Here is a 55541-nt window from a genome sequence, read left to right as displayed (position 1 = left end):
TCAGCGTGCAGGTCGCCTGCCTGGACGGCCGCTGGCTGGTGCTGCTGCCCGGTGCGCGGCCGCCGGGGGCGGTCGAGCTGCGCCTGCTCGCCAACCTCTTCCGCGCGGCCGGCATTTCCCTCGGTCAGGCGCCGGACTTCCAGGCCTTCGACTGGCCCCTGGAGAAGGGGCTGCCGGTGGCGTCGCCGGAGGAGGAGGCCAAGGCGGGGCTGCAGGCCTTCATCGAGGGCGCCGGACGGCGCGGCTGGGCGCCGGAGCGGGTACTGCTTTTCGGGCGCGACGACACCCTGGAGCGGCTGCTCGGCGTCACCGATGAGCGCTGCACGCTGCTGGATCTGCCCGGCTGGCGAGGGCCGGCGCTCGATGAACTGGCCGGCAGCGCCGAGGCGAAGCGAGCCCTGTGGCCGCGCCTCGCCGGCTGGCGGGCCGCCTGGTATGGCGAGGGCAGCGATGCGAGCGTCCCTGGCTGAGCGCCTCCCGAGGCGCCTGGACGCTCTGGAGCTGGCGGCGCTCGAGGCCCTGGAGGCGACGCAGCCCTCGCCCTGGAGCGCGCGCCAGCTGAAGGCGGCGCTCAGCGATCCGCTGACGGTCGTTCTGGGTATCGACGGCGAGGACGCCCTGGCGGGCCATGCCGTGGTGGCGCGATTGCCCTTCGAGGCGGAGCTGCAGGCGCTGCTGGTGGCCTCGGTCTGGCGTCGACAGGGGCTGGCCGGGCGGCTGCTGGCGGGTGTAATCGATCAAGCGCGCGCCTGGGGTAGCGAGCGGCTGCTGCTGGAAGTGCGGGCCGGCAATGCCCCGGCGCGGGCGCTCTATGCGCGGGCGGGATTCGTCGAGGATGGCCGGCGCCGCGGCTACTATCCCTCGTGGGACGGGGCCGGGCCGCGGGAGGACGCCGTGCTGATGTCGCTCCCGCTGGGCTGAGCGATCCGGCTCAGCGCTCGGTGGCGGTTTCCGTCTCGACTTCGTCGAACTTGCCCAGCAGGGCGGTGAGGCGGCGCTCCCACTCCTCGCGCTCCTGCTTCAGGCGCTGGTTCTCTTCACGCAGCTCCTCGGCTTCCATGCGGAGCAGCTCCAGCGCTTCCACGGCGTTGGCGACTTTCTGTTCGAGCCGGTTGAAGAGTTCGCTGCTCATCCTGTTCTCCTGACGTTGCCTGGCGACCGAGCCGGCCGTGGTGGGGCGGGAATTCGAGCTCGCAGCGTAACGCCGTGGCGGGAGCTCAGCAAGCGTCGCCGTTTGCCGACTCGACGCAGCGGCGATAGAGGCGAGCGGTGGTGTCGCCGGCGCGCAGTTCGCGATGCAGTGCCCAGCTGGCCGGCACGGTAGGCACGGCTTTCGACTCCATCTCGACATAGACGAAGGCTTCGTCGGTGAGCCAGCCGTGCTGCTCCAGCCGCGCACAGCAGGGCTCGACCAGGCCTTGGCGGAAGGGCGGGTCGAGAAACACCAGCGAGCAGGGATGCGGTTCGCCGGCCAGGAAGGCGAGGACGTCGGCGGTGATCACCCGGCTGCGGGCCGTGACGTCCAGGGTGGCCAGATTGCTCGTGAGCTGGCGCGCCACGCGGGTATCGCGCTCCACGAAGCAGGCCTCGGCGGCGCCGCGGGAGAGCGCCTCCAGACCCAGCGCCCCGGTGCCGGCGAACAGGTCCAGCGCACGGGCGCCGGGCGTGGCGGTGGCCAGCCAGTTGAACAGCGTCTCGCGCACCCGGTCGGGTGTGGGGCGCAGGCCGGGGCTGTCGAGCACCGGCAGCCGCCGGCGCTTGAAGTCGCCGCCGATCAGGCGCAGTTGGCCGCCACGGCGTGGGGCCTGGGAAGGCATGGGGCGCTGGCGGGAAGGGCGGCGGCGATTCATGGCGTCGCATTGTACCTGCGGCTTTATCCACAGTCATGGTAGGCAGTGGTAGGATGTGGTCATCATTCACCCGTGAGGTTGAATTCCCCCATGTTCGGTTTTTTCAAGCGCAAGACGCAGCAGGACGATCAGCAGGACAAACGGCAGTCGACCCAGCAGGACGAGAGCCAGGCACCGCGGCCGGCCGAGCCGGAAACCACCTCCGCGGCGACCTCGCCGGCCGACCGCGAACCGGCCCCTTCCGAGCCGGACATCGTCGCGGAGCAGCCGCCCGAAGATGTCGCCATGGCCGGCCCGGCGGCGGACGAGGCGCTCGACCGTACAGAGGCAGTGGAGGTGGTGCGCGCCGAGGAGGAGAACGCCGCGCTGCGCGACGAGGCCGTGGACGACGCCGCGCCCGCCGAGGAGGAGGCGCCGCCCCCCGCGGCGCCCGAGCCCGAGCCGACACCTGAACCGGAGCCGGCGCCCGAGCGCCCGGCGCTGCAGGAAAAACCGGCCGCCGAGAAGAAGGGCTGGTTCGCACGGATTCGCGCCGGGCTCGGCAAGACCCGCGCCAATCTCACCGACGGCCTGGCCGGGCTCTTTCTCGGCAAGAAGCAGATCGACGACGAACTGCTCGAGGACCTCGAGACCCAGCTGCTGCTGGCCGACGTGGGCATCGAGGCGACCACCGCCATCATCGACCGCCTCACCGAGCGGGTGTCGCGCAAGGAGCTGGCCGACCCGCAGGCGCTCTACCGCGCCCTGCAGGAGGAGCTCACCACCATGCTCGACCCGGTGGCCACGCCGCTGGCACTGCCGCCCAAGGGCGAGGGACCCTTCGTCATCCTGGTGGTGGGGGTCAACGGCGTGGGCAAGACCACCACCATCGGCAAGCTCACCCAGCGCTTCCAGCGCGAGGGGCGCAGCGTGATGCTCGCCGCTGGGGACACTTTCCGCGCCGCGGCAGTGGAGCAGCTCAAGGTGTGGGGCGAGCGCAACGACGTGCCGGTGATCGCCCAGCACACCGGCGCCGACAGTGCCTCGGTGGTCTACGATGCCCTGGCCGCGGCGCGGGCGCGCAAGGTGGATGTGCTGATCGCCGACACCGCGGGTCGGCTGCACAACAAGGCGCACCTCATGGAGGAGCTCAAGAAGGTGCACCGCGTGATGGGCAAGCTCGATGACACCGCCCCCCACGAGGTGATGCTGGTGCTCGACGCCGGCACCGGGCAGAACGCGCTTTCCCAGGCCAACACCTTCAACGAGGCGGTGCCGGTCACCGGCATCACCCTGACCAAGCTCGACGGCACGGCCAAGGGCGGCATCATCTTCGCCCTGGCCAAGCAGCTGGGCACGCCGATCCGTTTCATCGGGGTCGGGGAGTCGCTGGACGACCTGCGCCCCTTCGCCGCCAGGGAGTTCGTCGACGCCCTCTTCGACCAGGGCGATGCGCGCGACGCCGCCTCGGCATGATCGTCTTCGAGCATGTGGGCAAGCGCTACGGCGGGCGCTTCGAGGCGCTCGCCAACCTCGACTTCCGCGTGCGTCGTGGGGAGATGGTCTTCCTCACAGGCCACTCCGGGGCTGGCAAGAGTTCACTGCTGCGCCTGATCATGCGCCTCGAACGGCCCAGTCGCGGGCGCATCCTGGTCGCCGGCCACGATATCGCCCGGCTGCATGCCAGCCAGGTGCCCTTCTACCGACGCCAGATCGGCGTGGTCTTCCAGGACCACCAGTTGCTCTTCGATCGCTCCATCTACCACAACGTGGCCCTGCCCCTGGAGATCCGTGGCATTGAGCCCCGCGAGGCGGCGCGCCGCGTGCGCGCCGCACTCGACAAGGTGGGGCTGCTGCACCGCGAGCGCGCCTTGCCCATCGAGCTCTCCGGCGGCGAGCAGCAGCGCGTGGGCATCGCCCGGGCGGTGGTCAACAAGCCGGCGCTGCTGCTCGCCGACGAGCCCACCGGCAACCTCGACCCGCAGCTTTCCGCTGACATCATGGCGCTCTTCGAGGACTTCAATCGCATCGGCACCACGGTGATGATCGCCAGCCATGACCTGGCGCTGATCGCCCGGCTGCGCCACCGCACCCTGCGCCTGCGCGAGGGGCGCCTGGTCGCCGACGAGGAGGCCGCATGAGCCGCCCGTCGCCGGCACCGCGTGGCGCCCGCAGCCAGCGCACACGCTCGGCAAGCCGACTGCGCGCCTGGCTGCGCCACCACCGCGCCATGAGCGTCGACAGCACGCGGCGGCTGCTGCGTCAGCCCCTGGGGAGCCTGCTCACCATGCTGGCCATCGCCATTGCCCTGGTGTTGCCGGCGGCGCTGTGGCTCACCCTGGACAGCGCCCGGCTGCTCGATGCCGAACTCGACGCCAGCGCGACGCTGACCGCCTACCTAGCGTCCGGGGTGGACGACGGCGAGGCGGGGCGCATCGAGGAGGCGATCGCCGCCCAGCCGCAGGTGGCGCACACACGCCTGGTCACCGCCGCCGAGGGCATGGCCGAGTTCCAGCAGGCGCTGGGACTTGCTGACGCCCTGGCGCGCCTGGACGACAACCCGCTGCCGGCGAGCGTCGTGGTCACCCCCGTCGACCCGTCGCCCGAAGCGGTGCGCCGCCTCTCGGCGGACCTGGGGCAGCTGGCGGGTGTCGCGGAGGTGCGTCTGGATCTCGCCTGGCTGGAGCGGTTGCGCCAGCTGGCCGAGTTGGGGCGGCGCGTGGCCCTGGCGCTGGCCGTGCTCTTCGGGTTGGGCGTGCTGCTGGTGGTGGGCAATACCATTCGACTGGCGGTGGAGAGTCGTCGCCAGGAGATCGAGGTGGTGATGTTGATCGGTGCCACCCACGCCTTCGTGCGCCGGCCCTTTCTCTACAGCGGCGCCTGGTATGGCTTGGGCGGCGGTCTGCTCGCCTGGGGCTTGCTGGCGCTGGGCAACCAGTGGCTGGCCGCTCCGGTCAGGGCTCTGGCGGCGAGCTACGGGGCGAATTTCGCGATGCCGCAGCTGGGCGGCATGGGCTCGGCAACGCTGCTGATCTGCAGTACACTACTGGGCTGGCTCGGTGCCTGGATCGCCGTGAGCCGTCACCTCGCCGGAATCCGCCCGCGCTAGCTGGGCTCTCCGGTGGCGGTGAACAGCGGAAACGCGACGATATTGCGCGTTCAACCGGCACGATCCGCCAGCCGGGCCATCAACGACGGAACATTCTCCGGTCCTGGCCGTCAAACAAAGCGCAGTGACGGCCATCATTGCGACCGAATACGCTATGGTGGTGAACAGGTTTCTGTGAACAGCACCTTGGGCTTCGAGGGAGACAACCTGCATATGAGCACCAGTCTTCTGCCGGTGGGTCAACTATCGCCGGGACACGACCTGAACGGGTACATCCAGGCGGTCAACGGCATTCCCATGCTGAGTGCCGATGAAGAGCGGGAGCTGGCCTTCCAGCTCCATGACGAGGGTGATCTCGAGGCGGCGCGCCGCCTGGTGCTGTCGCACCTGCGTTTCGTGGTGCACATCGCCCGCAGCTACTCCGGCTACGGCTTGCCCCAGGCCGACCTGATCCAGGAGGGCAACGTGGGCCTGATGAAGGCGGTGAAGCGCTTCGACCCCAACCAGGGCGTGCGGCTCGTGTCCTTCGCCGTGCACTGGATCAAGGCCGAGATTCACGAGTTCGTGCTGCGTAACTGGCGCATCGTCAAGATCGCCACCACCAAGGCACAGCGCAAGCTGTTCTTCAACCTGCGCAGTGCCAAGAAGCGTCTCGCCTGGCTCAACGGCGACGAGGTGGAGGCCATCGCCAAGGACCTCGACGTCAAGCCCGAGGTGGTGCGCGAGATGGAGGGGCGGCTGGCCGCCCACGACGCCGGCTTCGATGCTGCCCCGAACGACGACGAGGAGAGCGCCTACCAGGCGCCGGTGCACTACCTGGACGACGCCTCTTCCGACCCGGCCCTCAAGCTCGAGGACAGTGACTGGGAAGACGACGCCAGCCGCCGCCTGCGCACGGCCCTGGAGGCGCTCGACGAGCGCTCCCGCGAGATTCTGCAGCGCCGTTGGCTGGCCGAGGAGAAGGCCACCCTCCACGAGCTGGCCGACGTCTATGGCGTCTCCGCCGAGCGCATCCGCCAGCTCGAGAAGAACGCCATGAAGAAGATTCGCCAGCAGCTCGGCGAGGCGCTCGCCGCCTGAGCCCGCCGACCCCGGCAGATGACGACGACGCCCCGGCCTTGGCCGGGGCGTCGTTCGTTGAGGCTCGGCCTCAGGCCGTCTGGGCGGTGGGGCGCAGCAGCTGGGACGCAAGCAGCGCCCACTGGTCGTCCCAGTGCGTCGTGGGCAGGCGCTGGAAGTCGCTGCGCACGTACTGGGCGATGCGCCCCTCGGCCTGGGCCATCAGCAGGTTGGCGGTCGCCGAGACGGTCAGGCTCGGGCGGCGCCCCTCCCGCAACTCGGCCTCGCGCAGGATCTGCTTGAGCTGGGTCTCGAGGCGCTCGAAGAGCTGATGGATGCGGCTGCGCAGCCGCGCCGTCTCGCCGGTGAGGACATCGCCGTCGAGCAGCCGCGACAGCCCCGGGTTCTTCTCAGCGAAGGCGAGCAGCAGGGTGAGGATCTGGCCGCAGCGAGACACGGCGTCGGGCACCTCCTCGAGGATACGGGTGATGCGCTCGAACAGCGTCTCCTCGATGAAGGCGATGAGGCCCTCGAACATCCGGGCCTTGCTGGGAAAGTGGCGATAGAGGGCGGCTTCCGATACGCCCACCTGGCGGGCCAGGGCCGCGATGGTGATGCGCTTGCCGCTGTCTTCCTCCAGCATCAGCGCGAGCGCCTGGAGGATCTGCTCGCGGCGGCTGGGTGGGGGAGTTGCCTGCGTCATGTCGGTCTTTTCTGTTATGTGAATCGTTGCATCCTAATGGGCCCCCCGCGTTGGCGCAAAAAATCGCCGCCGCGGGGCCTGGGATCAACCTACGGTCTCGTGGGCCGCGTCGGTGATCAGGGTGCCCACCCCGGCATTGGTGAAGATCTCCAGCAGGGTGGCGTGGGGCACACGGCCGTCGATGATGTGGGCGCTGGCCACCCCGCCTTTCACGGCATCCAGGGCGCAGCGGATCTTCGGCAGCATACCGCCGTGGATGGTGCCGTCGGCGATCAGGGCGTCCACCTGGGCGGTGGTGAGCCCGGTGAGCACCTCGCCGGCGGCGTTCATCAGCCCCGCCACGTTGGTCAGCAGCATCAGCTTCTCGGCACCGAGCGCCTCGGCCACCTTGCCGGCCACCAGGTCGGCGTTGATGTTGTAGCTGCGCCCGGCGGCGTCGACGCCGATGGGGGCGATCACCGGGATGAAGTCGCGTTCGGCGAGCATCTCGATGAGGTCGGTGGAGATGTGCTCCACCTCGCCCACGTGGCCGATGTCGATGATTTCCGGGGCGGTCATCTCCGGCGCCTGGTGCTCCACCTTGAGCTGGCGGGCGCGGATCTGGGCACCATCCTTGCCGGTCAGGCCGATGGCCTTGCCGCCGCACTGATTGATCAGGTTGACGATGCCCTTGTTGACCAGCCCACCGAGCACCATCTCGACGACGTCCATGGTCTCGGCGTCGGTGACGCGCATGCCGCCCACGAACCGCGACTCGATCTTGAGCTTCTCCAGCAGCTCGCCGATCTGCGGGCCACCGCCATGTACCACCACCGGATTGATGCCCACTTCCTTCATCAGCACCATGTTGCGGGCGAAGGAGTCGACCAGGGTGTCCTCGGTCATGGCATTGCCGCCGTACTTGACGACGACGGTCTTGCCGGAGAAGCGCTGGATGTAGGGCAGCGCCTCGGAGAGCACCTCCACCACCAGGCGGGGGTCGCGGGTCGGTTCGGTCATGGTCGGGTTCCTTGCTGACTGACGGCCGCGGTTCAGCGCGGCAGCTCGAGGGTCGGGTCCACCTGGGCCAGCGCCTCGGCGAAGCGGGTGCGAATGCGCTCGAGCGCCGCCTCGTCCTTGCCCTCGAAGCGCAGCACCAGCACCGGGGTGGTGTTGGAGGCGCGGCACAGCCCCCAGCCGTCGGGGTAGTCGACGCGGATGCCGTCGAGGGTGGTCTTCACGCCGGTCTCGCCGAAGTCGCCTTCGCGGGCGAGCTTGTCCACCAGGTCGAACTTGGTGTCGTCGCTGACGTGCACGTTGATCTCGGGAGTGCCGATGTCCTGCGGGTAGCGGGCGAAGAAGGCGTCGGCGTCCTGTGTCTGCCGGGCGAGAATCTCCAGCAGCCGGGCGGCGCCGTAGAGGCCGTCGTCGAAGCCGTACCAGCGCTCCTGGAAGAAGATGTGGCCGCTCATCTCGCCGGCGAGTTGCGCGCCGGTCTCCTTCATGCGCCCCTTGATCAGCGAGTGGCCGGTGCGCCACATCTCCGGCGTGCCGCCGGCCGCTTCGATCACCTGGGCCAGGTTGCCGGTGCACTTGACGTCGAAGATCACTCGCGCACCCGGGTTGCGGCCGAGCATGTCCTCGGCGAAGGCCATCAGCAGGTGGTCGGGGTAGATCAGTGCGCCCTGCGGCGTGATCACGCCGAGGCGGTCGCCGTCGCCGTCGAAAGCCAGGCCGATGTCGGCGCCGGTTTCCTGCACGGTACGGATCAGGTCCTGAAGGTTCTCGGGCTTGCCCGGGTCGGGGTGGTGGTTGGGAAAGGTGCCGTCGATCTCGGCGAACAGCGACACCGTCTCGGCGCCGAGGCGCTCGATCAGGGCCGGTCCCAGCTCACCGGCCACGCCGTTGCCGCAATCGACCACCGCCTTGATCGGTCGCTCCAGCTTGACGTCGCCGAGGATGCGCTCGAGGTAGGCGTCGCGGACGTCCTCCTGGCGCACCTCGCCCGCGCCCTCGGTCAGCTCGCCCGACTCGAGGCGCCGGTAGAGGGCGGTGATCGCCTTGCCGGAGAGCGTCTCGCCGCCGAGCACGATCTTGAAGCCGTTGTAGTCCGGCGGGTTGTGGCTGCCGGTGACCATCACCCCGGAGGTGGTGCCCTCGAGCCAGTGGGTGGCGAAGTAGAGCACCGGGGTGGGCACCATGCCGATGTCGATGACGTCGAGCCCGGCGGCGGTCAGGCCGCAGGTCAGGGCGGCCAGCAGGCGCGGCCCCGAGAGGCGGCCGTCGCGGGCCACGATGACGGTGGATTCGCCGCGCGCGGCGGCCTCGCTGCCGACGGCGCGGCCGATCTGCTCGACGCCCGCCTCGGTCAGGGTGTCGTCGACGATGCCGCGGATATCGTAGGCGCGGAAGATGGAAGCGGGTACCTGGCTCATGGCGTTTCCTTGGCAATCAGGGGTGAATGGGCATGGCCTGGGCTGCGATGCCCCCTCGCCCCGTCCGTTGGGGCGAGGGCAGGACGGTGGCCCGGGGCGGCACTTAACGGCGTCCCGAGCTGCCGAAGCCACCGCCGCCGCGGTGGCTGGCGGCGAAATTCTCGACGACCTGGAGCTCCGCCTGGACCACCGGCACCAGTACATACTGGGCCAGGCGTTCCAGCGGTTCCAGCACGAAGGGGCGGCTGCCGCGGTTCCAGGTGGAGATCATCAGCTCGCCCTGGTAGTCGGAGTCGATCAGTCCCACCAGGTTGCCGAGCACGATGCCGTGCTTGTGACCGAGCCCCGAGCGCGGCAGGATCAGGCCGGCGAGGCCGGGGTCGGCGATGTGCACGGCAATGCCGGTGCGCACCAGCTCGCACTGGCCCGGCTCGAGGGTCAGGGGGGCGTCGAGCAGGGCGTGCAGGTCCATCCCCGCGGAACCTGCGGTGGCGTAGCGGGGCAGGGTGTCGCGCAGCCGCTCGTCGAGCACCTTGACGGCAAGCCGGGGCGCGGAGGATGGCAGGAGGGAGTCGGGCATGGTCGGTTCCAGGGCGGCAGTTGTCTAAGGATTAGTCGGTGGCGGCGGCGCGGCGGCGCTCCAGGGCGCGTTCGATGACGGCGCGGGCCAGGGCCGCCTTGGGCTGGGGCGGCAGGGCCTCGCCGCTTTCACCCTCGCCGTCCCGCCACAGCAGCAGGGCGGCGTTGTCGTCGGCGCCGAAGCCGAGCCCGGCCTGGGAGACGTCGTTGGCGACGATCATGTCGAGCCCCTTGCGGGCCAGCTTGTCCCGGGCGTAGGCCTCGAGGTCGCGGGTTTCGGCGGCGAAGCCCACCACGAAGGGGCGGTCGGCGCGCGCCGCGACCTCGGCGATGATGTCGGGGTTCTTGACCAGCCGGAGGGTCAGGCTCTCCTCGCCCTCGCGCTTCTTGATCTTGTGGTCGGCCGGAGATTCGGCGCGGTAGTCGGCCACCGCGGCGCAGCCGATGAAGAGGTCGCACTCGCTGGCCAGGCGCTGGGCGGCGGCATGCATCTCGCTTGCCGTCTCCACGTCGAGCCGCTCGACACCCTCGGGCGTGGCCAGCGCCACCGGGCCGCTGATCAGGGTGACCCGGGCACCGAGCGCCGCGGCGGCTGCGGCCAGGGCGTAGCCCATCTTGCCGGAGCTGTGGTTGGAGAGGTAGCGCACCGGGTCCAGCGGCTCGCGGGTGGGGCCGGCGGTGATCACCAGGTGCAGGCCTGCCGCGTCGCCGTCGCCGTCGCCGTCGCCGTCGGTGGGCGGTATGGCCACGCCGGGCGCCGGCGCCAGCAACGCCTCGAGGATCGCCTCGGGTTCGAGCATGCGGCCGGGGCCCACGTCGCCACACGCCTGGTCGCCGCTGGCCGGGCCCAGCAGACGCCAGCCGTCGTCGGCGAGCTGCGCGGCATTGCGCCGGGTGGCGGGGTGGCGCCACATGGCCTGGTTCATGGCCGGGGCCATCACCTTGTCGGCGTCGCTGGCCAGGCACAGGGTGGTAAGCAGGTCGTCGGCCAGGCCCATGGCCAGGCGCGCCATCAGATCGGCGGTGGCTGGCGCGATCAGGATGGTGTCGGCCCAGCGGGCCAGCTCGATGTGGCCCATGCCGGCCTCGGCCTCGGGGTCGAGCAGCGAGGTGCGCACCGCCTCGCCGGTCAGCGCCTGCAGGGTCAGCGGTGCGATGAAGGCCTGGGCCCCCTCGGTCATGACCACGCGCACCTCGGCCCCCGCCTGCGTGAGCAGTCGGGCGAGCTGGGCGCTCTTGTAGGCGGCGATGCCGGCACTGATGCCGAGCAGGATGCGTCGGCCAGCGATCTGGCGGCCGTCGAGCCGAGTGTCGGAAAGGGACGACATGACAGGTTCCTGCAATGAAATCCAGGCGCCTACCTTACCACTGCGACGAAAATTGCGCAGCCGCGGCGCCCGCCAAGCGGCTACACTGAGGCGCGTGTGGGTGGCGGCCGGGGAACGGTGTCGCCAGGGTGAGGAAGTCAGCGGAAAGGAGACAGGGATGTCGATTCGTGACTGGCCGGAGGGCGAGCGCCCCCGGGAGAAGCTGCTGTCGCTGGGGGCCGAGGCGCTCTCCGACGCCGAACTGCTGGCCATCTTCCTGCGCGTGGGCGTGGCCGGCCGCTCGGCGGTGGACCTGGCCCGCGACCTGCTCTCGGCCTTCGGCGGGCTTCGCCCACTGCTCGAGGCCGATCAGGCGCGCTTCTGCGCCGAGCATGGCCTGGGCACCGCCAAGTTCGTGCAGCTGCAGGCGGTACTGGAGCTCTCCCGCCGCCATCTCGCCAGTCAGCTGGCGCGCGGCAATGCGCTCACCTCGCCGACCCTGGTGCGCGCCTACCTGGCCTCGCAGCTGCGCCACCTGGGGCACGAGGAGTTTGCCGCCCTCTTCCTCGACAGCCAGCACCGGGTGATCCGCTTCGAGTCGCTGTTCCGCGGCACCCTGGACAGCGCCTCGGTCTACCCGCGCGAGGTAGCGCGCCGTTCCCTGGAGCTGGGGGCGGGAGCGATCATCTTCGCCCACAACCACCCCTCGGGGGTGGCCGAGCCGAGCGACGCCGACCGGCGCATTACCGAGCGGCTGCGCGAGGTGCTCGGGCTGTTCGAGATTCGCGTGCTGGATCACTTCGTGGTGGGCGACGGCGAGGTCGTTTCGTTCGCGGAAAGAGGATGGCTTTAGAGAGCAGGAAAGGTAGAATACCCGGCTGCTATTGCCTGCCGGGGCGCACTCTGCTATAAAGTGCAGCCTTTGAATTCCCTTGGGTTAAATGACAACGGGGTCGTTCCCGGTTTGCCCGACAGGTTTTGAACACTCAGGACGCGAACGCCCGTGTTCGCGAACACCTGGCCAAGCGGTTGGAGGCTCCCATGTCCAAAGTATGTCAGGTTACCGGCAAGCGCCCGGTGACTGGTAACAACGTTTCACACTCCCAGCGCAAGACCCGTCGTCGTTTCTTGCCGAACCTGCACACTCATCGTTTCTGGGTGGAGGCCGAAGGCCGCTTCGTCAAGCTGCGCGTCTCCTCCAAGGGCATGCGCATCATCGACAAGAAGGGCATCGAGGCGGTGCTCAGCGACATCCGCAAGCGCGGCGAAGCCGTCTAAGCGTTCACCTGAGGGAGAGCAGTCATGCGCGACAAGATCAAGCTGGTGTCCAGTGCCGGTACCGGTCACTTCTACACCACCGACAAGAACAAGCGGAACACCCCGGACAAGCTCGAATTCAAGAAGTACGATCCGGTCGTCCGCAAGCACGTGATGTACAAGGAAGCCAAGATCAAGTAAGTCTTGGTCGCTTCCACCGCAGGCACACGCCTGTCCGCCTGAACCCGGCCCCATGGTCGGGTTCTTGCGTCTGTTGAGCACGGAACTCCCCATGCCCGAGCTGCCCGAAGTCGAGACCACCCGCCGCGGCATCGCCCCTCACGTGGAGGGGCGCGAGGTCGTGGAGGTGGTCGTGCGCGAACCGCGACTGCGCGTGCCGGTGCCGGTTGACCTGGCCGACCGCCTGGTCGGGGCGCGCCTCGGCACGCTCGCCCGGCGCGCCAAGTACCTGCTGATCCCGATCACGACGCCTGCCGCGGCGCCGGCAAGCCTGCTCTGGCACCTGGGCATGTCCGGCAGCCTGCGCATCGCTCGCCTCGGTGAGCTGCCGAAGAAGCACGATCATCTCGACCTGGTGCTCGACGACGGGGCCTTGCTGCGCTACCACGACCCGCGGCGCTTCGGCTTCGTCGACTGGCTGGCCGGCAGTCCCGAGCGCGACCCGCGGCTGGCGCGTCTGGGGCCGGAGCCCCTCTCCGAGGCTTTCGACGGCGAGCGGCTCTACCGGCTCTCCCGGGGCCGGCGCCTGGCGGTCAAGCCCTTTTTGATGGACAGTGCCGTGGTGGTGGGCGTGGGCAATATCTACGCCGCCGAGGCGTTGTTCCTGGCCGGCATCGACCCGCGCCGCAGTGCCGGGCGCATCGCCCGCGAGCGCTACGCTCGCCTGGCCGCCGCAGTGAAGGAGGTGCTGGCCGCGGCCATCACCCAGGGCGGCACCACCTTGCGCGACTTCGTCGGCGGCGCCGGCGAGCCGGGCTACTTCAAGCAGCGGCTCAACGTCTATGGCCGCGCCGGTGAGCCCTGCCGGCGCTGCGGCGCCGAGCTGCGGCAGGTGACCCTCGGTCAGCGGACGAGCGTTTTCTGTCCTCATTGCCAGACCTGAATTCCTTTCGAGCGAGACACGCCATGACCCAAGCGCTGCGCCTCAAGAAGAACGCCGACCGCCGCCTCAAGGCCGGTCACCTGTGGCTCTACTCCAACGAGATCGACACCGACGCCACGCCGCTCAAGGGCTTCGAGCCGGGCGCCCAGGCGCTGATCGAGGCGGCGGGCGGCAAGCCGCTGGGCGTGGCCTACGTCAATCCGCACTCGCTGATCTGCGCGCGGGTCGTCTCCCGCGACCCCGGCGTGCGGCTCGACCGCTCGCTGCTGGTGCACCGCTTCAACCAGGCCCTGGCGCTGCGCGAGCGGCTCTACGCCAGGCCCTTCTACCGTCTGGTGCACGGCGAGGGCGACCTACTGCCGGGGCTGGTCGTCGACCGCTTCGACGACGTGGTGGTCGTGCAGCTCAACACCCTGGGCATGGAGCGCCTCGCCGAGGAGGTCATCGCCGCCCTCGACAAGGTGCTCGCGCCGCGCGTGATCGTCTTCAAGAACGACTCGTCGGGCCGGCGCCAGGAGCAGCTCGAGGCCCGGGTCGAGGTGGTCAAGGGCACCCTCGACGGCCCGGTGCTGCTGGAGGAGAACGGCGTGCGGTTCGCGGTGCCGGTGCTCGACGGCCAGAAGACCGGCTGGTTCTATGACCACCGCGCCAATCGCGCCTGGCTCAACGCCTTGGTGGCCGGCAAGCGCGTACTCGACGTGTTCAGCTACGTGGGTGGCTGGGGCGTGCAGGCGGCGGCCCACGGCGCCAGCGAGGTGCTCTGCATCGACGCCAGCGCCCGGGCGCTCGAGCAGGTGGCCGAGAACGCCGCGCTGAACGGCCTGCACGAGGAGGTGGCGGTGGGCGAGGGCGACGCCTTCGAGGCGCTGGCCGCCCTCCGCGCCGAGGGGGAGCGCTTCGACGTGGTGATCCTCGACCCGCCGGCGTTCATCAAGAAGCGCAAGGATATCGCCAGCGGCGAGCGCGCCTATGCCCGGCTCAACCGCGAGGCGATGCGCCTGCTGGGGCGCGACGGCCTGCTGCTCTCCGCCTCCTGCTCCATGCACCTGGCACCGGAGCGATTGGTCGAAGTGGTACGCGGCGCCGTGCGCCATCAGGACCGCCACGGCCAGGTGATCTTCCAGGGCCACCAGGCGCCGGATCATCCGGTGCATCCGGCGATCCCCGAAACGGCCTACCTGAAGGCCCTGGGCGTCCGGGTATTCCGTGATTGATCGGGAGGCGACATGACGGCACCCGATTTCGTTCGCATCTTTGCGCACTCCAATGCGCTGCTGGTCAGTCACGTGGGCAACCTGCTGGAGGCGGCCGGCATCCCCGTGGAGCGGCGCAACCTGAGCCTTGGCGGGGGTGCCGGCGAACTGCCGCTCACCGAGTGCGAGCCGGAGGTGTGGGTCGCCCCGCACAACCGGGCGCGGGCCGAGGTGCTGATCGACCAGGCCATGACGGGGCAGAGCGACGCCTCCGACTGGACCTGCCCGGGCTGCGGGGAGCGCCTGGAGGGCATGTTCGATGCCTGCTGGCAGTGCGGCCATGTCCGGCCCGGCTGAGCCGGCGTGGCGAGGGGCGCCGGCTTGGTCGAGGTCGAAACGTCATGATTTCTTGTTGACCGCCCCGTTAGTTGGAAGATTTTCTGCTGTAATCCGGCGCAATGGACGTTGTTTTCGTTTTTTATCAGGCTCTCTTGGTGGATGTCCTGCCTGTGCTGTAATGGGTGGGTAACCCCGCTTTATTCCGTACCGACCGCTGGAGGGCCCCCATGAAGATCGCCGTTCCCAAGGAAATCAAGAACCATGAATACCGCGTCGCCCTGACGCCCACGGGGGCGCGCGAGCTGGTGGCGCGCGGTCATCAGGTGACCGTGCAGGCGGGTGCCGGCGAAGGGGCCGGCTTTGCCGATGCGGCCTTCGAGGCTGCCGGTGCTCGCCTCGAGGCGGACGTGGCCAAGGTGTGGAGCGACGCCGACCTCATCCTCAAGGTCAAGGAGCCACAGGCCGAGGAGGTCGAGCGCCTGGCCAAGGGCCAGACGCTCTTCACTTACCTGCACCTGGCCGCCGAGGAGAAGCTCACGCGCGGGCTGATGGAGAGCGGCGCTACCTGCATCGCCTACGAGACCATCACCGATCGCCAAGGCGGCCTGCCGCTGCTGGCGCCGATGAGCACCGTGGCCGGGCGCATGGCCATCCAGGCGGGTGCCCACAGTCTGGAGAAGGCTCAGGGCGGTGCCGGCGTGCTGCTGCCCGGCGTGCCCGGCGTGGCCCCGGCCAAGGTGGCTGTGATCGGCGGCGGCGTGGTGGGCGAGAACGCCGCGCGCATGGCGCTCGGTCTGGGGGCCGAGGTGACGGTGCTCGACAAGTCGATCCCCCGCCTGGAAGTGCTCGACGATCGCTACCAGGGGCGCATGAAGACGGTCTTCTCCACCGCCGATGCCATCGAGGAGGCGGTGCGCGACTCAGACCTGATCGTCGGCGCCGTGCTGATCCCCGGCGCCGCCGCGCCCAAGCTGATTACCCGTGCCATGCTGGCTGACATGAAGCCCGGCAGCGTGCTGGTGGACGTGGCCATCGATCAGGGCGGCTGCTTCGAGACCAGCCGGCCGACGACCCATGCCCAGCCCACCTACGTGGTCGACGGTGTCGTCCACTACTGCGTGGCCAACATGCCGGGCGCCGTGGCGCGCACCTCCACCCAGGCACTGACCAACTCCACCCTGCCATTCGTCATCGCCCTGGCCGACAAGGGCTGGCAGCAGGCGCTGGCCGACGACCCGCACTTCGCGGCCGGCCTCAACGTCCACGACGGCCAGATCACCTACGCCGCCGTGGCCGAGGCCTTCGGTCTGCAGAGCGTCGACCCCGCCAGCCTGGTGAAATAAGGCCTCCCCACGGCTAGCTGCGGGCAGGAGCGCCGCCCGGTTCGCCTTGAGCCGGGCGTCACGGTAAACTGGCGCGATCGCAACGAAACGATCAGGCCATTCCGAATTCCATGACCAAGACACGCGTTCTCACCGGTATCACCACCACCGGCACCCCGCACCTGGGCAACTACGTGGGGGCCATCAAGCCCGCCATCGCGGCAAGCCAGGATCCCGGCGTCCAGTCCTACTACTTCCTTGCCGACCTGCATGCCCTGATCAAGTGCCAGGACCCCAAGCGGGTGCAGGCATCGCGCCTCGAGATCGCCGCCACCTGGCTGGCCCTGGGCCTGGATACCGACAACGCCATCTTTTACCGCCAGTCGGACATTCCCGAGATCCCCGAGCTCACCTGGCTGCTCTCCTGCGTCTGCGCCAAGGGGCTGATGAACCGCGCCCACGCCTACAAGGCGGCGGTGGCCGAGAACGAGGCCGCCGGTAACCAGGACCCCGACAAGGGGATCACCATGGGGCTGTTCGGCTATCCGGTGCTGATGGCATCCGACATCCTGATGTTCAACGCCCAGAAGGTTCCGGTGGGGCGCGACCAGATCCAGCACATCGAGATGGCCCGGGACATGGCTGGGCGCTTCAACCACCTCTACAAGGGCGAGTACTTCACCCTGCCCGAGGCGGTGGTGGATGACGACGTGGCGACGCTGAACGGCCTCGATGGGCGCAAGATGTCCAAGAGCTACAACAACACCATTCCGCTGTTCGTCTCCGAGAAGAAGCTGCTCAAGCTGATTCGCAAGATCAAGACCAACTCCCTGGAGCCCGGCGAGCCCAAGGACCCGGACGGCTGCACCCTCTTCCAGATCTACTCCGCCTTCGCCACCCGCGAGGAGCGCGAGGCGATGCGCGCCGAGTACGAGGCCGGCATCGGCTGGGGCGAGGTCAAGAATCGTCTCTTCGCCTACCTCAACGAGCACCTGCGCGAGCCGCGGGAGCGCTACCAGGCGCTGATGGAGGACCCCGGCCACATCGAGGCCGTGCTCCAGCAGGGCGCCGAGCGTGCCCGCGCCGAGGCCGCGCCCTTCATGGATCGCCTGCGCGAGGTGGCGGGCCTGGGCCGCTTCGTCTGACCCGTCGCCGGCAAGCGGTACCTTGTGGCGCCCCGACCCACCTGGGGCGCCGCGGTTGGGGCGCCGTGCTAGAGTAGGCGCCAAAGGCGCCGTCAGAGCGCCAGCGACCCGGTTTCCAGACACTGACTCGAGATCCGCGATGACCACTGAATCCAAGCGTCCCCTCTACATTCCCTACGCCGGCCCGCCCCTGCTCGAGATGCCCCTGCTCAACAAGGGCAGCGCCTTCAGCCAGGCAGAGCGCCTAGAATTCAACCTGATCGGGCTGCTGCCGCAGAATGTGGAAACCATCGACGATCAGCTGACGCGCGTCTATCACCAGTATCAGCAGTGCCACAGCGATCTCGAGCGGCACATCCACCTGCGCGCCATCCAGGACGACAACGAGACCCTCTACTACCGGCTGGTGTCGGAGCATCTGGAAGAGATGCTGCCGATCATCTACACGCCCACGGTGGGCAAGGCATGCCAGGAGTTCTCCAACATCTACCGCAATCACCGGGGCCTGTTCGTCGCTTACCCGGACCGCGAGTACATGGACGACATCCTGCGCAGCGCCACCAAGGACAACGTCAAGGTCATCGTGGTCACCGACGGCGAGCGCATCCTCGGCCTCGGCGATCAGGGCATCGGCGGCATGGGCATCCCCATCGGCAAGCTGGCGCTCTACACCGCCTGCGGCGGGATCAGCCCGGCCTATACCTTGCCGATCATGCTCGACGTGGGTACCAACAATCAGACCCTGCTCGACGATCCCATGTACATGGGCTGGCGCCATCCGCGCATCTCCCAGGAGGAGTACGATGACTTCATGGCCGAGTTCGTCGCCGCGGTGAAGCGTCGCTGGCCCAACGTGTTGCTGCAGTTCGAGGACTTCGCTCAGGCCAACGCCGTGCCGCTGCTCGAACGCTATCGCGACGAGTTGTGTTGCTTCAACGATGACGTCCAGGGCACCGCCGCCGTGGTGGTGGGTACCCTGATGGCGGCCTGCCAGGCGCGCGACCAGACCGTCGCCGACCAGCGCGTGGTGTTCGTCGGCGCCGGCTCCGCCGGCTGCGGCATTGCCGAGCAGGTGGTGGTGGCCATGCAGGCCGAGGGCCTCTCGGAGAGCGAGGCACGCTCGCGCATCTACATGGTCGACCGCGAGGGGCTGGTGACCACCGACCAGACCTGGCTGCGCGACTTCCAGCGGCGCCTGGCCCACGACGCAGCCCTCACCGAGGGATGGGACGGCCAGGGGCTCCCCGAGACGGTGCGTCGCATCGCGCCCACGGTGCTGATCGGCGTATGCGGTCAGAAGGGCATATTCACTGAGGAGGTGGTGCGTGCCATGCACGCCGGCAGCGAGAACCCGGTGATCATGCCGCTCTCCAACCCCACCTCCCAGGCCGAGGCGATTCCCGAGGACGTCATCCGCTGGACCGACGGGGCGGCGTTGGTCGCCACCGGCAGTCCCTTCCCGCCGGTGGAGCATGATGGCCGCTCCATCCCCATTGCCCAGTGCAACAACGCCTACATCTTTCCCGGGATCGGTCTCGGCGTGGTCGCCGCCGGGGCGCGCCGGGTCACCGACGACATGCTGATGGCCGCCTCCCGGGCGCTGGCCCGGGAGGCGCCGCTGGTCAAGGAGGGCAAGGGTGCGCTGCTGCCCCCCCTCTCCCAGATCCGCGAGCTCTCCAAGGCCATCGCCTTCGACGTGGCCGCCCAGGCTCAGGGCGAAGGCATGGCGCTCAAGACCAACGGCATCAAGCTGCGCGAAGCCATCGAGCGCAACTGCTGGACGCCGGAATATCGCCGCTACCGCCGCCGTTCGTTCTGAGTCGTGACGATCATGGAACCGGGCCACGGACTTGGGCCAGTTCCGATTTGTGAGGGAGTGGCGCATGGGGAAGCATGCGAAGCTGATGCAGAAGGTGCTGGCAGGAAGCTCGGATACCAACATCGAGTTTCTGGCACTATGCCAATTGCTGGTGCGACTCGGCTTCGCTGAGCGGGTTAGTGGTAGCCACCATATCTTCACACGCCAAGATGTCGTCGAGATACTCAATCTGCAGCCCAAGGGGAGCCAGGCCAAGCCGTATCAGGTCAAACAGGTCAGGCGCATTCTGGTCAAGTACCGGTTGGGAGAGTCCAATGTCGATTAGGTATGAACTGATTATCTACTGGAGCGACGAGGATGGCTCTTTCGTGGTCGAGGTGCCGGAACTTCCAGGCTGCATGGCTGATGGAGAGACTTACGAGCAGGCCGTAGCCAATGCCCAGTGTGTCATCGGCGAGTGGATCGAGACGGCCCGTGCGTTGGGGCGCCCCATCCCGGAACCCAAAGGGCGGCTGATGTACGCCTGACAGGGCTTGTCGCGTCGAGTCCAGGCCGACGACAACAAGACCCCGCCGGTGTCCCGGCGGGGTCTTTCGCGTGTGCGATGATGAGGAGTCAGGCGGTCCTGTCAGGCTGACCCAATCATCTTGCGCAGCACGTAGTGGAGGATGCCGCCGTGGCGGTAGTACTCCAACTCGTTGGCGGTGTCGATGCGGCACAGCGCCTCGAGCTTCTTCTCGCCCTTGTCGCTCTTGACGGTCACCTTGACCTTGCCGCCGGGGGTGAGCTCGCGGAGCCCTTCGATGGAGACCGTCTCGTCGCCGGTCAGCCCCAGGGTCTGGCGGCTCTCGCCCTCGGGGAACTGCAGCGGTACCACGCCCATGCCGATCAGGTTGGAGCGGTGGATGCGCTCGTAGGACTCGGCGAGCACCGCGCGCACGCCGAGCAGGCGGGTGCCCTTGGCTGCCCAGTCGCGGGAGGAACCGGTGCCGTACTCCTTGCCGGCGATCACCACCAGTGGCGTGCCCTCCTGCTGGTAGCGCATGGCGGCGTCGTAGATGGCTATCTGCTCGCCGCTGGGCACGTGGCGTGTCTCGCCGCCGACCACGCCGTCGAGCATCTCATTCTTGATGCGCACGTTGGCGAAGGTGCCGCGCATCATCACCTCGTGGTTGCCGCGCCGCGAGCCGTAGGAGTTGAAGTCCACCGGCTTGATGCCGCGCTCCTGCAGGTAGCGCCCGGCGGGGCTGTCGGGCTTGATGGCGCCGGCCGGCGAGATGTGGTCGGTGGTCACCGAGTCCCCGAGCATGGCGAGGATATGGGCGTCCTTGACATCCTCCACCGGCGCCGGGGTCTTGCCCATGCCCTCGAAGAAGGGTGGATGCTGGATGTAGGTGGAATCCGGCGACCACTCGTAGACCTGGCTCTCGGGCACCTTGAGCGCCTTCCAGGTCTCGTCGCCGTCGAACACCTCGGCGTACTCCTTGCGGAACATCTCGGTGTTGACCTTGGCCACGGCCTCGGCGATCTCCGCCTGGCTCGGCCAGATGTCCTTGAGATAGACAGGGTTGCCGTGGCTGTCGGTGCCCAGCGGCTCGCGGCTCAGGTCGAGGCGCACGTTGCCGGCCAGGGCGTAGGCGACCACCAGCGGCGGCGAGGCGAGCCAGTTGGTCTTGACCAGCGGGTGGATGCGCCCCTCGAAGTTGCGGTTGCCCGAGAGCACCGAGGCCACGGTGAGGTCGCCGTCATCGATCGCCTGCTCGATGGGCTCCGGCAGCGGCCCCGAGTTACCGATGCAGGTGGTGCAGCCGTAACCCACCAGGTTAAAGCCCAGGGCGTCGAGGTCGTCGTTGACGCCGCCCGCTTCCAGGTAGTCGGTGACCACCTTGGAGCCCGGTGCCAGTGAGGTCTTGACCCACGGCTTGGTGCGCAGGCCCTTGGCCAGGGCATTGCGGGCCAGCAGGCCGGCGGCCATCATCACGCTGGGGTTGGAGGTGTTGGTGCAGGAGGTGATGGCGGCAATCACCACAGCCCCGGGGTTGAGCTTGAACGCCTCGCCCTCGAGCTCCACCTCCTGGCTGTCGTGATGCTCGTAGCTCTCCTCCACGCCCACGGCGGTCTGGCCGCCCTCGGAGAAGAGGCGCCCCTTCTCGGTCTCGGACAGGGAATCGCCGTTGCTCTCCATCAGCTTGGCGAAGGTTGCCTTCATGTTCTGGAGGGCGACGCGGTCCTGGGGCCGCTTGGGCCCGGCCAGGCTTGCCTCGACCTCGTTCATGTCCAGCGCCAGGGTGTCGCTGAAGATCGGCTCTTCGCCGGGTTCGCGCCAAAGGCCCTGGGCCTTGCTGTAGGCCTCCACGAGCTCGATCTGGGCAGCGTCGCGGCCGGTCAGGCGCAGGTAGTGCAGCGTCTCGTCATCCACCGGGAAGAAGCCACAGGTGGCGCCGTACTCGGGGGCCATGTTGGCGATGGTGGCGCGGTCGGCCAAGGGCAGGTCGGCCAGCCCGTCGCCGTAGAACTCGACGAACTTGCCCACCACGCCGTGGCTGCGCAGCATTTGCGTCACCGTCAGCACCAGGTCGGTGGCGGTGATGCCCTCGCGCAGCTTGCCGGTGAGCTTGAAGCCCACCACCTCGGGAATCAGCATCGAGACCGGCTGGCCGAGCATGGCGGCCTCGGCCTCGATGCCGCCCACGCCCCAGCCGAGCACGCCCAGGCCGTTGATCATGGTGGTGTGGGAGTCGGTGCCCACCAAGGTGTCGGGGAAGGCGTAGGCCTTGCCGTCCACCTCCTTGGTCCACACCGTCTTGCCCAGGTACTCCAGGTTCACCTGGTGGCAGATGCCGGTGCCCGGCGGCACCACGCGGAAATTGTCGAAGGCCTGCTGGCCCCAGCGCAGGAACTCGTAGCGCTCGCGGTTGCGCTCCATCTCGATGGCGACGTTGTCCTTGAAGGCGGCGGGGTTGCCGAACTTGTCGACCATCACCGAGTGGTCGATGACCAGGTCCACCGGCGAGAGCGGGTTGATGCGCGAGGGCTCCTCACCGAGCGACTGCACCGCCGCACGCATGGAGGCGAGGTCCACGACCCCGGGCACGCCGGTAAAGTCCTGCATCAGCACCCGCGCCGGGCGGTAGCCAATCTCGCGGTCCGAGTGGCCTTGCCGCTGCCAGTCGACCAGCGCCTGCATGTCCTCGCGGGCGACGCTTTCGTCGTCGGCAAAGCGCAGCTGGTTCTCGAGCAGGATCTTGAGCGTCTTGGGCAGGCGGTCGATGTCGCCCAGTGACGCGGCGGCCTTCGGCAGACTGTAGTAGTGGTAGGTGGTATCGCCGGCTTGCAGGGTCTGCAGGGTGTCCGGGGTGGGGTCGGTGCTCATTGCTGTCCTCCTTTTCGGCGTCGCCTTGGGGGGAGAGTGGACGAACCGTCCTGGCGCCACCCTTAACACATGGTCATGATGGCCGGTGTTTTCAAGCGGCGCACGGTCGGGCATGAGGGCAGACGCCCCGGCGACCTCTCGGCTACAGTGAAATCGACACGCCCGATCACGGAAGTTTGTCATGCATGAGGAACGACTCGAGAGCCGGCTGGTTCACTGTCCGTATTGCGATGCGCCCTTCGACCTGCTGGTGGACGCCTCCCAGGGCGACCAGCAGACCTGGGAGGACTGCCCGCATTGCTGCGCGCCGGTCCAGGTTCTCATCCGCGTATCGCCGGCCGACGGCGAGCTCGAGGGGGTGACCCTGGGGCGCGACGACGAGGTGCTCTAGGTGGCCACGCCCCGGTGTCGCAGGGCGTCGAGCGAAGCCCCGGTGGCTGCTACAATACGTCCTTTGCTCCCGCGACCGGTGGTCGGCGGCAGGCGCCCCGCTGCCATTCCGCCCCGCCTGTCTCCCTACTGCGAGTCACGAGGTTTCTCATGAGCGAAGCGCGTCACGAACGGCTGATCATTCTCGGCTCCGGGCCGGCCGGCTACACGGCGGCCGTCTATGCGGCCCGGGCCAATCTCAAGCCGCTGCTAATCACCGGCATGCAGGCGGGCGGCCAGCTGACCACGACCACCGACGTGGACAACTGGCCCGGCGACGACGTCGGCGTGCAGGGCCCGGAGCTCATGGAGCGCATGAAGCGCCACGCCGAGCGTTTCGACACCGAGGTGCTGCTCGACCATATCCACGAGGTGGAGCTGCGCCACCGTCCCTTCACGCTGAAGGGCGACAGCGGCACCTACACTTGTGACGCCCTGATCATCGCCACCGGGGCCAGCGCGCGCTACCTGGGGTTGCCTTCCGAGCAACAGTTTATGGGCCAAGGGGTGTCGGCCTGTGCCACCTGCGACGGCTTCTTCTACCGCAATCAGGAGGTCGTGGTGGTGGGCGGCGGCAATACCGCCGTGGAGGAGGCGCTCTACCTTGCCAACATCGCCTCCAAGGTGACCCTGGTGCACCGCCGCGACAGCCTGCGCGCCGAGAAGATCCTCCAGGACAAGCTTTTCCAGAAGGCCGAGGAGGGCAAGGTGGTGCTGGAGTGGAACCATGTCCTGGACGAGGTACTGGGCGACAATACCGGGGTGACCGGGGTGCGGGTGAAGTCCACCGCGACCGGCGAGACCAAGGAGATCGCCGCGCCGGGGCTCTTCATCGCCATCGGCCATAGCCCCAACACCGGCATCTTCGAGGGCCAGTTGGAGATGCGCGGCGGCTACATCGTGGTCACGTCCGGCCTCGACGGCAACGCCACCGCCACCAGCGTGCCGGGCGTGTTCGCCGCCGGCGACGTCATGGACCACGTCTATCGCCAGGCGGTCACCTCCGCCGGCACCGGCTGCATGGCGGCGCTGGACGCCGAGCGCTACCTGGACGAGTTGTAAACGGGGTCAAGGAACGAGGGGCGAGCGACAAGGAAAACCTACGGCCTTCGGCCAGTAACAAGGTTCAAGTAGTAAGTGACAAGGAAGCCCCTTGCCACTCCCTCTAGGAGCAGAGACTCTGTCCTTGCTCCTCGTCCCTCGTCCCTAGTAATGCGGCGGCACCTCGTCCTCCGGGCGGGAAGTCGCTGTTTCCATCTCCCGCAGTTCCTGCTGCTGGTGACGCAGCTTCTGCTGCATCAGCTGACCCAGCCGTTCGAGTTGGGCAAGGCGCTGCTCCTGGGCGGCGACCGCCTGGTCCAGGGTATCCAGCCAGTGTTCCTGGTAGGCGATGCGACTCTCCAGCGCCTCCAGGCGCGCCGCCAGCCGGGCGGGCGATGCGTCCTCGCCCGTGCTAGAATCCTCGCGCTGCGTGTCGCCGTTCATCGCCACACGCTTATCGGACGGTGCGGCCCTGTGTCGTGTCGTCATAGCGACTCCTGTTTCGTTATTTCACCATCACTAGTGAGCATTGCCATTCCATGAATCGCAAGGTTGTCTTTCGTTGCACGCTGATCAGCCTGCTGTTGGCCGCGCCGGCTCCGTTGCTGATCGCCCTTTTCGTCCACCTTACCGGCGGTGACCTGGCTCGCCGCCTCTTCGAAAGCCTCGAGGTCGGCGGCATCGCCGTGGTCTACGTGGCGGCGGCCGCGGCGGTATTCGTGCTGCTGCTCATCGCCACACTGGCGGTCAATGCCCTGACTCCGCAGCTGGTCAACATCGCCGAGGTCGAGAACGACGACCGCGAGATCGGCGAGGTCAAGTGGTTCAACGTCAACAAGGGCTACGGCTTCATCAAGCGCGACAGCGGTGAGGATGTCTTCGTCCATTTCCGTGCCATTCGCGGCCGCGGGCATCGCACCCTGGCCGAGGGGCAGAAGGTGCGCTATCACGTGATCGAGAATGAGCGTGGCCTCCAAGCGGATGACGTCACGGTCATTACCTGAATAGCGGCTGCCCATTGAAACGACATCGCCCTGCACTGCGGGGCGATGTCGTTTGTGGCTACTGGCCGGAGTCGGGCCAGTCGATTGCCTGCTCCGTGCCGTCGGGCAGCACCTGCCAGAAGCGGTCGGGGTCGTCGCCGGGTTGCCAGCCGCCCAGCGAGCAGCGTACCTCGCAGGCGAGTCGGACGGCGGCCTCGCGTGCGCAGTCGACGTCGCGCGGCCAGGGGCTGTGGGCGCTGTCGAACCACAGGCTAGCGAAGCCATCGGCGGCGCGCTCCACCAGCAGCACCGGCACGGTGTGTCCGTCGTGATGCCCGCGGGCCTGCCACTGGTGGCGTCCCGCGCTGCGCAGCGGGGCGGCGTCCAGCACCTCCCCCAGCCAGGCGTTCAGGGCGTCGAGGGGCGCCTTGGCGAGGTAGATCTCGATGTCCGGGTAGGGGGCGTCGCTGGGCGTCATGGCGCTCTCTCGGTGGCTCAGGGGTGGGCGGTGCCGTTGACGAACAGCTTGGCGAGGATCGCTTCATAGACCCGGCTCAGGTCGTCGAGGTCGGCGGCTCGGACGCGCTCGTTGGCCTGATGGATAGTGGCGTTGCGCGGGCCGAGCTCGACCACCTGGCTGCCCAGGGTGGCGATGAAGCGGCCATCGGAGGTGCCGCCGCTGGTCGAGAGCTGGGCGCGGCGACCGAGCACCGCCTCCACGCCGTGCAGGGCCGCCTCGACGAGCTCCCCCTCGGCGGTGAGAAAGGGTTCGCCGTTGAGCGTCCAGTCGAGGTGGTAGTCGAGCCCGTGGGCGTCGAGGATCGCCTCGGTGCGTGCGCGCAGCTGATCGTGGGTCACCTCGGTGGAGAAGCGGAAGTTGAACACTACCTCTACCTCGCCGGGGATGACGTTGGTGGCCCCGGTGCCGGCGCGCAGGTTGGAGACCTGGAAGCTGGTGGCGGGGAAGAAGGCGTTGCCGCCGTCCCAGTGCTCGTTCACCAGGGCGTCCAGCGCCGGCATGGCCTGGTGGATGGGGTTTTTCGCCAGGTGCGGGTAGGCCACGTGGCCCTGGATGCCCTTGACGTGCAGCACGCCGCCCAGCGAGCCGCGCCGGCCGTTCTTGATCATGTCGCCGAGCACCTCGGTGGAGGAGGGCTCGCCGACGATGCAGTAGTCGAGGCGGTCGTGACTCTCGCGCAGGTGCTCGACCACGGCGCGGGTGCCGTCCACCGCCGGCCCCTCCTCGTCGGAGGTGATCAGAAAGCCGATCTTGCCGTGGTGGTCCGGGTGGGCGGCGACGAAGCGCTCCACGGCAGTGAGCATCGCCGCCAGGCTGCCCTTCATGTCGGCGGCGCCGCGCCCGCGCAGCATGCCGTCGTCGTCGATGCACGGCTCGAAGGGCGGGAAATCCCAGCGCGTGTGGGGGCCGCTCGGCACCACGTCGGTGTGGCCGGCGAAGGCGAGCAGCGGCCCGTGGTGGCCGCGGGTCGCCCAGAAGTTCTCCACGTCGCCGAAGGGCAGGCGCTCGACGTGAAAGCCCAGTGCCTCGAGGCGCTCGATCATCAGCGCCTGGCAGCCCAGGTCGTCCGGCGTCACCGAGGGGCGCCGGATCAGGTCGAAGGCGAGCTGCAGGGTGGGCGAGAGGCCGCGGGGATCAGTCGTTGGCATGCAGGGCCTCGTTGAGCGCCACGGCGCTCTTGTTGGTGAGGCACTCGATGCGCCCGTTCTGGGAGTTGCGCCGCAGCAGCAGGTCGCTCTGGCCGGCCAGGTCGCGGGCCGCGACCGTCTCGGCTTCCCGGCCCTGGTCGTCGAGCACGGTCACCTTGGCGCCGGCGGTGATGTAGAGGCCCGCCTCCACGGTGCAGCGGTCACCGAGCGGGATGCCGATGCCGGCGTTGGCGCCGATCAGGCAGCCCTCGCCCACCTTGATGACGATGTTGCCGCCACCGGACAGTGTCCCCATGGTGGAGCAGCCGCCGCCGAGGTCGGAGCCCTTGCCCACGATCACCCCGGCGGAGATGCGCCCCTCGATCATGCCGGGACCCTCGGTGCCGGCGTTGAAGTTGACGAAGCCCTCGTGCATTACCGTGGTGCCCTCGCCCAGGTAGGCGCCCAGGCGCACCCGGGCGGTATCGCCGATGCGCACGCCGCCCGGCACCACGTAGTCGGTCATCTTGGGGAACTTGTCGACGCAGTCCACCGAGAGCGTGCGCCCTTCCAGGCGCGCCTTGAGGCGGCGGGCGGGAAGCTCTTCGATGTCGATGGGGCCTTCGCTCGACCAGGCGATGTTGCGCAGCAGGCCGAACATGCCGGTGAGGTCGAGGCCGTGGGGCTTGACCAGGCGGTGCGAGAGCAGGTGCAGCTTGAGGTAGACCTCCGGGGCGCTCTGGGGCGGGGCGTCCTCGGCGAGGAACATGGCCACCAGCGGACGCTGACTCGCGGCCAGGGCCTCGGCCAGCTCGCCCTGCTCGGAATGGCCGGCTGCCTTGAGGGCGGCGGCCAGCTCACTGCAGTGCTCGGGCAGAAAGCTCACCGCGGCGTTGCCGTCGGGGACGTCGAGCACGCCCTTGACGGCCTCGACCAGACTGGCGTCGGGGTGGAGCAGCGGTGCCGGGTAGTAGATCTCCAGCCAGTCGCCCTGGGTGTTCTGGGTGCCGATTCCGAGTGCAAAGCTCAGCATGGGGTGGTGTCCTCTGGCAGGGGGTCGTGGAAGTCGGGGCGGGCGGCTGGCGTGGCCGGTCGCCCTACAGCTTGTCGTAATCGCCCTCGCGGTAGCCGACCAGGATATCGTCGCCGGTGTCGAGCAGGGGCCGCTTGAGCAGGGTGGGGTGGGCGAGCATCAGCTCACGGGCCGAGTTGGCGTCCACGTCCTGTTTTTCCGCATCGGGCAGGTTGCGCCAGGTGGTGCTGCGCGTGTTGAGCAGCGTCATCACCGGTACCCGGTGCAGGATGTGTTCGAGCAGCGGCGCCGAGAGGCCGTCCTCGCGCAGGTCGTGCACCTGGTAGGGCAGCCCCCGGCGATCCAGCGCCTGGCGCGCCTTGCGGCAGGTGTCGCAGTTCTTGATGGTGAACAGGGTCAGCATCATGCGCTCCTTTCGAGAAACCGTCGAATGCGTTGGGCAGCTTCCCGGGCGGCGCCCGCGTCGGCCACCAGCGCCAGGCGTACCCGGCCGGCGCCGGGGTTGACGCCATCGGGGCCGGGACGCCCCATGTAGGCGCCGGGCAGCACGCTGACGTTCTCCTCGGCGAACAGGGCTCGGGCAAAGGCCTCGTCGTCACCGCCGGGAACCGCCGGCCACAGGTAGAAACTGGCCTCGGGCGCGGGAAAATCAAGGACCGGCGCGAGTTCAGCGGTGACGGCAGCGAAGGTGGCGCGGTAGGCATCGCGGTTGGCGCGTACATGGGCCTCGTCGGCCCAGGCGGCGATGGATGCGTGCTGCACCGGCAGCGACATGGCGCAGCCGTGGTAGGTGCGGTAGCGCTTGAAGGGGGCGATCAGCGCGGCGTCGCCGGCCACGAATCCGGAGCGCAGTCCCGGCAGGTTGGAGCGCTTGGAGAGAGAGTGGAAGACCAGGCAGCGGCGGTAGTCGTGGCGGCCGAGTGCCGCGCAGGCTTCGAGCAGCCCCGACGGTGGAGTGTCCTCGTCCAGGTAGAGCTCGGAGTAGCATTCGTCGGAGGCGATGATGAAGTCGTGCTCGTCGGCCAGTTCGATCAGCGTCTGGTAATCGGTCAGCGGCATCACCGCGCCGCTGGGATTGCCCGGCGAGCAGACGAAGAGGATCTGCACCTCGCGCCATACCTCGGCGGGCACGCTGGCAAGGTCGGGGCGAAAGCCCGTCTCGGCGCGGCAGGCCAGGTAGTAAGGCGTGCCCCCGGCGAGCAGGGTGGCGCCCTCGTAGATCTGGTAGAAGGGGTTGGGCATGGCCACCTTCGCCGGGCGCGTGCGGTCCAGCGCCGCCTGCACGAAGGCGAAGATCGCCTCGCGGGTGCCGTTCACCGGGAGAACCTGGGCGTCGGGGTCGAGGCCGGCGGTCAGCGAGAAACGCTGGGTGGCCCAGTCGGCGATGGCCCGGCGCAGCTCGGGCGTACCGGCGGTGGCCGGGTAGCGGCCTATCTCTGCGAGGTGTGCCTGCAGGGTCTCGAGTGCCGCTGCATAGGGAACATGCCGGGGCTCGCCGATGGTCAGCGGGATGGGCGCGAGCCCTGCGGGCGGCGTGACGCCGGCCTTGAGCGCGGCGAGCTTCTCGAAGGGGTAGGGGTGCAGGGCGTCGAGATCGGGATTCATGGGTGTCCAGGTGCGCCGTGGGCCGGCGTCGTTGTGTGAGGCGCGGGCAAAGCGACAATTATAGGGAAGCGCGGGGCGGGCCTCAAACGCGGGGAGGGGTGGCCTGCCCCGGCAGCGTGACGCTAGCCAGTCGCGTCGAGCATTGCAACGAGGCGCTCGCGCAGGCGCTGCTGGCGCTCGGGATCGGTGATCGGCGCCCCGCGCTTGTCGGTGATGAAGAAGACGTCCTCTACCCGCTCGCCCAGGGTGGCGATCTTGGCCGCTGAGAGGGCGATGTCCTGCTCCATGAAGATGCGCCCCACCCGGGCCAGCAGGCCGGGGCGGTCGGGGGCGGTCAGCTCGAGCAGGGTACGCTCGTTGGCCGGATCCTGCTCGATGAGCACCTCGGTGGGCACCTTGAAGTGGCGCAGCTGGCGCGGCGTGTGGCGGGTGACGATCTGCGGGTAGTCGTCGGGGTCGTCGAGCTCCTCCACCAGGTGGCGGCGTATTGCCTCGAGGTGCTCGGGGTCGCGGATGGCGCGCCCCTGGTCGTCGAGCACGATGAAGGTGTTGAGCGTCCGCTCGTTGCTGGAGGTGGCGATGCGCGCGTCGTGGATGGAAAGCCCCAGCTGCTCCATGGCGGCGGCGGTGGCGGCGAAAAGGTCATCCACCGAGCGGGTGTGGATGAACACCTTGGTGCCGCCGTCGGCCAGCTCGTCGGCGGGAGGGCTGACCAGGATCAGCGGCAGCGGGCTGTCGCCGTGGGCCAGGATGCCCTGGGTCTGCCAGACGATCTCGCTGGGCGCGTACTGCAGGAAGTAGTCCTCGCCGAGGGACTCCCAGAGTTGCTCGACGCGGGCCAGGTCGGCGCCCACGGTGGCCAGCAGCGAGCGCGCCTCGGCACGCGTCTCGCGCACCCAGTCGTCGCGGTCCAGCGGGTTCTCCAGGCCGCGGCGCAGGGCGCGTTTGGTTCCGGCGTGCAACTGGCGCAGCAGCGAGGCGCGCCAGCCGTTCCACAGCGTGGGGTTGGTGGCGGTGATGTCGGCCACCGTCAGCACGTAGAGGTAGTCGAGGCGCGTCTCGTCGCGCACCACGCCGGCGAAGTCGGCGATCACGTCGGGGTCGGTGATGTCGCGCTTCTGGGCGACCATCGACATCAGCAGGTGGTGCTCGACCAGCCAGCTCACCAGGCGGGTGTCGCGCGGCGAGAGGTCGTGGCGCTCGGCGAAGCGCGCGACGTCACGGGCGCCGATCTCCGAGTGGTCGCCGCCGCGGCCCTTGCCGATATCGTGGTAGAGCCCGGCGATCCACAACAGCTCCAGCTTGGGCAACTGGTGCACCAGGGTGGCCGCCACCGGAAACTCGTCGTGCGCCTCGGGCTCGCGGAAGCGCTGGATGCACTTGAGCAGGCGCAGGGTGTGGGCATCCACGGTGTAGATGTGGAAGAGGTCGTGCTGCATCAGCCCCACTGCCTGGCCGAACTCCGGCAGGTACTTGCCGAGCACGCCGTAGCGGTTCATGCGCCGCAGCTGGCGGGCTACGTTGCCGCCGGAACGCAGCAGCGCCATGAACAGCTGCTGATGGTGTGGGTCGTCGCGGTAGAGGTCGTCGATCAGGTGGCGATGGTCGCGGATCAGGCGGATGGTGTCGGCGCGCACGCCCTCGATCTCCGGGTGCTCGGCCATCAGCTGAAAGAGCTCGAGCAGCGCGGCAGGCGATTCGCGGAACACCGCCCGCGAGCGCGCCTGGATGTAGCCGCCCTTGATCTCGAAGCGCTCGTTGAGAGGCACCGTCGGCAGGGTTTCGCCGCCGCGCAGGATCGCCTCGTCGAAGTGCTGCAGCAGCATGTCGTTAAGCCCGGCGAGCGCCGTGACGTGGCGGTAGTAGCGCTTCATGAACTGCTCGACGGCGAGTCGCTCCGGGGTGTCGGTGAAGCCGAACAGCTCGGCGATGGTGCGCTGGTGGTCGAACAGCAGGCGGTCCTCGGCGCGGTCGGTGAGCATGTGCAGGGCGTAGCGCACCTGCCACAGGAAGGCCTGGCCCTGGCTCAGGATGCGCAGCTCGGCGTCGTTCATGAAGCCGCCGGCAACCAGGTCCTCGTAGCGCTGGCTGCCGAAGTGGCGCTTGGCCACCCAGCCGATCATCTGGATGTCGCGCAGCCCGCCGGGCGAGCTCTTGATGTTGGGCTCGAGGTGGTATTCGGAGTTGTTGAAACGGTGATGGCGGGTGATCTGCTCCTGCCACTTGGCCTCGAAGAAGCGGTCGGCCGGCCACAGCCGGTCGGTGGCCAGGCGCTCCTGCATCGCCTGTCGCAGCCGTTCGGGGCCGGCCAGGGTGCGCGACTCCTGCAGGTTGGTCATCACCGTGATATCGGCCGCGGCCTCCCGCTCGCAGTCGGCGAGCGACCTGACGCTGTGGCCGATCTCCAGGCCGATGTCCCACAGGAAGGTGATAAAGGCCGTCAGCGCCTCGCGGTAGGGCGTGTCGTCATCGTTTTCGAGCAGCAGCTGCAGGTCGACGTCGGAGTGCGGGTGCAGCTCGCCACGCCCGTAGCCGCCCACGGCGAGCAGGGCGATACCGTCGTCGGGCCAGTCGTGCTGGTCCCAGGCGATGGCCAGCAGCCGGTCCAGGCACCAGGCCCGTCCGTGCACCAGGTCGCGGATGTCGGCGCCGGCATGGAAGCGCTCGTCGAGGCGAGCCTGGATGTCGCGCAGCGCCGCCTTGAAGGGGGCGATGGGCGAGCGGCTGCCGGTGAGTTCGGCGCGGAAAGTCTCGGCGTCGAACAGCGACTCGTCGGGTACGAAGCGGTAATGATGCAGGAGCATGGGCGATCGACTCAGCGGTCGAGGAGGGCGAAGTCTTCGTCGCCGCGGGCGGTGAGCACTTCCACGCCGCTCTCGGTGACCAGCAGGGTGTGCTCCCACTGAGCGGAGAGACTCTTGTCGCGGGTCACGGCGGTCCAGCCGTCGCGCAGCACCTTGGTCTGGTACTTGCCGGCGTTGATCATCGGCTCGATGGTGAAGCACATGCCGGCGGCGAGCGTGGCGTCCGCCTCGGGGGCATAGCCGTCGTAGTGCAGGATCTGCGGGTCCTCGTGGAAGCCGGCACCGATGCCGTGGCCGCAGAAGTCGCGCACCACCGAGTAGCCGTTGGCCTCGGCATGCTCCTGGATGGCGCGGGCGAGCTCGGAGAGACGCACGCCGGGGCGTACCCGGGCGATGCTGCGGTACAGGCATTCCTGGGTGACGCGGCACAGCCGCTCGCCCTGGATGGTCTCGCCGACGATGAACATCATGCTGGAGTCGCCGTGGTAGCCGTCGGCGGTCTTCACGGTGACGTCGATGTTCATGATGTCGCCCTTCCTGAGCCTCTTGGCGTCATCGGGGATGCCGTGGCACACCACGTGGTTGATCGAGGTGCAGATCGACTTGGGAAAGCCGTGGTAGTCGAGCGGGGCGGGCGTGGAGCCCAGCTCGTGGACGATATAGTCGTGGCACAGGCGGTCGAGCTCGCCGGTGGAGACGCCGGCCACGACGCGGGGGGTGATCATCTCCAGCACGCTGGCCGCCTGGCGGCCGGCCTCGCGCATCTTCTCGATCTCGTCGGGCGTCTTGATGGGAATGTTCATGGGGTCTCGGTTCAGAGGGGTGGATCGCCCGGGAGAGCGGCGGGGCAGGCGGCGGGCGACTTCATCTCGTTGGCGAACTATGGTATAAAGCCGCGCGCTTTCCTGCAATGTCGACCCGGCGGGCCCCGGCCCGGTCGCGTCTCTGTCGCAGCGACGGCGTCGGCGCCTGGCGCGCCGTGACCCACAAGCCTTGAAAACACACATGCACCGGCACATGGTCCCGGGTGCTGCCGCGGTCACCCCGGCAGTCGGATCCATGGGGTGCGTGGAGGCCTAACCCGATTTTTCAGGAGTCATCCATGGCACATGTCAACATGCGCGACCTGCTCAAGGCAGGCGCCCACTTCGGCCACCAGACCCGTTACTGGAACCCGAAGATGAGCAAGTTCATCTTCGGCGCCCGTAACAAGATCCACATCATCAACCTCGAGCACACTCTGCCGGCGCTCAACGAGGTCATCGACGTGGTCGAGAAGATGGCGGCCGCCAACAACAAGATCCTCTTCGTCGGCACCAAGCGCAGCGCCAGCAAGATCATCAGAGAAGAGGCCACTCGCGTCGGCCAGCCCTTCGTCAATCATCGCTGGCTGGGCGGCATGCTGACCAACTACAAGACCATCCGCGTCTCGATCAAGCGTCTGCGCGAACTCGAAGCGATGCACGAGGATGGCACCTTCGACAAGCTGACCAAGAAAGAGGTCCTGATGGCGACCCGCGAGCAGGACAAGCTCGAGCGCAGCGTGGGTGGCATCAAGGAGATGGGCGGTCTGCCCGACGCCCTCTTCGTCATCGACGTCGACCATGAGCGCATCGCCATCAACGAGGCCAACAAGCTGGGGATTCCGGTCATCGGTGTGGTCGACACCAACTCCGACCCGGACGGCGTCGACTACGTCATTCCCGGCAATGACGACTCCATCCGTGCCATCCAGATCTACGTCAAGGCCATCGCCGACGCCTGCGCGCGGGCGAAGGAAGGCCGGCCTGACGAGTTCGTCGAGATCACCGAGGGCGAGAGCGGCGACGCCGCCGCCGCCGAGTAACCGCGATCGCCGCAGCGGGGCCCTTGGGCCCCGCTGGGTTCCCGCGATCAATCACCGGTCGAACATTTCCAGAGGTAACTACCATGGCAGCGATCAGCGCCTCCCAGGTCAAGGAACTGCGCGAGCGTACCGGGCTCGGCATGATGGAGTGCAAGAAGGCACTCACCGAAGCCGGTGGTGACATCGAGGTCGCCATCGAGAACCTGCGCAAGAGCTCCGGTCTCAAGGCCGCCAAGAAGGCCGGCCGCACCGCCGCCGAAGGCGCCGTGGTGACCCGTGTCGCCGACGACGGCCGCTACGGCGTGGTGGTCGAGATCAACTCCGAGACCGACTTCGTCGCCCGCGACGACAACTTCAAGGCCTTCGCCGACAAGATTGCCGACGCCTTCTTCACCGCCAAGATCGAAGACGTGGCTGCGGTGATGGAGGGCGCGCTCGAGACCGCCCGCGAGCAGCTGGTGCAGAAGATCGGCGAGAACATCGGCGTGCGCCGTTGCGCCGTGGTTGAGGCGCCGGAAGGCGGCGTGGTGGGCGAGTACGTCCACGGCGGCCGTATCGGCGTGCTCACCGTGCTCAAGGGCGGTAATGCCGAGGTAGCCAAGGATGTCGCCATGCACGTGGCCGCCATCAACCCGGCCGTGGCACGTCCCGAGGACATGCCCCAGGAGAAGCTCGACGCCGAGAAGGCGATCATCCTGGCCCAGCCCGACATGGCCGGCAAGCCCGAGCAGATCGCCGAGAAGATGGTCCAGGGCCGCCTCAAGAAGTACCTGGCGGAAAACAGCCTGACCGAGCAGCCCTTCGTCAAGGATCCCAACCAGACGGTGGCCGAGTTCGCCAAGACCGCCGGTGGCGAGGTGGTTGGCTTCACCCGCTTCGAGGTGGGCGAGGGCATCGAGAAGGAAGAGGTCGACTTCGCCAAGGAAGTGATGGAACAGGCCGGCCGTAGCTGAGGTCTCAGATTCCAGCTCGAGAGGGGCGTGCGCGCGAGCGCACGCCTTCTCGTATCCGGCCGGCACGTCCACGGCCATTCCAACCTTGCCAACCCATTCGACGGTGATCCAGGAGACACCCATGCCCAGTGCCGATCGCAGTGACGTCCCGACTCGACCCGACGCCCCCCGCGCCGAGAAGTCGCGTGGCGAGAAGTCGAAGTACAAGCGCATCCTGCTCAAGCTCTCCGGCGAGGCGCTGACCGGCGACGCCGACTTCGGCATCGACCCCAAGGTGCTCGATCGCATGGCGCTGGAGATCGGGCAGCTGGTGGGCATCGGCGTCCAGGTCGGCATCGTCATCGGTGGCGGCAACCTGTTCCGCGGTGCAGCGCTGCACGAGGCGGGCATGGAGCGGGTGACCGGCGATCACATGGGGATGCTGGCCACGGTGATGAACGCCCTGGCCATGCGCGACGCCCTGGAGCGCTCCAACATTCGCTCGCGGGTGATGTCGGCGATTCCCATGAGCGGCGTGGTCGAGCACTACGACCGGCGCACGGCCATCCGCTACCTGACTTCGGGCGACGTCGTCCTGTTTTCCGCCGGTACCGGCAACCCCTTCTTCACCACCGACTCGGCGGCCTGTCTGCGCGGCATCGAGATCGACGCCGACGTGGTGGTCAAGGCCACCAAGGTGGACGGCGTCTACGACAAGGACCCGGTGAAGCACGCCGAGGCAGTGAAGTACGAACGGCTCACCTACGACGATGCCCTCGACCAGAAGCTCGGCGTCATGGATTTGACCGCCATCTGCCTGGTACGGGACCATGACATGCCGGTTCGCGTCTTCAACATGAACAAGCCCGGCGCCCTGCTGAACCTGGTGGTGGGCGGCAAGGAAGGCACCCTGATAGACAGAGGTTGACACCGTGATCGATGACATCAAGAAAGACGCCGAAACGCGCATGAAGAAGAGCCTCGACTCCCTTCATGCCAACTTCAACAAGATTCGCACCGGACGCGCCCACTCGAGCATCCTCGATGCGGTGACCGTGGAGTACTACGGCAGCCAGGTGCCGCTCAATCAGGTCGCCTCGATCAACGTCGAGGACGCCCGCACCCTCTCCGTGGTGCCCTGGGAGCAGAACATGGTGCCCAAGGTGGAGAAGGCGATCATCAGCTCCGACCTGGGTCTGAACCCGGCGAGCGCCGGCACCGTGATCCGCGTGCCCATGCCGATGCTCACCGAGGAGACGCGCAAGGGGTACATCAAGCAGGCGCGCAGCGAGGCGGAGCATGCCCGGGTGGCGGTGCGCAACGTGCGCCGTGACGCCAACGGCGACATCAAGGCGCTGCTCAAGGAGAAGGAGATCACCGAGGACGAGCAGCACCAGGGCGAGGAGATGATCCAGAAGCTCACCGACAAGTACATCGCCGAGATCGACCGCCTGCTGGAAGGCAAGGAACACGACCTGCTGCAGGTCTGAGCCACGCCGGGCCCGCCGCGGCCCGGCCCAGCCCACTCCCGCGATACGAGACACCATGACGTCAGCGCAGACCACAGCTTCCCGGGCACGGCCGGAGGGCGGCGTGCCGAAGCACGTGGCCATCATCATGGATGGCAACAACCGCTGGGCGAAGGCGCACGGTCTGTCCAGCGTGCGCGGCCACCGGGCCGGCGTCGAGGCGGTGCGCGCGGTGATCCGCCGGGCCGGCGAACGCGGGGTGGAGACGCTGACGCTGTTTGCCTTCTCCAGCGAAAACTGGCGCCGCCCCGAGGCCGAGGTGAGCGCTCTGATGGAGCTCTTCCTGCTGGCGCTCAAGCGCGAGGTGAGAAAGCTCCACGAGCACGGCATTCGCCTCTCCATCATCGGCGAGCGCAGCGGCTTCTCGCGCTCCATCCAGAAGCACATCGAACAGGCCGAGGCGCTGACCGCCGAGAACCGCGGCCTGCACCTGGTGATCGCCGCCAACTACGGCGGCCGCTGGGACATCGCCCGGGCGGCGCGGCGTCTGGCCGGCCGGGTCGCCACCGGCGAGCTGGCGGTGGAGACCATCGACGAGGCGGCCGTCGAGGGCGAACTCTGTCTTGGCGAGGTGCCGCCGGTCGACCTCTGCATCCGCACCAGCGGCGAGCAGCGCATCTCCAACTTCCTGCTGTGGCAGATGGCCTATGCCGAGTTCCATTTCACCACGACGCTGTGGCCGGACTTCGACGGCGCGGCCTTCGACGCCGCCCTCGACGACTTCCGTAGCCGCAAGCGGCGTTTCGGCAAGACCGACGAGCAGGTCGAGGACGACGATGCTTAAGCGGCGCGTCGTCACCGCCGCCTGGCTGGTGCCGCTCGCCCTGGGCGGGCTGTTCGGGCTCACCGGCGGAGCCTTTGCGCTGTTCACCGGTGCCATCGTGCTGCTCGCCGCCTGGGAGTGGACCAACCTCGCGGGAGTCACGGCGCAGCCCCGGCGCGGCCTGCTGCTTGCCGCCCTGGCGGGGCTGATGGCCCTGCTGTGGGCGAGCGGCGCCGCCCGCGCGACCTGGCCGCTGTGGCTGGGGGCGGCGGGCTGGCTGGTCAATCTCTTTTGGGTGACGCGCTATCCGATGCGCGTGGCCCAGTGGCAGTCGACCCCGCGGCGCCTGGCCATGGGCCTGTGGGTGCTCCTGCCCGCCTGGGTGGGGTTCAACGTGCTGCGCGACGCCGGCGGGGTCTGGCTGCTCTTCGTGCTGCTGCTCGTCTGGGGAGCCGATATCGGCGCCTACTTCAGCGGACGAGCCTGGGGACGGCGCAAGCTGGCGCCGGCGGTCAGCCCCGGCAAGAGCTGGGAGGGCGTGGCCGGCGGCCTGGCGGTGACGCTGGCCCTGGCCCTGGTGTTCGCTGCCTGGCAGGGGCTGGGCGTGGCGACCGGCGTGGCCCTGCTCGTCGTGACGGCGGTGGTGACGCTGGTCTCGGTGCTCGGCGACCTCCTGGAGAGCATGCTCAAGCGTCACCGCGGTATCAAGGACTCCAGCCAGCTGCTGCCCGGCCACGGCGGCGTGCTCGACCGCATCGACAGCCTCACCGCGGCGGTGCCGCTCTTCGCGCTACTCTCGCCGGGGGTGCTGTGACATGAGCGATGCGCACCAGCCTTCCCCCGCGCGCCGCCAGGCCGTCACGGTGCTGGGGGCCACCGGCTCCATCGGCACCAGTACCCTGGACGTGATCGCCCGTCACCCCGAGCGCTATCGCGTCCATGCCTTGACCGCCCACCGTTCCCGCGAGGCGCTGCTGGCGCAGTGCCGGGTGCACCGTCCCGCGGTGGCGGTGCTCGCAGCCGAGGCAGACGCCGCCTGGCTGCGCACCCAGCTTGCGGAGGCGGGGCTGGCCACCGAGGTGCGTGCCGGCACCGAGGCACTGGTCGAGGTGGCCGAGGCGGGCGAGGTCGAGGTGGTGATGGCATCCATCGTCGGTGCCGCGGGGCTGCTGCCCACGCTGGCCGCGGTGCGCGCGGGCAAGCGGGTGCTGCTGGCCAACAAGGAGGCGCTGGTGATGTCCGGCGCCCTCTTCATGGACGCCGTGGCACGCCACGGCGCCACCCTGTTGCCCATCGATTCCGAACATAACGCCATCTACCAGTGTCTACCCGTGGAGCATCGCGGGGGGCTGGCGCGCCACGGCGTCACCCAGCTGCTGCTGACCGCCTCGGGCGGCCCCTTCCGGGGCTGGAGCCCCGAGCGTCTGGCAGCGGTCACCCCGGAGCAGGCCTGCGCCCACCCCAACTGGAGCATGGGTCGCAAGATCTCGGTGGATAGCGCGACGCTGATGAACAAGGGGCTCGAACTGGTGGAGGCGTGCTGGCTCTTCGATGCCCGCCCGGAGCAGGTGCAGGTGGTGGTGCATCCGCAGAGCGTGATCCACTCCATGGCCGCCTACAGCGACGGCTCGGTGATCGCCCAGCTGGGCAACCCCGACATGCGCACGCCGATCGCCTACGGGCTGGCCTGGCCGGAACGCATCGAGGCGGGCGTCGAGGCACTCGACCTCTTCCAGGTGGCGCGGCTCGACTTCGAGGCGCCGGACGAGACGGCCTTTCCCTGCCTGCGCCTGGCGCGCGAGGCCATGGCCGCCGGCGGTACGGCGCCGGCGATGCTCAATGCCGCCAACGAGGTGGCGGTGGAGGCTTTCCTGGCCGGGCGGCTGGCCTTCACCGGCATCGGCGAGTTGGTGGCGCGCACCTGCGAGGCGCTGGCGGTGGAGTCGGCCGACGATCTGGGCACGGTGCTCGAGGCCGATGCCCGAGCCCGGCGCTGGGCGATGCGCCGGCTGGGCGGCGAATGAGGGCGAAGAGCCATGAGGCAAACGGAGCGAGGAGAGTGACTTGGGCCTGATCCAGAACGTGCTGGCCGTCATCGTGGTGCTGGGCCTGCTGATCACCTTCCATGAGTTTGGCCACTTCTGGGTGGCGCGGCGCTGCGGCGTCAAGGTGCTGCGCTTCTCGGTGGGCTTCGGCAAGCCGATCTGGTCGCGTCACGACCGCCACGGCACGGAGTTCGCGGTGGCCGCCATTCCGCTCGGCGGCTACGTCAAGATGCTCGACGAGCGCGAAGCACCGGTGCCGCCGGAGGAGCGCGACCGGGCGTTCAACCGCAAGTCGGTGTGGCAGCGCATCGCCATCGTGGCGGCGGGCCCGCTGGCCAACTTCCTGCTCGCCATCGTCGTCTACTGGGCGCTGTTCGTGGCCGGGACCACGGCGGTGGCCCCGGTGATCGGCAGCGTCGACGCCGAGTCGCCGGCGGCCCGCGCGGGGCTCTCCGGAGGCGAGGAAATCGTCGCCGTGCGCGGCGAGCAGGTGCGCTCCTGGGACGAGATCAACCTCAAGCTGGTGGCGGCGATCGGCGCCAGCGGCGAGCTCAGCCTGCAGGCGCGCGACGAGCCCGCCGCCGAGTCGCGCCAGTATCGCCTGCCGGTGGAGAACTACCTGGTGCGCCAGGACCCGCCGCGCCCGCTGACCACCTTGGGCATCGTGCCCTGGCAGCCCGACATCCCCGCGGTGCTCGGCCAGGTGGTGGAGGGCGAGGCAGCCGCCCGGGCGGGGCTCGAGCCGGGCGACGAGGTGCTCACCGTCAATGGCGAGCCGGTGAGTGATTGGATGGACTTCGTGAACCGCGTGCGGGGTAGCCCCGGCGAAACCCTGGCTCTGGAGGTGGCGCGTGACGGCGAGCGTCGCGAGATGAGCCTCACGCCCGGGTCGCGGGAGGTGGAAGGCGCCACCACGATCGGCTATGTCGGCGCCGGCGTGGAGCCGGTGGAGTGGCCCGCCGAGTACCGCCGCGAGATCCGCTACGGCCCGGTAGCCGCCGTCGGCCAGGCCGTGGGTCGCACCGGCGAGATGACGCTGTTGACCCTGGACGCGATTCGCAAGATGCTGGTGGGTCTGATCTCGCCATCGAACCTGTCGGGCCCCATCACCATCGCCCAGGTGGCCGGGGATACGGCACGCAGCGGCCTGGAAAGCTTCGTCAGCTTCCTGGCTTACCTGTCGATCAGCCTGGGCGTGCTCAATCTGCTGCCCATTCCGGTGCTCGACGGCGGGCACCTGCTTTACTATTTCGTCGAGGTGTTGCGCGGGCGTCCGGTCTCCGAACGGACCCAGGCCGTGGGCCTGCGCATCGGCCTGGCACTAGTCATCACCCTGATGGTGATGGCGCTCTATTTCGATCTGATGCGGCTCTGGTAGCGAGCGACTCCCCCGTCGGGGGCACAGGGAGGTGGTGCCGACGCCCACCTTGTCAGTCACCCGCACAAATGTATAAGGTGCCTGTTCTGGACTGGCAGGCGGAACAACGCGAGCGAAGCGACTGCATGAACATCAAGAACCTTGGACTGGCGGCACTGCTGCTGGCCGGTGCGCAGGCCGCGCTGGCCCAATCCTTCGAAGTTTCCGATATCCGGGTGGAGGGCCTGCAGCGCGTTTCACCGGACTCCGTCTTCAACGCTTTCCCTGTCAGTGCCAGTGACCGGGTCGATGAGCGGGAACTGGCCGAGGCGGCCCGTCGCCTCTTCGAGACCGGCCTGTTCGAGGACATCCAGCTCGCTCGCGAGGGTGATGTGCTGGTCATCCAGGTGGTCGAGCGTCCCACCATCTCGCGGCTGAACATCAGCGGCAATCGCCAGATCGAGGACGAGCAGCTGCGCCAGGGCCTGCGTGAGGCGGGCCTCGCCGAAGGGCAGGTGCTGCAGCTCTCCACCCTGGAGGAGATCCAGCGCGAGCTGGAGGGCGTCTACCAGGCACAGGGCCGCTACAGTGCCCGCATCGATGCCCAGGTGCGCGAGATCGACGAGGGACGGGTGCAGGTCGATATCGACATCGACGAGGGCGAGGTCGCCAAGATCCGCCAGATCAACATCGTGGGCAATCGCGACTTCGACGACGAGACGCTCCGCGAGGTCTTCGAGCTCGAAGACAGGCCGGGCTGGCTGTTCGGCTGGTTCTCCAGCGACGAGTACTCCCGCGAGGCCTTGGCCGGCGACCTGGAGCGGCTGCGCTCCTACTATCTCGACCGCGGCTACGTCAATTTCAGCATCGACTCCACCCAGGTCTCGATCAGTCCCGACAAGTCGCAGATCTTCGTCACCGTCAACGTCGCCGAGGGAAGCCAGTACCGCCTGGGTGACATCCGCTTCCAGGGGGATCTGCACATCAGCGAGAGCGAGGCGCGCGACCTGCTCACCGTGGAGCGCGGCGAGATCTTCTCGCGCAGCGACGTCACCGCCTCCACCGAGGCGCTGCGTTCGCGCCTGGGCGCCGAGGGTTTCGCCTTCGCCAACGTCGAGGGCGTGCCCGAGCCGGGTGGCGATGCCAGCACTGTGGATCTGGTCTTCCGGGTCGAGCCGGGTCGCCGTGCCTACGTGCGGCGTATCGAGTTCGTCGGCAACACCACCACCCAGGACGAGGTGCTGCGACGCGAGATGATCCAGATGGAGGGGGCGCCGGCCTCCACCGAATCGATCAGCCAGTCGCGTCAGCGCCTCGAGCGGCTCGGCTTCTTCCGCCAGGTGGAAGTCGAGACCCAGCCGGTGCCCGGTGAGCCCGACATGCTTGACGTCACCTATTCGGTGGAGGAGCAGCCCTCGGGGTCCATCTCGGCGAGTATCGGCTACTCCCAGAGTGCCGGCGTCATCTACGGCGCGGCCCTGTCGCAGAACAACTTCCTCGGCACGGGCAACCGCGTCAACGTGGGTGCCCAGCGCAGCGACACCTTCACCAATCTCAACTTCGGCTTCACCGACCCCTACTGGACCCTCGACGGCATCTCGCGCGGCTACAACCTCTACTACCGCGAGACCGACTACGAGGACTCCGACATCTCCACCTACTCCACCGATGCCTATGGTGGCGGCATCAACTTCGGCTATCCGGTCAGCGAGCTGTCGCGTCTCAACTTCGGGGTCGGCGTCGAGGACCTGACGATCAAGACCTACAGCGATACCGCTCAGGAGATTCGCAGGTACGTCGATGACCAGAGCGCCGATGCCCAGAGCCTCAAGCTCACCGCCAGCTGGACGCGCAACGACCTCAACCGCGGCATCATGCCCACCGCCGGCAACTACCAGCGCGTCTCGCTGGAAACGGCGGCGCCGGGCAGCGACGCCGACTACTACAAGCTGCGCGCCCGGGCCCAGCAGCTCTTCCCGCTCAACGAGGAGCAGACCTGGGCGCTGAAGTTCGGCACCACCCTGGGCTACGCCGACAGCATCGGCAACGACCCTTATCCGTTCTACGAGAACTTCTACGCCGGCGGGCTCGGCTCGGTGCGTGGCTTCACCGGCAACACCCTGGGGCAGCCCACCACGCCGCCCGAAGGCGCGACCCGCGACCGTACCCTGGGGGGCAACGTGCTGGTGGAGGGCAGCGCCGAGCTGCTCTTCCCGCTGCCCTTCGTGGAGGATCAGCGCTCGCTGCAGACCGGGTTCTTCCTGGATGCCGGCAACACCTTCCTGACGGAGTGCTACCCCATTCAAAGCGGCAGTTCGGATTGCTCATCGGGGGTCGACTTCGGCGAGCTGCGCTACAGTGCCGGTGTGGGACTCTCCTGGCTGACCCCGGTGGGGCCGCTGACCTTCAGCGTGGCCGAGCCGCTCAACGACGAGAGCGGCGACGATACCCAGGTGTTCCAGTTCTCGCTGGGCCAGACCTTCTGACCGCCTTTCTTCGAGGAAACCCTTATGCGCAACGTGACCGCCGCCCTCTGCCTTGGCCTGCTCAGCAGCCTACCGCTCGCGGCCCAGGCCGCCGAGGTGGCCCTGCTGGACTGGCGCACCGCCCTGATGGAGTCGAACGCCGCGCAGCGCTCCATGGGCGATCTCGAAAGCCGGATCGGCGGCCAGCAGCAGGAAGCCGAGTCGCTGGGACAGGAGCTTTCGCAGCTGCAGCAGCGTCTGCAGCAGGAGGGGGACAGCATGGCGGAGAGCGAACGCCAGGCGCTGGTCCAGGAGTTCCAGCAGAAGGGCAGCCGCTTCGAGCAGCTGCGTGGTGAGATCATGCAGGCCCAGCAGCAGGCCGAACAGCAGTTCCTGCAGGAGGCGGAGCCCAAGCTGCAGCAGGCCGTGGACCAGGTGATCACTCGCCACAGTGTCGAGGTGCTGGTGGAGCCCCAGGGCGTGTTGCACTCCGAGGTCGACCTGCCCGATCTCACCTCGGAAGTGACCGAGATTCTCAACACGCTCTACTGATTTTGGCGACGCCGTGCGTCGCCCCTTGCTTCCCCCAGGCCCCCATGACTCCAACCGACTCTCCGTGCTTCACCCTGGATGTGCTCGCCGAACGCCTCGGCGCGCGCCTTCAGGGGGACGGTGCACGACGGGTGAGCGGGCTGGCTACCTTGAAGGACGCCGGTCCCGAGCACGTCGCCTTCCTCGCGAATGCCGCCTACCTCAAGGACCTCGCCGCCACCCGGGCGGCGGCGGTGCTGATCCAGCCCGAGCACGCCGAGGCCTGTCCCGTGCCCCGGCTGGTGCTGGACAATCCCTACCTGGGCTACGCGCAGCTCTCGCAACTGTTCGACCCCTTCCTGGCGCGCCCGACCGGTGGGATTCATCCCGCCGCCGTGGTGGCTGACGATGCCCAGCTGGGCGAGCGCGTCGAGGTCGGTCCCCATGCGGTGGTCGAAAGCGGTGTGATCCTCGACGACGAGGTGGTGGTCGGGCCCGGTTGCGTGGTGGAGGCCGGGGCGCGTATCGGGGCCGGCTCCCGGCTGCATGCCAATGTCACCGTGTGCCGTGGCGCGGTGATCGGCGCGCGCGCCATCCTGCACAGCGGCTGCGTGATCGGCGGCGACGGCTTCGGTTTCGCCCACGACGGGGCGCGCTGGCACAAGATTGCCCAGCTCGGCGGCGTGGTGCTGGGTGATGACGTCGAGGTGGGCAGCTGCTCGAGCATCGATCGCGGGGCGCTCGACGACACCGTGATCGGCAGCGGCGTCAAGATCGACAGCCAGGTGCAGATCGCCCACAACGTGCGCATCGGCGATCATAGCGCCCTGGCCGGCTGCGTGGGCATTGCCGGCTCCACGCGGGTCGGCAAGCACTGCATGCTGGGCGGTGGCGTGGGGCTCTCCGGCCACCTCACCATCTGCGACGGGGTTCATGTCACCGGCATGAGCCTGGTCACCAACTCCATCGACGAGCCGGGCATCTACTCCTCCGGCACCGGGGCCATGCCCAATGCCCAGTGGCGCAAGAACGCCGTGCGCTTCAAGCAGCTCGACGACATCGCTCGGCGCCTGGCCCGCCTCGAGAAGCGTGACCGCAACGCTTGAGTGCCGCCTTGGCGACGCTATAATCCTTCGCCCGTCTGCCCCGGGCCCCGGTGCTGTCCGCCGGAAAGGCGGGGCCCTCGGGAAGCCGGCAACGCCACCGCGGCCGCCGGCCTCACCCCTACATTTCAGAGGTCGCTACGATGGTAATGGACATCAACGAGATTCGTGAGTACCTGCCGCACCGCTACCCCTTTCTGCTGGTGGATCGGGTCACGGAGCTGGCACTCGGCGAATCCATCGTTGCCTACAAGCACGTCAGCATCAACGAGCCGTTCTTCAACGGTCACTTTCCGCACCACCCCATCATGCCCGGCGTGCTGGTGATCGAGGCCCTGGCCCAGGCGTGCGGTATCCTCGGTTTCAAGACCGTCAACAAGCTGCCCGCCGACGGCTATGTCTACTACCTGGTGGGCAGCGACAACGTCCGCTTCAAGCGCCCGGTGATGCCCGGCGACCGCCTGGTGCTGGAAGCGAAGGTCGAACGTGAGAAGCGCGGCATCTGGAAGTTCGCTTGTCGTGCTACCGTGGACGGGGAGCTGGCCTGCGAGGCCGACATCATCTGTGCCGAGAGGAAAGTCGCTTGATTCATCCCACTGCCATCGTCGATCCCGGGGCTCGACTGGCCGAGAACGTCGAGGTCGGGCCCTTCACGGTGATCGGGCCCGACGTCGCGGTCGGGCCCGACTCGCGCATCGGTCCGCACGTGGTGATCAAGGGACCCACCGTGCTGGGGGCGCGCACCCGTATCTTCCAGTTCGCCTCCGTGGGCGAGGACTGCCAGGACAAGAAGTACGCCGGCGAGCCGACCCGCCTGGTAATGGGCGACGACAACGTCATCCGCGAGGGGGTGACCCTGCATCGCGGCACTGCCCAGGACCGCGGCGAGACCACCATCGGCTCGCGCAACCTCTTCATGGCCTATGTCCACGTGGGCCACGACTGCGTGATCGGCAACGACTGCATCCTGGCCAACCAGGCTACACTGGCCGGCCATGTCACCCTCGGTGATTTCGCGATCCTGGGCGGCCTCTCCGCGGTGCACCAGTTCTGCCACTTCGGCACCCATGCCATGGCCGGCGGCGGCTCGATCATCACCAAGGACACTCCCTCCTACGTGATGATCAACGGCAATCCGGCCCAGCCCCACGGCCTCAACCTGGTGGGGCTCAAGCGGCGCGGCTTCTCCAAGGAGGCGACCCGTGCCCTGGTCGAGGCCTACAAGCTGGTCTATCGCCAGGGGCTCACCGTGGAGCAGGCGCTCACCGAGATTCGCTCGCGCTACCGGCTGCCCGAGACCGAGACCTTCGCCGCCTCCATCGAGATATCGACCCGCGGCATCGTGCGCTGACCATGGCCGGCACGCCGCTCAAGGTCTACCTGGTCGCCGGTGAGCTCTCCGGCGATCGTCTCGGCGCCGGGCTGATGCGGACGCTCAAGACGCGCCATCCCGCGGTCGAATTCCGCGGCATCGGCGGGGAGCGCATGCTCGCGGAAGGCATCGACAGCCGCTTTCCGCTGGAAACGCTCTCGGTGATGGGGCTGGTGGAGGTGCTCAGGCACCTGCCGCGCCTCATCGGAGTGCGCCGCACCCTGCGCCGCGACGCCCTGGCCTGGCAGCCCGATATCATGGTCGGTATCGATGCCCCGGACTTCAACCTGGGTCTGGAGCGCCAACTGCGCGAAGCCGGCATCCCCACCGCTCACTACGTCAGCCCCTCCGTGTGGGCCTGGCGCCAGGGACGGGTCAAGAGCATCGCCCGCGCCGTGGATGCCATGCTCACCTTCCTGCCCTTCGAGGCGGCCTTCTATGCGCGACATCGCGTACCGGTGGCCTTTGTGGGTCACCCGCTGGCCGACGAGCTGCCCCTGGAGAACGACCGCGCGGCGGCGCGTGCCGCCCTGGCGCTGCCTCGCGACGCCGAGGTGCTGGCCGTGCTGCCCGGCTCGCGGGCCAGCGAGATTCGCTTCATGGGCGCGGCTTTCCTCGAGGTGGCCGCCAGGCTGTGTCGTCAGCGCCCCGCGCTGCAGGTGGTGATTCCGGCGGCCACGCCGCAGCGCCGGGAGGAGCTGGATGCCCTATTGGCCAGCCACCCCGACCTGGGCGGGCGCGTGACCCTGCGCGACGGTCAGGCCCACGAGGCCATGGTGGCAAGCGACATGGTCCTGCTCACCTCGGGCACGGCGGCGCTGGAGGCGATGCTTTGCCACCGTCCCATGCTGGTGGCCTACCGCATGGCCCCGGCCACCCACTGGCTGGCCCGGCGACTGGTCAAGACCGAGTGGATCTCGCTGCCCAACCTGATCGCCCGCGAGACGCTGGTGCCGGAGCTGATTCAGGACGCTGCCAGCGTCGAGGCGATCACTGCGCGGCTCGCCGCCCTGCTCGACGACAGTGCGGAGCGCGCCGCCCTGGAAGCGCGCTTCGCCGAGATGCACGCGACGCTGCAGCGCGATGCCAGCCGCCGCGCCTGCGAGGCCATCGAGGCACTGGTGGAGGGGCGCCCTCTGCCGGCCAGTGTCACCCCCGAGGGGATCGAGGAGGTGACATCGTGAAGGGGAGAGAGCAAGGGAGAGAGCAAGGGAGAGAGAAAGGGGCGACCGGGCTGCCGCCGCTGGTGGTCGACTATCGGGGCGAGCGGCTGGCCGGCGTCGACGAGGTGGGCCGCGGCCCCCTGGTAGGCAGCGTGGTGGCGGCAGCGGTGATCCTCGACCCGGTGCGGCCCATTCAGGGGCTGACCGACTCCAAGGCGCTCTCGGCGCGGCGCCGCGAAGCGCTGGACGCCGAGATCCGCGAGCGAGCGCTCGCCTTCGCCGTGGGCGAGGCCACGCCCGCCGAGATCGACGACCTCAACATCTACCACGCCACCCACCTGGCCATGCGCCGCGCCATCGATGCCCTGTCGCCGGCCGCCGAATACCTGCTGGTGGACGGCAATCGGCTGCCCGGGCATCATGTCCCCGGCCAGGCGGTGGTCAAGGGCGATGCCCGCCATCCGGCCATCGCCGCAGCCTCGATTCTCGCCAAGGTAGCCCGCGACGCCCAGATGGTGGCGCTGGATAGCCGACATCCCGACTACGGCTTCGCCCGCCACAAGGGCTATCCGACGCCTGAGCACTTGGCCGCCCTGGTGCGCCTGGGGCCGCTGGCCGAGCACCGTCGCTCTTTTGGTCCGGTCAGGCGCCAGCTGGCATTGTTTTGAACCACCCATCCCCCGAGTCCGCCATGACCACGCCCTTCGTTCATCTTCGCGTCCATACCGAATACTCCCTGGTCGACGGCCTGGTGCGTCTCAAGCCCCTGGTCCAGGCCACCGCCGAGCAGGGCATGCCGGCGCTGGCGATGACCGACGAGGCCAACCTCTTCGGCCTGGTGAAGTTCTACAAGAGCGTCCAGGGCGCCGGGCTCAAGCCGGTCATCGGCGCCGACCTGTGGCTGACCAATCCCCACGACGCCTCGCACCCCTACCGCTTGACCCTGCTCGCCATGAACGAGACGGGCTATCGCAACCTCACCGAGTTGCTTTCGCGCGGCTGGGTGGAGGGGCAGCAGCAGGGGCGCGCCCTGCTCGACAAGGCCTGGGTGCTGACCCAGAGCGAGGGGCTGATCGCTCTCTCCGGGGGGCGCGAGGGCGAGATCGGTCGCCACCTGCTCAGTGACCTCCGTGAGGAAGCGCGGGTGCTGCTCGACGAATGGCGCACCGCCTTCCCGGGGCGTTTCTACCTGGAGCTGACCCGCACCGGCCGGCCGCTGGAAGAGGAGTGCGTGCACCTCTCGGTGGAACTGGCCGTGGCTACCGGCACTCCGGTGGTGGCCACCAACGACGTGCGCTTCCTCACCCGGGACGACTACTGGGCCCACGAGACACGGGTGTCCATTGGCGAGGGCAAGGCGCTCGACGACCCGCGTCGCGAAAAGAAGTACTCCGAGGAGCAGTACCTCAAGAGCCCGGCGGAAATGGCCGAGCTCTTCTCGGACATTCCCGAGGCACTCGAGAACAGCGTGATGATCGCGGCGCGTTGCAACGTCGACGTGCGCCTGGGCGAGATCTTCCTGCCGGAATTCGCGATCCCCGAGGGCATGACCCAGGACGAGTTCTTTCGGCAGATCTCCCACGACGGCCTCACCGAGCGCCTCGAGTTCCTCTATCCGGCGGATCAGTACCCGCGCGATGGCGACGAGTACCAGGCCATCGATCGGCGCTACCGGAAGCGGCTCGACTTCGAGCTCAATATCATCATCCAGATGGGCTTCCCCGGCTATTTCCTGATCGTGATGGACTTCATCCAGTGGGCCAAGGACAACGACGTCCCCGTCGGCCCCGGTCGCGGCTCCGGCGCCGGCTCGCTGGTCGCCTACGCCCAGAAGATCACCGACCTCGACCCCATCGGTTACGACCTGCTGTTCGAGCGTTTCCTCAACCCCGAGCGGGTCTCCATGCCCGACTTCGACGTCGACTTCTGCATGGAGAAACGCGACCGGGTGATCGACTACGTGGCCGAGCGCTACGGCCGCGACGCCGTCTCGCAGATCGTCACCTTCGGGACCATGGCCGCCAAGGCGGTGGTGCGCGACGTGGCCCGCGCCCAGGGCAAGCCCTATTCGCTCGGCGACAAGCTCTCCAAGCTGATTCCCTTCGAGGTGGGCATGACGCTCGCCAAGGCGCTGGAGGCCGAGCCGGCGCTCAAGGAATTCCTCGAGGCCGACGAGGAGGCCGCCGAGATCTGGGAGATGGCGGTCAAGCTCGAGGGCATCACCCGCGGTACCGGCAAGCACGCCGGGGGCGTGGTGATCGCGCCCACCAAGCTCACCGACTTCGCACCGCTGCTCTGCGACGAGGATGGCGCGGGCCTGGTGGTGCAGTTCGACAAGAACGACATCGAGGAAGCGGGCCTGGTCAAGTTCGACTTCCTGGGCCTGCGCACCCTGACCATCATCGACTGGGCGCTGGAGATGGTCGACAAGGTGCGCGCCGCCGAGGGCGAGGGGGCGCTGGATATCGACACCATCCCGCTCGACGATGCCCCCACCTTCGAGATGCTCAAGCGCGCCGAGACCACGGCGGTGTTCCAGCTCGAGTCGCGCGGCATGAAGGAGCTGATCAAGCGCCTGTTGCCCGACTCGCTGGAGGACATGATCGCGCTGGTCGCGCTGTTCCGCCCCGGGCCGCTGCAGTCGGGCATGGTCGACGACTTCATCAACCGCAAGCACGGTCGTGCGGAGATCTCCTACCCGCACCCCGACTACCAGCACGAGCTCCTGAAGCCGGTGCTCGAGCCCACCTACGGCATCATCCTCTACCAGGAGCAGGTGATGCAGATCGCCCAGGTGATGGCCGGCTACAGCCTCGGCCAGGCCGACCTGCTGCGCCGCGCCATGGGCAAGAAGAAACCCGAGGAGATGGCCAAGCAGCGCGTGGGGTTCCTGGAGGGGTGCGAGGCCAACGGCATCGATGCGGAGCTGGCGGGCAACATCTTCGACCTGGTGGAGAAGTTCGCCGGCTACGGCTTCAACAAGTCCCACTCGGCGGCCTATGCGCTGGTCTCCTACCAGACAGCCTGGCTCAAGGCGCACTACCCGGGCCCCTTCATGGCCGCGGTGATGTCCACCGAGATGGACAACCTCGACAAGGTGGTGCCGCTGATCGAGGAGTGTCGGCACCTCGGCCTCACCGTGACCCCGCCGGACGTCAACGTGGGCGGCTACAAGTTCACCGTGGACACCGAGGGGCGGGTGGTCTACGGCCTGGGCGCCATTCGCGGGGTGGGCGAGGGGCCCATCGGTGCCATCGTCGAGGCCCGCGAGGCCGAGGGTCCCTTCAGCGACCTCTTCGATTTCTGCCGGCGCATCGACCCCAGGCGCATGAACAAGCGCACCCTGGAGGCGCTGATCCGTTCCGGTGCCCTCGACAACCTGGGGCCGAGTCGCGCGGTGCTCACCGCCGCCCTGGATGACGCCCTGCGTGCGGCCGCCCAGACCCAGACCAACCAGAACCTGGGCATGATGGACATGTTCGGCGAGGCTTTCGTCGAGGAGGACGAAGCGAGCGACCCCTACGCCGAGCACCGACGGGTGCGCGAGTGGAGCGACAAGGAGCGTCTCGCCGGCGAGAAGGAGACCCTCGGCCTCTACCTTACCGGCCACCCCATCGACGAGTACGAGGGGGAACTGGCGCGCTTCGTCGCCACGCGCATCAGCGACCTCAAGCCATCCCGGGAGCCGCAGCGCGTGGCCGGCCTGGTAGTTGGCCTGCGCACCATGAAGTCCCGGCGCGGCGACACCATGGCCTTCGTCACCCTGGACGACCGCACCGGGCGCATCGAGGCGTCGCTGTTCGGCGAGCTGTTCGATCAACTGCGTGGCCAGATCGAGGCCGACCAGGTGCTGATCGTCGAGGGTGAGGTGTCGACGGACGACTACTCCGGCGGGCTGCGCCTGCGCGGCAAGGAGGTCACCCCCATGGTGGCGGCGCGCACCCGCTACGGCGAGGCGGTGGAGCTGTCGCTGGACGGCGCGCGCGCCAACGGCCGCCTGGTGGAGAGCCTGCAGGCGAGCCTCGCCCCCTACTGCGATGCCGAGGGTCTGCCGGTGCGCCTGCGCTACCGCAATGCCGAGGCGACAGGCTGGCTCGAGCTCGACGCTGCCTGGCGGGTCGCCCCCACCGACGAGTTGCTCACCGGGCTGCGCGACGTCGAGGGGCAGGACGGCGTGCGGCTGAAGTATCGCTAGTGGGGAGGGAGGCCTGTCCCCGGCGCCTCTCGACCAGCGGCAACACATCATGCCCTGCCTTGCGTGGCGCGTTGAGGGTGCGATAATGCCTGCCACTTCCATTTTTCGCGCCGCCCGGTCCGGTACGCGCCGGGCGGTGAAACACCACAAGGCATCCTGCCAATGAACCCCAACTATCTCGATTTCGAACAGCCCATCGCCGAACTCCAGGCCAAGATCGAGGAGCTGCGCCTGGTCGGCAACGACAGCCAGGTCAATCTCAGCGACGAGATCGGCCGGCTCGAGGAGAAGAGCCGCAAGCTCACCGAATCGATCTTCAAGGATCTCTCCCCCTGGCAGGTCTCGCAGCTGTCGCGCCATCCTCAGCGCCCCTACACCCTCGACTACCTGGGGCACGTCTTCACCGACTTCGACGAGCTGCACGGCGACCGGCGCTTCGCCGACGACGCCGCCATCGTCGGCGGCGTGGCGCGCCTCGACGACCGTCCGGTGATGGTCATCGGCCACCAGAAGGGGCGCGAGGTGAAGGAGAAGGTACGCCGCAACTTCGGCATGCCGCGCCCCGAGGGCTACCGCAAGGCGTGCCGCCTGATGGAGATGGCCGAACGCTTCAAGATGCCGGTGCTCACCTTCATCGACACCCCCGGGGCCTATCCCGGAATCGACGCCGAGGAGCGCGGCCAGAGCGAGGCGATCGCCTACAACCTGGCCGTGATGTCGCGGCTCAAGACGCCCATCATCGCCACCGTGGTGGGCGAGGGCGGCTCCGGCGGGGCGCTCGCCATCGGCGTGTGCGACGAACTGGCCATGCTCCAGTACTCCACCTATTCGGTGATCTCGCCGGAGGGCTGCGCCTCCATCCTGTGGAAGAGCGCCGAGAAGGCCGCCGAGGCGGCCCAGGCCATGGGCATCACCGCCGAGCGCCTGAAGGAGCTGGGCCTGGTCGACACCCTGATTCCCGAACCCCTGGGCGGTGCCCATCGGCATCCGCAAACCACCGCCGAGCGCATCAAGGAGGCCTTGCAGGGCAGCCTCGAGCGCCTCGACGCCCTGGATGTCGATACCCTACTGGCGCGGCGGTATGAGAAGCTGATGAGCTTTGGCGCCCCCGCCTGATTCGCCATGTCACTGCAGCCCTTGATCGATGACGCCCTGGCGGAGACCCCGCCGGGGCGTGTCGTCTGGGTTGCCCTCTCCGGCGGGCTCGACTCCAGCCTGCTGCTGACCCTTGCCGCGGCTGCCTGCCGGAAGCATCCGCGGCCGCTCCATGCGCTGCACGTTCATCACGGCCTGCAGGACGCCGCCGACGAATTCGCGGCGCACAGCCGGCGTCTCTGCTCCCGGCTCGGGGTGCCGCTCTTCGTGGAGCACGTGGCCGTCGATACCGCGGGCGGTCAGGGGCTTGAGGGAGCCGCGCGCGAGGCGCGTTACACCGCCTTCGCCCGGCGCGTGGCGCCCGGCGAGACGCTATGGCTGGCCCAGCACCGCGACGACCAGGCCGAGACCTTTCTGCTCGCCGCCCTGCGCGGCAGCGGCGTGCGCGGCCTGGCCGCCATGCCGGCGGGCCGCGACTGGCAAGCGCGCCGGCTCGCCCGGCCGCTGCTGGGCGAGCCGCGCGCCGCCCTCGAGGCCGAGGCGCGCCGTCATGGCTTGAGCTGGGTGGATGACCCCTCCAATGCGGACGAGCGACTCGACCGCAACTTCCTTCGCCACCGTGTGCTGCCCCTGCTGGGGACACGCTGGCCCCACGCCACGCACACCCTGGCGCGCAGTGCCGCCTGGGCGGCCGAGGCCGACGACCTGCTTGACGAGCTGGCCGGGCAAGACCTGGCCCGGCTGGGCGACGATCCGGCCCGGCTGGACGTGGCCGAGCTATTCACGCTCTCCCGGCCGCGCCAGCGCCTCCTGGTACGCCATGCCTGCGCTCGCCTGGGGCTGGCGCTGCCTCCGTCGGCCCGGCTGGAGGCGCTGCTCGACCAGCTCGCCGGGCGACGCGATGCCGAAGTGCAGGTCGCCTGGCCGGGCGGCGAGGCGCGCGTCTGGCGGGATGCCCTCTATCTGCTGACACCCCGCGCCCCCTTGCCCCCCGACTGGCAGGCCGAGTGGAACGGCACGGCCAGCGTCGATACCCCGCTCGGGCGAGTCGCGGTGCGCCTCTGGCGGCAAGATGGTGGGCCGGCAAGGCTGCGGCTGGCGCCACGCACCGGCGGCGAGCGATTGCGGTTCGGTGAGCGCGGCAGCCGCGACCTCAAGCGGCTGCTGCAGGAGCTGGGCGTGCCGCCCTGGGAGCGGGCGCGCCTGCTGGTGGTCTGGCATGGCGAGACCACTGTGGCGGTGCTGGCACCGGCACGCGGCGCCTGGCTGGCGGTTGGAGAGGGGTGGCGGGCCGCGCCGGCGGTCAACCCAGGGTCAGGGTGAAACCGGCGGCGGCCTGGTACTCCGCCTCCTGCTCCAGGTCGGTGTGTAGCAGCGAGGGATCCTCGGCGGCGTCGTGGCACAGGTGCAGTGCCTCGCCCTCTGCGCTCAGCACCGGCACGGCGGGGGGCTGTTCGGGGCGGGCGTGGTTGAGCAGCACCGCCAGGCGCAGCAGGCGGGCCAGTCGGCCCAGGGCGGCTTGCTCCGCCGCGGGCAGTGCCTGCCATTCCTTGACCGGGAACTTGCGCCGGTGGGCGCGGACCAGAAAGGCCAGCCGGCGCTGTTCCAGGCGCGAGAAGCCGGCGAGGTCCGAATATTCCAGCAGGTAGGCGCCGTGGCGATGGAACTGGCTGTGGGAAATGGCCTGGCCGATCTCGTGGAGGCGGGCCGCCCAGGCAAGGAAGCGAGCCTGGTCGTCGTCCAGCGCCCAGGTGTGGCGTACCTGGGCCAGCAGCGCCGTAGCCGTGGCGGCCACGTGGCGCGCCTGGCGCGGGTCGACGCCGTAGCGCTGTTCCAGCGCTTCCAGGGTCTTCAGGCGGGTGTCCTCGGGGCTGTTGCGCCCCACCATGTCATAGAGCACGCCCTCGCGCAGGGCGCCGTCGGCGTAGCGCATCGACTCGAGCTCGAAGGCGGTGAAGATGGCCCTCAGGATGGCCACGCCGGCGGGAAAGACCCGGGCGCGGTCCGCCTTGAGCCCGGTCAGGTCGAGCTTCTCGACGCGCTTGTGCTGCACCAGCCGTTGGCGCAGCCGGTCGAGCCCGTGGCGGGTGATCACCCCTTCCGGAGCATCGCCCGCGGCGGCGATCACCGCCGCCGCGGCCTTGATCGTACCGCTGGAGCCCACCGGATCCTCCCAGCCCAGCTCCCGATAGGGGCGCAGGATGTTGGCGAGTTCCGAGTGGGCCGCCAGCTCGGCGCGGTGGAAGGCCTTCTCGGTGATGGCGCCGTCGGCGAAGAAGCGGCGGGTGTAGGTGACGCAGCCGAGCTGCAGGCTCTCCAGCGCCAGCGGCTCGAAGCGCTCGCCGATGATGAACTCCGTGGAGCCGCCGCCGATGTCGACGATCAGGCGGCGGCCGTTCTCGGCCAGGGAGTGGGCGGCCCCCAGGTAGATGAGGCGCGCCTCCTCGCGACCGGCGATGATTTCCACGCGGCAGCCGAGCAGGGCCTCGGCCCGCTCGATGAGTGCCTCGCTGTTGGCGGCATCGCGCAGGGCGTTGGTGCCCACCACGCGCAGGTTGCCGGGAACGATGTCGCTGACGAAGGGGGCGAAGCGCGACAGGCACGCCATGGCTCGGTCGAGGGCGGCAGCGTCCAGGTTGCCCGTCTCATCCAGCCCTGCCGCGAGCTGCACTTTCTCGCCGCGCCGGGCCACCACCTGCAGACGCCCGTCGACGGCGTTGGCCACCAGCAGGTGGAAGCTGTTGGAGCCCAGGTCGATGGCCGCCAGGCGCGTCAGGCCGGGGCGAGCGGCGGGCGAAGGGGCGAGCGGGTCCGGCGTGTGGCTCATGGGACGGTCCTGGCAGCGGGTGATCCAAAGGGTGCGGTGCCACCCGGGGCTTGTCAATCGGCGCCGGGGTGCCTGCCATTGCGGGGTTGCGTTCCCCTTCGGGCTTGTCTACCATCGAGTCGTTCGCCTGTTCCAAATGCTTTCCGGCCGAGACACGGCCTTCGCGTCGCGGTCAACCCAAGTCGTCAGTCAGTCCCTTTTGTCG

General features: G+C 68.6%; 55 protein-coding genes (1 of these 55 cut by a window edge). 38 read left to right on the top strand and 17 right to left on the bottom strand.

Annotated elements, in window-relative coordinates:
* Together FEF15_RS05480 and FEF15_RS05475 are read left to right on the top strand one after the other, a co-directional pair.
* On the top strand, positions 1–470 hold the 3' portion of the coding sequence (locus FEF15_RS05480) for a hypothetical protein (RefSeq protein WP_163558142.1). It extends 361 nt beyond the left edge of the window; 470 of the gene's 831 nt are visible here — the last part of the coding sequence; its start codon lies beyond the left edge, outside the window; it ends in the stop codon at positions 468–470.
* Positions 451–921, top strand: a complete 471-nt coding sequence (locus FEF15_RS05475; protein WP_163558141.1) for a GNAT family N-acetyltransferase — start codon at positions 451–453, stop codon at positions 919–921. The genes FEF15_RS05480 and FEF15_RS05475 overlap by 20 nt, the downstream gene beginning before the upstream one ends.
* A gap of 10 nt (positions 922–931) precedes the next feature.
* On the opposite strand, the gene FEF15_RS05470 is transcribed toward FEF15_RS05475, so the two are convergent.
* Positions 932–1132 carry a cell division protein ZapB gene (locus tag FEF15_RS05470; protein WP_163558140.1) on the bottom strand — a complete coding sequence of 67 codons (201 nt, stop codon included), beginning with the start codon at positions 1130–1132 and terminating at the stop codon, positions 932–934.
* An 85-nt stretch (positions 1133–1217) separates the two neighbouring features.
* Entirely contained in the window at positions 1218–1850 is a 633-nt protein-coding gene (gene rsmD / locus FEF15_RS05465) for a 16S rRNA (guanine(966)-N(2))-methyltransferase RsmD (protein ID WP_163558139.1), read from the bottom strand.
* Between the two features lie 90 nt (positions 1851–1940).
* On the opposite strand from rsmD, the gene ftsY reads away from it, so the two are divergent.
* From ftsY to rpoH, 4 genes are all read left to right on the top strand, one after another.
* The gene (gene ftsY, locus FEF15_RS05460) at positions 1941–3305 is read left to right on the top strand and encodes a signal recognition particle-docking protein FtsY (RefSeq protein ID WP_163558138.1); all 1365 of its coding nucleotides are present in this window, start codon (positions 1941–1943) and stop codon (positions 3303–3305) included.
* Positions 3302–3970 (top strand): cell division ATP-binding protein FtsE, encoded by a 669-nt coding sequence (gene ftsE / locus FEF15_RS05455; RefSeq protein WP_163558137.1) that lies wholly within the window; start codon positions 3302–3304, stop codon positions 3968–3970. The genes ftsY and ftsE overlap by 4 nt, the downstream gene beginning before the upstream one ends.
* On the top strand, positions 3967–4938 hold the full coding sequence (ftsX, locus tag FEF15_RS05450) for a permease-like cell division protein FtsX (RefSeq protein WP_163558136.1): 972 nt from the start codon (positions 3967–3969) through the stop codon (positions 4936–4938). The genes ftsE and ftsX overlap by 4 nt, the downstream gene beginning before the upstream one ends.
* A 213-nt stretch (positions 4939–5151) precedes the next feature.
* Entirely contained in the window at positions 5152–6018 is an 867-nt protein-coding gene (gene rpoH, locus FEF15_RS05445) for an RNA polymerase sigma factor RpoH (protein ID WP_163558135.1), read from the top strand.
* A 70-nt stretch (positions 6019–6088) separates the two neighbouring features.
* On the opposite strand, the gene slmA is transcribed toward rpoH, so the two are convergent.
* The 5 genes from slmA to coaBC all read right to left on the bottom strand — a co-directional run bounded on the left by slmA (position 6089) and on the right by coaBC (position 11021).
* Positions 6089–6700, bottom strand: coding sequence for a nucleoid occlusion factor SlmA (gene slmA / locus FEF15_RS05440; protein ID WP_163558134.1), 612 nt, complete (start codon positions 6698–6700; stop codon positions 6089–6091).
* Between the two features lie 84 nt (positions 6701–6784).
* Positions 6785–7699 carry an acetylglutamate kinase gene (gene argB, locus FEF15_RS05435; RefSeq protein ID WP_163558133.1) on the bottom strand — a complete coding sequence of 305 codons (915 nt, stop codon included), beginning with the start codon at positions 7697–7699 and terminating at the stop codon, positions 6785–6787.
* A gap of 32 nt (positions 7700–7731) precedes the next feature.
* Positions 7732–9114 (bottom strand): phosphomannomutase/phosphoglucomutase, encoded by a 1383-nt coding sequence (locus FEF15_RS05430; protein ID WP_163558132.1) that lies wholly within the window; start codon positions 9112–9114, stop codon positions 7732–7734.
* Between the two features lie 103 nt (positions 9115–9217).
* The gene (gene dut, locus FEF15_RS05425; protein WP_163558131.1) at positions 9218–9694 is read right to left on the bottom strand and encodes a dUTP diphosphatase; all 477 of its coding nucleotides are present in this window, start codon (positions 9692–9694) and stop codon (positions 9218–9220) included.
* Between the two features lie 31 nt (positions 9695–9725).
* A complete protein-coding gene (coaBC, locus tag FEF15_RS05420) occupies positions 9726–11021 on the bottom strand; it encodes a bifunctional phosphopantothenoylcysteine decarboxylase/phosphopantothenate--cysteine ligase CoaBC (protein ID WP_163558130.1) in 1296 nt (431 codons plus the stop codon).
* 157 nt (positions 11022–11178) lie between these two features.
* Here coaBC and radC point away from each other — a divergent pair, with 157 nt between their 5' ends.
* The 11 genes from radC to FEF15_RS05365 all read left to right on the top strand — a co-directional run bounded on the left by radC (position 11179) and on the right by FEF15_RS05365 (position 19725).
* A complete protein-coding gene (gene radC / locus FEF15_RS05415) occupies positions 11179–11853 on the top strand; it encodes a DNA repair protein RadC (protein ID WP_163558129.1) in 675 nt (224 codons plus the stop codon).
* A gap of 188 nt (positions 11854–12041) precedes the next feature.
* The gene (gene rpmB / locus FEF15_RS05410; protein ID WP_163558128.1) at positions 12042–12278 is read left to right on the top strand and encodes a 50S ribosomal protein L28; all 237 of its coding nucleotides are present in this window, start codon (positions 12042–12044) and stop codon (positions 12276–12278) included.
* Positions 12279–12302: 24 nt separating this feature from the next.
* Complete coding sequence (gene rpmG, locus FEF15_RS05405; protein ID WP_016417370.1) at positions 12303–12458, top strand: 50S ribosomal protein L33; 156 nt, start codon at positions 12303–12305, stop codon at positions 12456–12458.
* Positions 12459–12549: 91 nt separating this feature from the next.
* The gene (gene mutM, locus FEF15_RS05400) at positions 12550–13380 is read left to right on the top strand and encodes a bifunctional DNA-formamidopyrimidine glycosylase/DNA-(apurinic or apyrimidinic site) lyase (RefSeq protein WP_163558127.1); all 831 of its coding nucleotides are present in this window, start codon (positions 12550–12552) and stop codon (positions 13378–13380) included.
* A gap of 23 nt (positions 13381–13403) precedes the next feature.
* Positions 13404–14594 carry a class I SAM-dependent rRNA methyltransferase gene (locus FEF15_RS05395; protein WP_163558126.1) on the top strand — a complete coding sequence of 397 codons (1191 nt, stop codon included), beginning with the start codon at positions 13404–13406 and terminating at the stop codon, positions 14592–14594.
* Positions 14595–14606: 12 nt separating this feature from the next.
* On the top strand, positions 14607–14930 hold the full coding sequence (locus FEF15_RS05390) for a DUF2007 domain-containing protein (protein WP_163558125.1): 324 nt from the start codon (positions 14607–14609) through the stop codon (positions 14928–14930).
* 209 nt (positions 14931–15139) lie between these two features.
* Positions 15140–16255 (top strand): alanine dehydrogenase, encoded by a 1116-nt coding sequence (gene ald / locus FEF15_RS05385; protein WP_163558124.1) that lies wholly within the window; start codon positions 15140–15142, stop codon positions 16253–16255.
* Positions 16256–16365: 110 nt separating this feature from the next.
* On the top strand, positions 16366–17379 hold the full coding sequence (locus FEF15_RS05380) for a tryptophan--tRNA ligase (protein ID WP_163558123.1): 1014 nt from the start codon (positions 16366–16368) through the stop codon (positions 17377–17379).
* Positions 17380–17518: 139 nt separating this feature from the next.
* On the top strand, positions 17519–19198 hold the full coding sequence (locus tag FEF15_RS05375; RefSeq protein WP_163558122.1) for an NAD-dependent malic enzyme: 1680 nt from the start codon (positions 17519–17521) through the stop codon (positions 19196–19198).
* Positions 19199–19262: 64 nt separating this feature from the next.
* Complete coding sequence (locus FEF15_RS05370) at positions 19263–19523, top strand: type II toxin-antitoxin system HicA family toxin (protein ID WP_163558121.1); 261 nt, start codon at positions 19263–19265, stop codon at positions 19521–19523.
* Positions 19513–19725 (top strand): type II toxin-antitoxin system HicB family antitoxin, encoded by a 213-nt coding sequence (locus tag FEF15_RS05365; RefSeq protein ID WP_163558120.1) that lies wholly within the window; start codon positions 19513–19515, stop codon positions 19723–19725. The genes FEF15_RS05370 and FEF15_RS05365 overlap by 11 nt, the downstream gene beginning before the upstream one ends.
* Before the next feature lie 101 nt (positions 19726–19826).
* On the opposite strand, the gene acnA is transcribed toward FEF15_RS05365, so the two are convergent.
* Entirely contained in the window at positions 19827–22571 is a 2745-nt protein-coding gene (gene acnA / locus FEF15_RS05360; RefSeq protein ID WP_163558119.1) for an aconitate hydratase AcnA, read from the bottom strand.
* Between the two features lie 181 nt (positions 22572–22752).
* Here acnA and FEF15_RS05355 point away from each other — a divergent pair, with 181 nt between their 5' ends.
* Positions 22753–22962 carry a CPXCG motif-containing cysteine-rich protein gene (locus FEF15_RS05355; protein WP_163558118.1) on the top strand — a complete coding sequence of 70 codons (210 nt, stop codon included), beginning with the start codon at positions 22753–22755 and terminating at the stop codon, positions 22960–22962.
* 149 nt (positions 22963–23111) lie between these two features.
* Positions 23112–24062: a thioredoxin-disulfide reductase gene (trxB, locus tag FEF15_RS05350; protein WP_163558117.1), complete on the top strand. Its 951-nt coding sequence runs from the start codon at positions 23112–23114 to the stop codon at positions 24060–24062.
* Between the two features lie 144 nt (positions 24063–24206).
* Here trxB and FEF15_RS05345 read toward each other — a convergent pair whose 3' ends face one another.
* Positions 24207–24530 (bottom strand): SlyX family protein, encoded by a 324-nt coding sequence (locus tag FEF15_RS05345; RefSeq protein ID WP_163558116.1) that lies wholly within the window; start codon positions 24528–24530, stop codon positions 24207–24209.
* Between the two features lie 50 nt (positions 24531–24580).
* Between FEF15_RS05345 and FEF15_RS19605 the strand changes: the two genes are divergently transcribed.
* Positions 24581–25045 (top strand): cold shock domain-containing protein, encoded by a 465-nt coding sequence (locus FEF15_RS19605; protein ID WP_276208193.1) that lies wholly within the window; start codon positions 24581–24583, stop codon positions 25043–25045.
* Between the two features lie 58 nt (positions 25046–25103).
* Here FEF15_RS19605 and FEF15_RS05335 read toward each other — a convergent pair whose 3' ends face one another.
* From FEF15_RS05335 to map, 7 genes are all read right to left on the bottom strand, one after another.
* Positions 25104–25502, bottom strand: a complete 399-nt coding sequence (locus tag FEF15_RS05335) for a hypothetical protein (RefSeq protein WP_163558115.1) — start codon at positions 25500–25502, stop codon at positions 25104–25106.
* 17 nt (positions 25503–25519) lie between these two features.
* Positions 25520–26692, bottom strand: a complete 1173-nt coding sequence (gene dapE, locus FEF15_RS05330) for a succinyl-diaminopimelate desuccinylase (RefSeq protein WP_163558114.1) — start codon at positions 26690–26692, stop codon at positions 25520–25522.
* Positions 26679–27704 (bottom strand): 2,3,4,5-tetrahydropyridine-2,6-dicarboxylate N-succinyltransferase, encoded by a 1026-nt coding sequence (dapD, locus tag FEF15_RS05325; RefSeq protein WP_163558113.1) that lies wholly within the window; start codon positions 27702–27704, stop codon positions 26679–26681. Before dapD ends, dapE begins: the two co-directional genes overlap by 14 nt.
* 64 nt (positions 27705–27768) lie before the next feature.
* The gene (locus tag FEF15_RS05320) at positions 27769–28107 is read right to left on the bottom strand and encodes an arsenate reductase (protein ID WP_163558182.1); all 339 of its coding nucleotides are present in this window, start codon (positions 28105–28107) and stop codon (positions 27769–27771) included.
* Positions 28107–29309: a succinyldiaminopimelate transaminase gene (dapC, locus tag FEF15_RS05315; protein WP_163558112.1), complete on the bottom strand. Its 1203-nt coding sequence runs from the start codon at positions 29307–29309 to the stop codon at positions 28107–28109. Before dapC ends, FEF15_RS05320 begins: the two co-directional genes overlap by 1 nt.
* A gap of 122 nt (positions 29310–29431) precedes the next feature.
* The gene (locus tag FEF15_RS05310; protein WP_163558111.1) at positions 29432–32113 is read right to left on the bottom strand and encodes a [protein-PII] uridylyltransferase; all 2682 of its coding nucleotides are present in this window, start codon (positions 32111–32113) and stop codon (positions 29432–29434) included.
* A gap of 11 nt (positions 32114–32124) precedes the next feature.
* Positions 32125–32916 (bottom strand): type I methionyl aminopeptidase, encoded by a 792-nt coding sequence (map, locus tag FEF15_RS05305; RefSeq protein ID WP_163558110.1) that lies wholly within the window; start codon positions 32914–32916, stop codon positions 32125–32127.
* Positions 32917–33215: 299 nt separating this feature from the next.
* Between map and rpsB the strand changes: the two genes are divergently transcribed.
* The 18 genes from rpsB to tilS all read left to right on the top strand — a co-directional run bounded on the left by rpsB (position 33216) and on the right by tilS (position 53832).
* Positions 33216–33959, top strand: a complete 744-nt coding sequence (gene rpsB / locus FEF15_RS05300) for a 30S ribosomal protein S2 (protein ID WP_163558109.1) — start codon at positions 33216–33218, stop codon at positions 33957–33959.
* Positions 33960–34042: 83 nt separating this feature from the next.
* Positions 34043–34912 carry a translation elongation factor Ts gene (tsf, locus tag FEF15_RS05295; protein ID WP_163558108.1) on the top strand — a complete coding sequence of 290 codons (870 nt, stop codon included), beginning with the start codon at positions 34043–34045 and terminating at the stop codon, positions 34910–34912.
* Between the two features lie 121 nt (positions 34913–35033).
* Positions 35034–35819 (top strand): UMP kinase, encoded by a 786-nt coding sequence (pyrH, locus tag FEF15_RS05290; RefSeq protein WP_163558107.1) that lies wholly within the window; start codon positions 35034–35036, stop codon positions 35817–35819.
* Positions 35820–35823: 4 nt separating this feature from the next.
* Positions 35824–36381 carry a ribosome recycling factor gene (gene frr, locus FEF15_RS05285; protein WP_163558106.1) on the top strand — a complete coding sequence of 186 codons (558 nt, stop codon included), beginning with the start codon at positions 35824–35826 and terminating at the stop codon, positions 36379–36381.
* A 55-nt stretch (positions 36382–36436) separates the two neighbouring features.
* Positions 36437–37204 (top strand): polyprenyl diphosphate synthase, encoded by a 768-nt coding sequence (uppS, locus tag FEF15_RS05280; protein ID WP_163558105.1) that lies wholly within the window; start codon positions 36437–36439, stop codon positions 37202–37204.
* Positions 37197–37997 (top strand): phosphatidate cytidylyltransferase, encoded by an 801-nt coding sequence (locus tag FEF15_RS05275; RefSeq protein WP_163558104.1) that lies wholly within the window; start codon positions 37197–37199, stop codon positions 37995–37997. The genes uppS and FEF15_RS05275 overlap by 8 nt, the downstream gene beginning before the upstream one ends.
* A gap of 1 nt (position 37998) precedes the next feature.
* Positions 37999–39207 carry a 1-deoxy-D-xylulose-5-phosphate reductoisomerase gene (gene ispC / locus FEF15_RS05270; RefSeq protein WP_163558103.1) on the top strand — a complete coding sequence of 403 codons (1209 nt, stop codon included), beginning with the start codon at positions 37999–38001 and terminating at the stop codon, positions 39205–39207.
* A 40-nt stretch (positions 39208–39247) separates the two neighbouring features.
* A complete protein-coding gene (rseP, locus tag FEF15_RS05265; protein WP_163558102.1) occupies positions 39248–40606 on the top strand; it encodes a sigma E protease regulator RseP in 1359 nt (452 codons plus the stop codon).
* A 125-nt stretch (positions 40607–40731) separates the two neighbouring features.
* Positions 40732–43071: an outer membrane protein assembly factor BamA gene (gene bamA / locus FEF15_RS05260; RefSeq protein ID WP_240454075.1), complete on the top strand. Its 2340-nt coding sequence runs from the start codon at positions 40732–40734 to the stop codon at positions 43069–43071.
* 24 nt (positions 43072–43095) lie between these two features.
* Positions 43096–43602, top strand: coding sequence for an OmpH family outer membrane protein (locus FEF15_RS05255; protein ID WP_163558101.1), 507 nt, complete (start codon positions 43096–43098; stop codon positions 43600–43602).
* 44 nt (positions 43603–43646) lie between these two features.
* The gene (gene lpxD, locus FEF15_RS05250; RefSeq protein ID WP_163558100.1) at positions 43647–44687 is read left to right on the top strand and encodes a UDP-3-O-(3-hydroxymyristoyl)glucosamine N-acyltransferase; all 1041 of its coding nucleotides are present in this window, start codon (positions 43647–43649) and stop codon (positions 44685–44687) included.
* 140 nt (positions 44688–44827) lie between these two features.
* The gene (gene fabZ / locus FEF15_RS05245; protein ID WP_163558099.1) at positions 44828–45271 is read left to right on the top strand and encodes a 3-hydroxyacyl-ACP dehydratase FabZ; all 444 of its coding nucleotides are present in this window, start codon (positions 44828–44830) and stop codon (positions 45269–45271) included.
* Positions 45268–46035 carry an acyl-ACP--UDP-N-acetylglucosamine O-acyltransferase gene (gene lpxA / locus FEF15_RS05240; RefSeq protein ID WP_163558098.1) on the top strand — a complete coding sequence of 256 codons (768 nt, stop codon included), beginning with the start codon at positions 45268–45270 and terminating at the stop codon, positions 46033–46035. Before fabZ ends, lpxA begins: the two co-directional genes overlap by 4 nt.
* Before the next feature lie 2 nt (positions 46036–46037).
* Positions 46038–47240: a lipid-A-disaccharide synthase gene (lpxB, locus tag FEF15_RS05235; protein ID WP_163558097.1), complete on the top strand. Its 1203-nt coding sequence runs from the start codon at positions 46038–46040 to the stop codon at positions 47238–47240.
* A gap of 50 nt (positions 47241–47290) precedes the next feature.
* Complete coding sequence (gene rnhB / locus FEF15_RS05230; RefSeq protein ID WP_163558180.1) at positions 47291–47887, top strand: ribonuclease HII; 597 nt, start codon at positions 47291–47293, stop codon at positions 47885–47887.
* A gap of 23 nt (positions 47888–47910) precedes the next feature.
* A complete protein-coding gene (gene dnaE / locus FEF15_RS05225) occupies positions 47911–51414 on the top strand; it encodes a DNA polymerase III subunit alpha (RefSeq protein ID WP_163558096.1) in 3504 nt (1167 codons plus the stop codon).
* A 162-nt stretch (positions 51415–51576) separates the two neighbouring features.
* Positions 51577–52530, top strand: a complete 954-nt coding sequence (gene accA, locus FEF15_RS05220; protein ID WP_163558095.1) for an acetyl-CoA carboxylase carboxyl transferase subunit alpha — start codon at positions 51577–51579, stop codon at positions 52528–52530.
* Between the two features lie 6 nt (positions 52531–52536).
* The gene (tilS, locus tag FEF15_RS05215; protein WP_163558094.1) at positions 52537–53832 is read left to right on the top strand and encodes a tRNA lysidine(34) synthetase TilS; all 1296 of its coding nucleotides are present in this window, start codon (positions 52537–52539) and stop codon (positions 53830–53832) included.
* On the opposite strand, the gene ppx is transcribed toward tilS, so the two are convergent.
* Entirely contained in the window at positions 53813–55336 is a 1524-nt protein-coding gene (gene ppx / locus FEF15_RS05210; protein ID WP_163558093.1) for an exopolyphosphatase, read from the bottom strand. The genes tilS and ppx overlap by 20 nt on opposite strands.
* Between the last annotated feature and the right edge of the window lie 205 nt (positions 55337–55541).

Source organism: Halomonas sp. NO4 (assembly GCF_010994375.1).
In the GTDB taxonomy this organism is placed as follows: domain Bacteria; phylum Pseudomonadota; class Gammaproteobacteria; order Pseudomonadales; family Halomonadaceae; genus Halomonas.
Note: the sequence above shows the minus strand (reverse complement) of the source record. Positions and strands in the feature narration are given on the sequence as shown.

Coding starts and splice junctions, on each gene's coding strand:
- ppx (WP_163558093.1), bottom strand. CDS start 55,336: ATGAGCCACACGCCGGACCCGCTCGCCCCTTCGCCCGCCGCTCGCCCC.
- accA (WP_163558095.1), top strand. CDS start 51,577: ATGAACCCCAACTATCTCGATTTCGAACAGCCCATCGCCGAACTCCAG.
- uppS (WP_163558105.1), top strand. CDS start 36,437: ATGACGTCAGCGCAGACCACAGCTTCCCGGGCACGGCCGGAGGGCGGC.
- FEF15_RS05345 (WP_163558116.1), bottom strand. CDS start 24,530: ATGACGACACGACACAGGGCCGCACCGTCCGATAAGCGTGTGGCGATG.
- FEF15_RS05470 (WP_163558140.1), bottom strand. CDS start 1,132: ATGAGCAGCGAACTCTTCAACCGGCTCGAACAGAAAGTCGCCAACGCC.
- rpsB (WP_163558109.1), top strand. CDS start 33,216: ATGGCACATGTCAACATGCGCGACCTGCTCAAGGCAGGCGCCCACTTC.
- dapC (WP_163558112.1), bottom strand. CDS start 29,309: ATGAATCCCGATCTCGACGCCCTGCACCCCTACCCCTTCGAGAAGCTC.
- ftsX (WP_163558136.1), top strand. CDS start 3,967: ATGAGCCGCCCGTCGCCGGCACCGCGTGGCGCCCGCAGCCAGCGCACA.
- slmA (WP_163558134.1), bottom strand. CDS start 6,700: ATGACGCAGGCAACTCCCCCACCCAGCCGCCGCGAGCAGATCCTCCAG.
- FEF15_RS05390 (WP_163558125.1), top strand. CDS start 14,607: ATGACGGCACCCGATTTCGTTCGCATCTTTGCGCACTCCAATGCGCTG.
- coaBC (WP_163558130.1), bottom strand. CDS start 11,021: ATGTCGTCCCTTTCCGACACTCGGCTCGACGGCCGCCAGATCGCTGGC.
- acnA (WP_163558119.1), bottom strand. CDS start 22,571: ATGAGCACCGACCCCACCCCGGACACCCTGCAGACCCTGCAAGCCGGC.
- dapD (WP_163558113.1), bottom strand. CDS start 27,704: ATGCTGAGCTTTGCACTCGGAATCGGCACCCAGAACACCCAGGGCGAC.
- FEF15_RS05320 (WP_163558182.1), bottom strand. CDS start 28,107: ATGCTGACCCTGTTCACCATCAAGAACTGCGACACCTGCCGCAAGGCG.
- FEF15_RS05255 (WP_163558101.1), top strand. CDS start 43,096: ATGCGCAACGTGACCGCCGCCCTCTGCCTTGGCCTGCTCAGCAGCCTA.
- FEF15_RS05370 (WP_163558121.1), top strand. CDS start 19,263: ATGGGGAAGCATGCGAAGCTGATGCAGAAGGTGCTGGCAGGAAGCTCG.
- rpmG (WP_016417370.1), top strand. CDS start 12,303: ATGCGCGACAAGATCAAGCTGGTGTCCAGTGCCGGTACCGGTCACTTC.
- mutM (WP_163558127.1), top strand. CDS start 12,550: ATGCCCGAGCTGCCCGAAGTCGAGACCACCCGCCGCGGCATCGCCCCT.
- FEF15_RS05355 (WP_163558118.1), top strand. CDS start 22,753: ATGCATGAGGAACGACTCGAGAGCCGGCTGGTTCACTGTCCGTATTGC.
- ispC (WP_163558103.1), top strand. CDS start 37,999: ATGAGCGATGCGCACCAGCCTTCCCCCGCGCGCCGCCAGGCCGTCACG.
- ald (WP_163558124.1), top strand. CDS start 15,140: ATGAAGATCGCCGTTCCCAAGGAAATCAAGAACCATGAATACCGCGTC.
- rpmB (WP_163558128.1), top strand. CDS start 12,042: ATGTCCAAAGTATGTCAGGTTACCGGCAAGCGCCCGGTGACTGGTAAC.
- rpoH (WP_163558135.1), top strand. CDS start 5,152: ATGAGCACCAGTCTTCTGCCGGTGGGTCAACTATCGCCGGGACACGAC.
- tilS (WP_163558094.1), top strand. CDS start 52,537: ATGTCACTGCAGCCCTTGATCGATGACGCCCTGGCGGAGACCCCGCCG.
- FEF15_RS05430 (WP_163558132.1), bottom strand. CDS start 9,114: ATGAGCCAGGTACCCGCTTCCATCTTCCGCGCCTACGATATCCGCGGC.
- ftsE (WP_163558137.1), top strand. CDS start 3,302: ATGATCGTCTTCGAGCATGTGGGCAAGCGCTACGGCGGGCGCTTCGAG.
- FEF15_RS05375 (WP_163558122.1), top strand. CDS start 17,519: ATGACCACTGAATCCAAGCGTCCCCTCTACATTCCCTACGCCGGCCCG.
- radC (WP_163558129.1), top strand. CDS start 11,179: ATGTCGATTCGTGACTGGCCGGAGGGCGAGCGCCCCCGGGAGAAGCTG.
- FEF15_RS05365 (WP_163558120.1), top strand. CDS start 19,513: ATGTCGATTAGGTATGAACTGATTATCTACTGGAGCGACGAGGATGGC.
- FEF15_RS05275 (WP_163558104.1), top strand. CDS start 37,197: ATGCTTAAGCGGCGCGTCGTCACCGCCGCCTGGCTGGTGCCGCTCGCC.
- dut (WP_163558131.1), bottom strand. CDS start 9,694: ATGCCCGACTCCCTCCTGCCATCCTCCGCGCCCCGGCTTGCCGTCAAG.
- rsmD (WP_163558139.1), bottom strand. CDS start 1,850: ATGAATCGCCGCCGCCCTTCCCGCCAGCGCCCCATGCCTTCCCAGGCC.
- pyrH (WP_163558107.1), top strand. CDS start 35,034: ATGCCCAGTGCCGATCGCAGTGACGTCCCGACTCGACCCGACGCCCCC.
- tsf (WP_163558108.1), top strand. CDS start 34,043: ATGGCAGCGATCAGCGCCTCCCAGGTCAAGGAACTGCGCGAGCGTACC.
- dnaE (WP_163558096.1), top strand. CDS start 47,911: ATGACCACGCCCTTCGTTCATCTTCGCGTCCATACCGAATACTCCCTG.
- bamA (WP_240454075.1), top strand. CDS start 40,732: ATGAACATCAAGAACCTTGGACTGGCGGCACTGCTGCTGGCCGGTGCG.
- map (WP_163558110.1), bottom strand. CDS start 32,916: ATGAACATTCCCATCAAGACGCCCGACGAGATCGAGAAGATGCGCGAG.
- lpxD (WP_163558100.1), top strand. CDS start 43,647: ATGACTCCAACCGACTCTCCGTGCTTCACCCTGGATGTGCTCGCCGAA.
- FEF15_RS05395 (WP_163558126.1), top strand. CDS start 13,404: ATGACCCAAGCGCTGCGCCTCAAGAAGAACGCCGACCGCCGCCTCAAG.
- dapE (WP_163558114.1), bottom strand. CDS start 26,692: ATGCCAACGACTGATCCCCGCGGCCTCTCGCCCACCCTGCAGCTCGCC.
- FEF15_RS05380 (WP_163558123.1), top strand. CDS start 16,366: ATGACCAAGACACGCGTTCTCACCGGTATCACCACCACCGGCACCCCG.
- FEF15_RS05475 (WP_163558141.1), top strand. CDS start 451: ATGCGAGCGTCCCTGGCTGAGCGCCTCCCGAGGCGCCTGGACGCTCTG.
- lpxB (WP_163558097.1), top strand. CDS start 46,038: ATGGCCGGCACGCCGCTCAAGGTCTACCTGGTCGCCGGTGAGCTCTCC.
- FEF15_RS05310 (WP_163558111.1), bottom strand. CDS start 32,113: ATGCTCCTGCATCATTACCGCTTCGTACCCGACGAGTCGCTGTTCGAC.
- trxB (WP_163558117.1), top strand. CDS start 23,112: ATGAGCGAAGCGCGTCACGAACGGCTGATCATTCTCGGCTCCGGGCCG.
- argB (WP_163558133.1), bottom strand. CDS start 7,699: ATGACCGAACCGACCCGCGACCCCCGCCTGGTGGTGGAGGTGCTCTCC.
- fabZ (WP_163558099.1), top strand. CDS start 44,828: ATGGTAATGGACATCAACGAGATTCGTGAGTACCTGCCGCACCGCTAC.
- FEF15_RS19605 (WP_276208193.1), top strand. CDS start 24,581: ATGAATCGCAAGGTTGTCTTTCGTTGCACGCTGATCAGCCTGCTGTTG.
- FEF15_RS05335 (WP_163558115.1), bottom strand. CDS start 25,502: ATGACGCCCAGCGACGCCCCCTACCCGGACATCGAGATCTACCTCGCC.
- ftsY (WP_163558138.1), top strand. CDS start 1,941: ATGTTCGGTTTTTTCAAGCGCAAGACGCAGCAGGACGATCAGCAGGAC.